Origin of the sequence: Paenibacillus elgii NBRC 100335 (assembly GCF_004000865.1) — a bacterium.
GTDB classification, from domain to species: domain Bacteria; phylum Bacillota; class Bacilli; order Paenibacillales; family NBRC-103111; genus Paenibacillus_G; species Paenibacillus_G elgii.
This window is the reverse complement of record NZ_BIMB01000042.1, coordinates 1-57,671: the sequence shown is the minus strand read 5'-3', so window position 1 is coordinate 57,671 and position 57,671 is coordinate 1. Positions and strand designations below refer to the sequence as shown.

General features: G+C 53.3%; 56 protein-coding genes (1 of these 56 running past the window's edge). 55 read left to right on the top strand and 1 reads right to left on the bottom strand.

Translation table 11 applies throughout. The features are described from left to right. The 48 genes from PEL01S_RS25115 to PEL01S_RS24885 all read left to right on the top strand — a co-directional run. Positions 1–544, top strand: the 3' portion of a protein-coding gene (locus PEL01S_RS25115) for a bifunctional riboflavin kinase/FAD synthetase (protein ID WP_127462199.1). The gene continues 416 nt to the left of window position 1, outside the view; 544 of the gene's 960 nt are visible here — the last part of the coding sequence; its start codon lies off the left edge, out of view; its stop codon occupies positions 542–544. A 173-nt stretch (positions 545–717) separates the two neighbouring features. Continuing rightward, positions 718–987 (top strand): 30S ribosomal protein S15, encoded by a 270-nt coding sequence (gene rpsO / locus PEL01S_RS25110; RefSeq protein WP_010491237.1) that lies wholly within the window; start codon positions 718–720, stop codon positions 985–987. Between the two features lie 243 nt (positions 988–1,230). Then, positions 1,231–3,333 carry a polyribonucleotide nucleotidyltransferase gene (gene pnp, locus PEL01S_RS25105; RefSeq protein WP_082867239.1) on the top strand — a complete coding sequence of 701 codons (2,103 nt, stop codon included), beginning with the start codon at positions 1,231–1,233 and terminating at the stop codon, positions 3,331–3,333. Positions 3,334–3,503: 170 nt separating this feature from the next. Beyond that, the gene (locus PEL01S_RS25100) at positions 3,504–4,544 is read left to right on the top strand and encodes a polysaccharide deacetylase family protein (protein WP_063187837.1); all 1,041 of its coding nucleotides are present in this window, start codon (positions 3,504–3,506) and stop codon (positions 4,542–4,544) included. 69 nt (positions 4,545–4,613) lie between these two features. Beyond that, positions 4,614–5,864 (top strand): M16 family metallopeptidase, encoded by a 1,251-nt coding sequence (locus tag PEL01S_RS25095; protein WP_063187835.1) that lies wholly within the window; start codon positions 4,614–4,616, stop codon positions 5,862–5,864. Next, on the top strand, positions 5,857–6,312 hold the full coding sequence (gene dut, locus PEL01S_RS25090) for a dUTP diphosphatase (RefSeq protein WP_231885194.1): 456 nt from the start codon (positions 5,857–5,859) through the stop codon (positions 6,310–6,312). Before PEL01S_RS25095 ends, dut begins: the two co-directional genes overlap by 8 nt. 183 nt (positions 6,313–6,495) lie before the next feature. Beyond that, a complete protein-coding gene (gene dpsA / locus PEL01S_RS25085; RefSeq protein WP_010491232.1) occupies positions 6,496–7,395 on the top strand; it encodes a dipicolinate synthase subunit DpsA in 900 nt (299 codons plus the stop codon). After that, entirely contained in the window at positions 7,392–7,985 is a 594-nt protein-coding gene (locus tag PEL01S_RS25080; RefSeq protein WP_063187831.1) for a dipicolinate synthase subunit B, read from the top strand. The genes dpsA and PEL01S_RS25080 overlap by 4 nt, the downstream gene beginning before the upstream one ends. 44 nt (positions 7,986–8,029) lie before the next feature. Next, the gene (locus PEL01S_RS25075) at positions 8,030–9,070 is read left to right on the top strand and encodes an aspartate-semialdehyde dehydrogenase (RefSeq protein WP_127462198.1); all 1,041 of its coding nucleotides are present in this window, start codon (positions 8,030–8,032) and stop codon (positions 9,068–9,070) included. Between the two features lie 83 nt (positions 9,071–9,153). After that, positions 9,154–10,371 carry an aspartate kinase gene (dapG, locus tag PEL01S_RS25070; RefSeq protein WP_010491229.1) on the top strand — a complete coding sequence of 406 codons (1,218 nt, stop codon included), beginning with the start codon at positions 9,154–9,156 and terminating at the stop codon, positions 10,369–10,371. A 28-nt stretch (positions 10,372–10,399) separates the two neighbouring features. Further along, positions 10,400–11,275 (top strand): 4-hydroxy-tetrahydrodipicolinate synthase, encoded by an 876-nt coding sequence (gene dapA, locus PEL01S_RS25065; RefSeq protein ID WP_127462197.1) that lies wholly within the window; start codon positions 10,400–10,402, stop codon positions 11,273–11,275. A 209-nt stretch (positions 11,276–11,484) separates the two neighbouring features. Then, positions 11,485–13,161 (top strand): ribonuclease J, encoded by a 1,677-nt coding sequence (locus PEL01S_RS25060; protein WP_127462196.1) that lies wholly within the window; start codon positions 11,485–11,487, stop codon positions 13,159–13,161. A gap of 201 nt (positions 13,162–13,362) precedes the next feature. Further along, positions 13,363–14,115 carry a ClpP family protease gene (locus PEL01S_RS25055; protein ID WP_063178606.1) on the top strand — a complete coding sequence of 251 codons (753 nt, stop codon included), beginning with the start codon at positions 13,363–13,365 and terminating at the stop codon, positions 14,113–14,115. Continuing rightward, complete coding sequence (locus tag PEL01S_RS25050; protein ID WP_127462195.1) at positions 14,112–14,348, top strand: YlzJ-like family protein; 237 nt, start codon at positions 14,112–14,114, stop codon at positions 14,346–14,348. The genes PEL01S_RS25055 and PEL01S_RS25050 overlap by 4 nt, the downstream gene beginning before the upstream one ends. A gap of 128 nt (positions 14,349–14,476) precedes the next feature. Then, positions 14,477–17,050 (top strand): FtsK/SpoIIIE family DNA translocase, encoded by a 2,574-nt coding sequence (locus PEL01S_RS25045; protein WP_127462194.1) that lies wholly within the window; start codon positions 14,477–14,479, stop codon positions 17,048–17,050. A 127-nt stretch (positions 17,051–17,177) separates the two neighbouring features. After that, on the top strand, positions 17,178–17,984 hold the full coding sequence (gene sleB / locus PEL01S_RS25040; RefSeq protein ID WP_127462193.1) for a spore cortex-lytic enzyme: 807 nt from the start codon (positions 17,178–17,180) through the stop codon (positions 17,982–17,984). 97 nt (positions 17,985–18,081) lie between these two features. Next, positions 18,082–19,386 carry an EF-P 5-aminopentanol modification-associated protein YfmF gene (gene yfmF / locus PEL01S_RS25035; protein WP_127462202.1) on the top strand — a complete coding sequence of 435 codons (1,305 nt, stop codon included), beginning with the start codon at positions 18,082–18,084 and terminating at the stop codon, positions 19,384–19,386. Then, positions 19,387–20,679: an EF-P 5-aminopentanol modification-associated protein YfmH gene (gene yfmH, locus PEL01S_RS25030; protein ID WP_127462192.1), complete on the top strand. Its 1,293-nt coding sequence runs from the start codon at positions 19,387–19,389 to the stop codon at positions 20,677–20,679. Next, positions 20,669–21,430: an elongation factor P 5-aminopentanone reductase gene (gene ymfI, locus PEL01S_RS25025; protein ID WP_063178597.1), complete on the top strand. Its 762-nt coding sequence runs from the start codon at positions 20,669–20,671 to the stop codon at positions 21,428–21,430. The genes yfmH and ymfI overlap by 11 nt, the downstream gene beginning before the upstream one ends. A 75-nt stretch (positions 21,431–21,505) precedes the next feature. Next, entirely contained in the window at positions 21,506–21,760 is a 255-nt protein-coding gene (locus PEL01S_RS25020) for a DUF3243 domain-containing protein (RefSeq protein ID WP_063178595.1), read from the top strand. A 138-nt stretch (positions 21,761–21,898) separates the two neighbouring features. Then, positions 21,899–22,735 carry a hypothetical protein gene (locus tag PEL01S_RS25015; protein ID WP_127462191.1) on the top strand — a complete coding sequence of 279 codons (837 nt, stop codon included), beginning with the start codon at positions 21,899–21,901 and terminating at the stop codon, positions 22,733–22,735. A gap of 87 nt (positions 22,736–22,822) precedes the next feature. Beyond that, positions 22,823–23,602, top strand: coding sequence for a DUF3388 domain-containing protein (locus PEL01S_RS25010; RefSeq protein ID WP_063178591.1), 780 nt, complete (start codon positions 22,823–22,825; stop codon positions 23,600–23,602). 40 nt (positions 23,603–23,642) lie between these two features. Further along, positions 23,643–24,524, top strand: coding sequence for a helix-turn-helix domain-containing protein (locus PEL01S_RS25005; RefSeq protein ID WP_127462190.1), 882 nt, complete (start codon positions 23,643–23,645; stop codon positions 24,522–24,524). Positions 24,525–24,814: 290 nt separating this feature from the next. Next, positions 24,815–25,306, top strand: a complete 492-nt coding sequence (locus PEL01S_RS25000) for a YajQ family cyclic di-GMP-binding protein (protein ID WP_108534256.1) — start codon at positions 24,815–24,817, stop codon at positions 25,304–25,306. Positions 25,307–25,448: 142 nt separating this feature from the next. After that, positions 25,449–26,777: a 30S ribosomal protein S12 methylthiotransferase RimO gene (gene rimO / locus PEL01S_RS24995; RefSeq protein ID WP_127462189.1), complete on the top strand. Its 1,329-nt coding sequence runs from the start codon at positions 25,449–25,451 to the stop codon at positions 26,775–26,777. Beyond that, on the top strand, positions 26,774–27,361 hold the full coding sequence (gene pgsA, locus PEL01S_RS24990) for a CDP-diacylglycerol--glycerol-3-phosphate 3-phosphatidyltransferase (protein WP_010491195.1): 588 nt from the start codon (positions 26,774–26,776) through the stop codon (positions 27,359–27,361). The genes rimO and pgsA overlap by 4 nt, the downstream gene beginning before the upstream one ends. Before the next feature lie 38 nt (positions 27,362–27,399). Next, the gene (locus PEL01S_RS24985; RefSeq protein WP_127462188.1) at positions 27,400–28,647 is read left to right on the top strand and encodes a competence/damage-inducible protein A; all 1,248 of its coding nucleotides are present in this window, start codon (positions 27,400–27,402) and stop codon (positions 28,645–28,647) included. Positions 28,648–28,832: 185 nt separating this feature from the next. After that, complete coding sequence (gene recA / locus PEL01S_RS24980; RefSeq protein WP_108534254.1) at positions 28,833–29,888, top strand: recombinase RecA; 1,056 nt, start codon at positions 28,833–28,835, stop codon at positions 29,886–29,888. Positions 29,889–29,953: 65 nt separating this feature from the next. After that, entirely contained in the window at positions 29,954–30,661 is a 708-nt protein-coding gene (locus PEL01S_RS24975; protein WP_127462187.1) for a RecX family transcriptional regulator, read from the top strand. Between the two features lie 251 nt (positions 30,662–30,912). Continuing rightward, the gene (gene rny / locus PEL01S_RS24970) at positions 30,913–32,457 is read left to right on the top strand and encodes a ribonuclease Y (protein WP_127462186.1); all 1,545 of its coding nucleotides are present in this window, start codon (positions 30,913–30,915) and stop codon (positions 32,455–32,457) included. Between the two features lie 99 nt (positions 32,458–32,556). Next, on the top strand, positions 32,557–33,351 hold the full coding sequence (locus PEL01S_RS24965; RefSeq protein WP_127462185.1) for a TIGR00282 family metallophosphoesterase: 795 nt from the start codon (positions 32,557–32,559) through the stop codon (positions 33,349–33,351). A gap of 119 nt (positions 33,352–33,470) precedes the next feature. Beyond that, positions 33,471–33,731, top strand: coding sequence for a stage V sporulation protein S (locus PEL01S_RS24960; protein ID WP_006286829.1), 261 nt, complete (start codon positions 33,471–33,473; stop codon positions 33,729–33,731). A 117-nt stretch (positions 33,732–33,848) separates the two neighbouring features. Then, a complete protein-coding gene (locus PEL01S_RS24955) occupies positions 33,849–34,790 on the top strand; it encodes a dipeptidase (protein WP_127462184.1) in 942 nt (313 codons plus the stop codon). A 220-nt stretch (positions 34,791–35,010) separates the two neighbouring features. After that, a complete protein-coding gene (locus tag PEL01S_RS24950; RefSeq protein ID WP_108534249.1) occupies positions 35,011–36,762 on the top strand; it encodes a 2-oxoacid:acceptor oxidoreductase subunit alpha in 1,752 nt (583 codons plus the stop codon). Next, a complete protein-coding gene (locus tag PEL01S_RS24945) occupies positions 36,750–37,616 on the top strand; it encodes a 2-oxoacid:ferredoxin oxidoreductase subunit beta (RefSeq protein WP_010491176.1) in 867 nt (288 codons plus the stop codon). The genes PEL01S_RS24950 and PEL01S_RS24945 overlap by 13 nt, the downstream gene beginning before the upstream one ends. Before the next feature lie 114 nt (positions 37,617–37,730). Then, positions 37,731–38,300, top strand: coding sequence for a phosphate propanoyltransferase (pduL, locus tag PEL01S_RS24940; protein ID WP_063178627.1), 570 nt, complete (start codon positions 37,731–37,733; stop codon positions 38,298–38,300). A gap of 277 nt (positions 38,301–38,577) precedes the next feature. Beyond that, entirely contained in the window at positions 38,578–40,053 is a 1,476-nt protein-coding gene (gene miaB / locus PEL01S_RS24935; protein WP_063178574.1) for a tRNA (N6-isopentenyl adenosine(37)-C2)-methylthiotransferase MiaB, read from the top strand. Between the two features lie 28 nt (positions 40,054–40,081). Then, the gene (locus PEL01S_RS24930; RefSeq protein ID WP_010491172.1) at positions 40,082–40,525 is read left to right on the top strand and encodes a YlbF/YmcA family competence regulator; all 444 of its coding nucleotides are present in this window, start codon (positions 40,082–40,084) and stop codon (positions 40,523–40,525) included. Positions 40,526–40,676: 151 nt separating this feature from the next. Continuing rightward, positions 40,677–42,026 carry a cytochrome P450 gene (locus tag PEL01S_RS24925; RefSeq protein ID WP_127462183.1) on the top strand — a complete coding sequence of 450 codons (1,350 nt, stop codon included), beginning with the start codon at positions 40,677–40,679 and terminating at the stop codon, positions 42,024–42,026. A gap of 118 nt (positions 42,027–42,144) precedes the next feature. After that, complete coding sequence (locus tag PEL01S_RS34635) at positions 42,145–42,297, top strand: hypothetical protein (RefSeq protein WP_164824317.1); 153 nt, start codon at positions 42,145–42,147, stop codon at positions 42,295–42,297. A 166-nt stretch (positions 42,298–42,463) separates the two neighbouring features. Beyond that, a complete protein-coding gene (nikR, locus tag PEL01S_RS24920; RefSeq protein ID WP_082866832.1) occupies positions 42,464–42,928 on the top strand; it encodes a nickel-responsive transcriptional regulator NikR in 465 nt (154 codons plus the stop codon). Between the two features lie 188 nt (positions 42,929–43,116). Further along, entirely contained in the window at positions 43,117–44,817 is a 1,701-nt protein-coding gene (locus PEL01S_RS24915; RefSeq protein WP_127462182.1) for a molecular chaperone HscC, read from the top strand. Further along, positions 44,817–46,772 carry a J domain-containing protein gene (locus PEL01S_RS24910; RefSeq protein WP_127462181.1) on the top strand — a complete coding sequence of 652 codons (1,956 nt, stop codon included), beginning with the start codon at positions 44,817–44,819 and terminating at the stop codon, positions 46,770–46,772. Before PEL01S_RS24915 ends, PEL01S_RS24910 begins: the two co-directional genes overlap by 1 nt. Positions 46,773–46,788: 16 nt before the next feature. Further along, the gene (locus tag PEL01S_RS24905; RefSeq protein ID WP_127462180.1) at positions 46,789–47,430 is read left to right on the top strand and encodes a DUF1266 domain-containing protein; all 642 of its coding nucleotides are present in this window, start codon (positions 46,789–46,791) and stop codon (positions 47,428–47,430) included. Between the two features lie 36 nt (positions 47,431–47,466). Continuing rightward, entirely contained in the window at positions 47,467–48,801 is a 1,335-nt protein-coding gene (locus PEL01S_RS24900) for a J domain-containing protein (RefSeq protein ID WP_127462179.1), read from the top strand. Positions 48,802–48,846: 45 nt separating this feature from the next. After that, positions 48,847–49,494 (top strand): DUF1266 domain-containing protein, encoded by a 648-nt coding sequence (locus tag PEL01S_RS24895; RefSeq protein WP_127462178.1) that lies wholly within the window; start codon positions 48,847–48,849, stop codon positions 49,492–49,494. Between the two features lie 145 nt (positions 49,495–49,639). Then, positions 49,640–51,862, top strand: coding sequence for a heavy metal translocating P-type ATPase (locus PEL01S_RS24890; RefSeq protein ID WP_127462177.1), 2,223 nt, complete (start codon positions 49,640–49,642; stop codon positions 51,860–51,862). Between the two features lie 38 nt (positions 51,863–51,900). Beyond that, positions 51,901–52,587, top strand: a complete 687-nt coding sequence (locus PEL01S_RS24885; protein ID WP_127462176.1) for a sulfite exporter TauE/SafE family protein — start codon at positions 51,901–51,903, stop codon at positions 52,585–52,587. Positions 52,588–52,707: 120 nt separating this feature from the next. Here PEL01S_RS24885 and PEL01S_RS24880 read toward each other — a convergent pair whose 3' ends face one another. Further along, entirely contained in the window at positions 52,708–53,136 is a 429-nt protein-coding gene (locus PEL01S_RS24880; RefSeq protein WP_163767631.1) for a FixH family protein, read from the bottom strand. A gap of 92 nt (positions 53,137–53,228) precedes the next feature. Here PEL01S_RS24880 and PEL01S_RS24875 point away from each other — a divergent pair, with 92 nt between their 5' ends. The 7 genes from PEL01S_RS24875 to hrpB all read left to right on the top strand — a co-directional run. After that, positions 53,229–53,576: a c-type cytochrome gene (locus PEL01S_RS24875; protein ID WP_239551131.1), complete on the top strand. Its 348-nt coding sequence runs from the start codon at positions 53,229–53,231 to the stop codon at positions 53,574–53,576. A gap of 203 nt (positions 53,577–53,779) precedes the next feature. Then, positions 53,780–53,968 carry a hypothetical protein gene (locus PEL01S_RS24870; RefSeq protein WP_010491154.1) on the top strand — a complete coding sequence of 63 codons (189 nt, stop codon included), beginning with the start codon at positions 53,780–53,782 and terminating at the stop codon, positions 53,966–53,968. After that, the gene (locus PEL01S_RS24865; RefSeq protein ID WP_127462173.1) at positions 53,965–54,189 is read left to right on the top strand and encodes a YwbE family protein; all 225 of its coding nucleotides are present in this window, start codon (positions 53,965–53,967) and stop codon (positions 54,187–54,189) included. Before PEL01S_RS24870 ends, PEL01S_RS24865 begins: the two co-directional genes overlap by 4 nt. A 63-nt stretch (positions 54,190–54,252) precedes the next feature. Next, positions 54,253–54,651 (top strand): YmaF family protein, encoded by a 399-nt coding sequence (locus PEL01S_RS24860; protein WP_127462172.1) that lies wholly within the window; start codon positions 54,253–54,255, stop codon positions 54,649–54,651. Between the two features lie 273 nt (positions 54,652–54,924). Beyond that, the gene (locus PEL01S_RS24855) at positions 54,925–55,575 is read left to right on the top strand and encodes a chromate transporter (protein ID WP_127462171.1); all 651 of its coding nucleotides are present in this window, start codon (positions 54,925–54,927) and stop codon (positions 55,573–55,575) included. A gap of 15 nt (positions 55,576–55,590) precedes the next feature. Then, the gene (locus PEL01S_RS24850; protein ID WP_063178540.1) at positions 55,591–56,127 is read left to right on the top strand and encodes a chromate transporter; all 537 of its coding nucleotides are present in this window, start codon (positions 55,591–55,593) and stop codon (positions 56,125–56,127) included. Between the two features lie 97 nt (positions 56,128–56,224). Next, positions 56,225–57,671, top strand: a 1,447-nt coding sequence (hrpB, locus tag PEL01S_RS24845) for an ATP-dependent helicase HrpB (protein ID WP_127462170.1), incomplete at its 3' end; no start/stop codon positions are given.

The following is a 57,671-nucleotide window of genomic DNA, read 5'->3' as shown; positions in this document are numbered from 1 at the left end:
GGATACGCTGTGCGATTTGGCCAAGGGGAGATTTGCGGTCGAGGTGGTTCGTCCGTTTCACAGGAACGGCGAGAAAGTTAGCAGCACGTTGATTCGCGAATGCTTGCTGCGCGGCGATATTGCCGAAGCGAATGCGCTGCTTGCCCGGCCTTACCGGCTGGAAGGAACAGTCGTGCACGGAGACGGGCGGGGCCGTACAATAGGTTTCCCGACCGCGAATCTTGAGGTGAGCCAGCCTTACGTTATTCCAGCCAATGGCGTCTATGCCGTACAGGTCACTGTTGGGGGGCGCAAAGTAGGCGGGGTTATGAATGTCGGAGTGAAGCCTACCTTCGTTACCGGCCTGACGCAGCCCGCGCTGGAGGCGCATTTGTTCGATTTCCACGAAACGATCTATGGAGAGGACGTACAGGTGGAACTGCTCGCGTTTATTCGTGAAGAACGGAGATTCGCTTCGGTTCAAGAGCTGATTTCCCAGATCGGTCAAGATGCGGATCAAGCGCGTTCGATCCTTGCGGCTCGAAAAACGATTCAAAACTCGTAATTGTATTTTACTTTTATAAACAAACTATGGTATACTATGAAGCGTTGTCGATTCAACATGCTATCGCATGAGGAATACAGGACATCGCATGAACCTTGGCATGGAGAATCGAGTACTCCATCGGTCTCTGGGCCACAGGGGATATACTTATTATTTTCGGAGGTGACTTAATCATGGCATTGACACAAGAACGCAAGCAGGAACTGATCCAAACGCACAAGACGCATGAAAGCGACACGGGATCTCCAGAAGTGCAAGTTGCAATTCTTACGGAAAACATTGTGAACCTGACCAGCCACTTGAAGACGCACAAGAAAGATCATCATTCTCGTCGCGGTCTGCTCAAAATGGTCGGCCAACGCCGTAAGCTTCTGACGTACTTGAAAAACAAAGACGTCAAACGTTACAGCGCTTTGATCGAAAAACTCGGTCTGCGCCGTTAATTCAGCCTTACAACTAAAGCAACCACGTTTGTCCTTTGTGCACGCCGGAACGCCTGGCGTACGGATGCACGGGCTGCGGGGTTGCTTTTTTAAAATATCGGGATAGCACTATTTTCATAAAAAGCAGGAAATACTGACTAATATGCAGAATGGTTAAGGAAGACCTCGGTCGAATAATTCTACATAACCGAATTCCGGGTAAGAAGTTTCAAAAGCTTTGAACGAAAATTGAGGAGGTTGAATATGGAGAAGCAAGTGCAGATGGATCTCGGCGGCCGTCCGTTGATTCTGGAAACCGGACGTCTGGCGAAGCAGGCGAACGGCGCTGTCGTTGCGCGTTACGGCGAAACTGTCGTGCTTTGTACGGTAACGGCTTCCGCCGAGCCGAAAGATTTGGATTTTTTCCCTCTAACCGTGAACTACGAGGAGCGTCTTTATTCGGTAGGTAAAATCCCCGGAGGCTTTATTAAAAGGGAAGGACGTCCCAGCGAGAAAGCGATTTTGTCCAGCCGTTTGACGGACCGTCCGATTCGTCCGTTGTTTCCGGAAGGATTCCGCAATGACGTGCAGATCGTTGCGATCGTCATGAGTGTGGATCAGGAATGTGCGCCGGAAATTGCGGCCATGATCGGAACCTCCGCAGCGCTCAGCATCTCGGATGTACCATTTAACGGTCCGGTGGGCGGAGTCATAGTCGGACGGGTAGACGGGCAGTTCGTCATTAATCCGACCCTCGAGCAATCGGAAAAAAGTGATATCCACCTCGTCGTTGCAGGCACGAAGGATGCTATCATGATGGTTGAAGCCGGTGCGGAAGAAGTGCCGGAGGAAGTGATGCTGGAAGCGATCATGTTCGGTCATGACGAAATCCGCAAAATCGTTGCCGTTCAGGAGCAATTCGTGCAGGAAGTCGGCAAGCCGAAAATGGAAGTCAAGCTTCACAGCGTCGATAGCGACGTAAACCAAGCGGTTCGCGAGTTCGCTCAAGCCCGTCTGGTGGAAGCGGTCAAAATTCCGGAGAAGCACGCAAGACAAGATGCGATCGACGCGATTAATAGCGAAGCGAAGGAGCATTTTGCCGCGGTTTACGCCGAAACGCCGGAGAAAATGGCCGACGTCAAAGAAACGCTGTACGATATCGTGAAAGAAGAAGTGCGCCGCTTGATTACGCACGATAAAGTTCGTCCGGACGGACGCGGACTCGATGAAATCAGACCGATCGAATGCGATATCAACCTGCTGCCGCGTACGCACGGTTCCGGTTTGTTTACCCGCGGCCAAACGCAAGCACTCAGCATATGTACGCTTGGAGCGCTCGGCGACGTGCAAATTCTCGACGGTCTCGACCTGGAAGAATCGAAACGGTTTATGCATCATTATAACTTCCCGCCGTTCAGCGTAGGCGAAGCCCGTCCGCTGCGTGCGCCGGGACGGCGTGAAATCGGACACGGGGCGCTCGGCGAACGTGCGCTGGAGCCGGTTATTCCTTCTGAAGTCGACTTCCCGTATACGATCCGTCTGGTTTCCGAGGTGCTGGAATCGAACGGCTCCACTTCGCAGGCGAGCATTTGCGCGAGCACGCTGGCGATGATGGATGCAGGCGTTCCGATCAAAGCTCCGGTAGCTGGCGTAGCTATGGGTCTGATCAAAGACGGGGAGCATTACTCGATCTTGACGGACATCCAAGGGATGGAAGACCACCTTGGCGATATGGACTTTAAAGTGGCAGGTACCGCTAAAGGGGTTACCGCGCTGCAGATGGATATCAAAATCGACGGAATCGACCGGGCTATTTTGACGGATGCGTTGGAGCAGGCGAAAAAAGGTCGCATGCACATTTTGAACAAAATGCTGGATCGCATTTCGCAGCCGAAATCGGACCTGTCGCCTTATGCGCCGAAAATCGTCACGATGCAGATCAACCCGGACAAAATCCGCGATGTCATCGGAGCGGGCGGCAAAATCATCAACAAAATCATCGAAGAAACCGGCGTGAAAATCGACATCGAGCAGGATGGCCGCGTCTTCATCGCTTCGTCCAACAGCGAGATGAATGAAAAAGCGCGTCAAATCATCGAAGGCATCGTCCGCGAAGTCATCGTCGGGGAAACGTATCTCGGCACCGTGAAGCGGATCGAAAAGTTTGGCGCTTTCGTCGAAATTTTACCGGGCAAAGAAGGCTTGGTGCACATTTCCCAGTTGTCGACCGAGCGGGTAGGCAAGGTGGAAGATGTCGTCAAGATTGGCGATACGATTACCGTGAAAGTTACGGAGATCGACAACCAAGGCCGTGTCAATTTGTCGCGTAAAGCGGTATTGACGGCGCAAGTTCCAGCCCAATCCTAATTTAACGCTTGAGTTTTTCAAGCGAGCATGCAGAAAGAGCCAGAGTAGTCTGTCTCTTTTTTGTTTGCCCGAAAATCCGGATTTCAGCCGCGTCACTCTCTATATGTTGGTCTAAACCTGTCCCGCAGGGCATAAGATGGGGACAAACAGGTGTGGACAGGAGAATGGGCATGAAACGCAAACGATGGTTAGCTGCGTCATTATGCTTTGGAGCGCTGCTGCTCGTCCTGCAGTTCTCTCCGGCGGTCGACCGATTTGTACAGCATGCCAGAGAGAAGAACGGTAATGAACGGGCCGCTGACGATGTACGGACGTTCTCCTCTTTGCTGTCGCTAAGGGTATGGAATGACGTAGGGAAAGATCGGCGGGCCAGAGTGTTTGAGAGAATCAAGGCCGAGGCGGCGAAGCGCAATATCCCGCCGGTGGACGCCAAGATCGATCGCGTCTGGAAAGCGATACCGGGATACAACGGGCTGGAAGTCGATGTCGAGAAGTCGCTGGAGCTGGCAGAACGGCAGTCGTTTCCGGAAACGCCGCAGCTCGTATTCCGCGAAGTGCCGCCTCAAGTCGATCTGGATCAACTCGGACCGAATCCGATCTACAAGGGCAACCCGGCGAAGCCGATGGCTGCGCTCATGATCAATGTGGCGTGGGGCGACGAGTTTTTGCCGCGAATGCTGGACATTCTTCGCAAGGAGCAGGTGCATGCGACCTTTTTTTTCGACGGAACGTGGCTGAAAAAAAATATTCCGACCGCCCGCGCAATTATGGGAGAAGGGCACGAAGTTTCCAATCATGCCTACTCTCACCGGGACATGAGCAAGCTCAGCCGGACGCAAGCCGCAGCCGAAATCAGCAAGACCGAGGCGATGCTGAAGCAAGAGCTGGGCGTGCAGAACCGTCTGTTTGCCCCGCCTTCGGGCGATTACAATCAAATGACCGTAGACGTCGCGCACGAGATGAAGCTGCGCACCATTCTCTGGACGATCGATACGGTAGATTGGAAAAAGCCGGAGCCATCTTCCATCGTACATAAAGTAGCTACACGGATCGAGCCCGGCTCGCTGATCCTGATGCATCCTACGTCATCGAGTAGCGCCGCGTTGCAGGGCATGATTCGCGCAATCCGGGCCAAAGGGCTGTCTTTGGGCACCGTCAGCGAGGTCATCTCGCCCGCACGGGTTCCGAAGGTTGAGTCCGCCGGACAATAATGGTAATATCAGAATGTTATACCTATGTAGGGAATCAAGACTTCGCCGTACCGAGGAGGCTTAAAGCGTTTGGACAAATACACACTTACCAACGGACTGCGGCTCGTCATCGAGAAAATTCCGACGTGCCGCTCCGTTGCTTTCGGCATCTGGGTCAAAACCGGATCGCGCAGCGAAAACGAGACGAACAACGGCATTTCGCATTTTATCGAGCATATGCTCTTCAAGGGCACGGAAAAATACTCCGCTAAAGATATCGCCGAAATTTTTGACGGCATCGGAGGCAACGTGAACGCCTTCACTTCCAAGGAGTACACATGCTATTATTGCAAGGTGCTGGACGAGCATCTGCCGCTCGCGGTGGAGGTGCTCTCCGATATGTTTTTCGGTTCGGTATTCGATGAGACGGAATTGGAAAAAGAAAAAAATGTCATTTATGAAGAAATAGCGATGTATGAAGATACCCCGGACGATATGGTGCATGATCTGATTGCCCGGGCCGCTTTCGGCGGGCATTCGCTCGGACGTACGATCATCGGCACGCAAAGCAATCTGGCGGCGATGACCTCCGATACGCTCAAGGAGTACATGAAGTCGCACTATACGATTGCCAATACGGTCATCAGCATCGCCGGTAACATTAACGACGATGTTGTCGGCTTGATCGAGAAGCATTTCGGCAGCTTCGCAAATGCGGGCTCGCAGGCCACACTCGAGCCTTTGGCGTTCCGGAGCGATTCCGAATACCATCAGAAGAAAACCGAGCAAAATCATATCTGTCTATCGCTGCCCGGGCTGGCTGCGAAGGACGACCGGCTATATGCGATGATCCTGCTGAACAATGCGATCGGCGGCGGAATGAGCTCCCGGTTATTCCAGGAAATTCGCGAGAAACGCGGGCTGGCCTACTCGGTATATTCCTATCATTCTTCCTACCAGGACGGGGGGCTTTTTACCGTCTATACCGGTACGGCTCCTAAGCAGACCGAAGAAGTGCTTAAGGTGACGCTGGAGCTGCTGGCCGACATCAAAGAGAAGGGATTGACCCCGACCGAGCTGAAGAAGGGCAAGGAACAGATGAAAGGCAGCTTGATTCTGAGCCTGGAGAGCACCAGCAGCCGGATGAACCGGATCGGGAAGAATGAATTGATGCTTGGCCGACATTACAATCTGGATGAAATGATACAGCGTATCGAAAGCGTGGAGATGGAGCACGTTCAAGCGCTGACGGCGGAGCTGCTGTCCGTTCCGTTCGCATTGGCTATGGTCGGGCAGACGAATGAGGCCATCGCCGGATTTAGGAGGGATCAGCTTGTCTGAACGAATCGAAGTATTCATTAAACGGCTGCCGGGGAACGAAGATATCGCGCTGCCGCAAAAAATGTCCGAGCTTGCCAGCGGCTTCGACCTGTATGCGGCCGTAAGCGAGCCGCTTGATCTCGGGCCGGGCGAACGGGCGCTCATTCCGACCGGATTTGCGCTTGCCATGCCGGCAGGGCTGGAAGCTCAAATTCGTCCGCGAAGCGGGCTTGCTTTTAAACACGGAATCACCTCCTTGAACACGCCGGGCACGATTGATGCTGATTACCGCGGCGAAGTCAAGGTGCTGCTGATCAATCACGGCAAAGAAACGTTCACCATTAACCGTAACGAGCGTATTGCGCAGATGGTGTTCCAAACGGTGCCGCTCATTACGCTGACCGAGGTAAGCGAGCTGGACGAGACGGAACGCGGAGCAGGTGGCTTCGGACATACGGGAACAAAATAGGGAAAACGGACGCTCTAAGCGCTTTTCCGCAGGCCGGCATTTCGGCCCGGTGGAAGAGCGCTTTTTTGCTGGCGCCGAGCGTTGCGTGCCGCCGGCGTTTGAGGGCTTGATCTGCTGGAACCCATCTCTGGGCTGTCGCATAAGATGATTTATCGAGAGCGACATGGAAAGAGGTGAGAATGAATGCTGACCGGGATTCAAGTAGCGTTGATCGGCGGCGATGCCAGGCAGCTCGAGGTGATTCAAAAATGCTCCGAACTCGACGCATCCGTCGTTTTGTTCGGCTTTGATAATTTGCAGAACGGTTCAAGCGGGATTACCAAGGCAGAATTGACGCCCGAAGCGCTTGTGGCTTTGGATGCCGTCATTTTGCCTGCTGTTGGGACGGACGATCAAGGAAATGTGGACAGTCTGTTTTCATCCAAAGAATTGCGACTCAACCATGAACATATAGCTGCTCTGCCGAAACATGCCATCGTCTTTACGGGCATGGCCAAACCTTACTTACGCGAATTGTGTTCGAACGAAGGCATCACACTGATCGAATTGTTCGACCGCGACGATGTGGCGATTTACAACTCCATTCCGACAGCCGAAGGCGCGGTGATGATGGCGATTCAGAACACGGATATCACCATTCACGGCTCGGAATCCATGGTGCTTGGCTTCGGCAGAACCGGAGCGACGCTTGCCCGCACGCTGCAAGGCATGGGCGCGAAGGTCAAGGTAGGCGTCAACAAGCCCGAATATTATGCGCGCGCGATCGAGATGGGAATGAACCCCTTTTATACCCAAGACCTGATTTCCCATGTATCCCAAACGGATTTGTTGTTCAATACCATCCCGGCCATGGTGGTCACCGCTCAAGTCATCGCTAATATCCCGCATCGCGCCATTATTATCGATCTTGCCTCCAAGCCGGGCGGAACCGATTTCCGCTATGCCGAAAAGCGCGGCGTGAAGGCGATGCTCGCACCAGGGCTGCCCGGGATCGTCGCCCCGAAGACGGCCGGACGCATCATTGCCGACACGTTGACCCGCATCATTATGGAGGATGCAAGACGAAGGAGGAACGGGGAATGAATTGGGATCAATTGACGGTAGGCTTTGCATTGACCGGCTCTCATTGCACGTTTGAAGAAACGATGCCGCAAATCCGGCGTTTTGTCAACGCCGGGGCTAAGGTCGTGCCCATCGTATCTAATACGATCATGACCACGGACACCCGTTTCGGCACGTCGGCAAATTGGCAAAAAGAGTTGAAAGAGATCACAGGAAATGATATTATTTCTTCAATTGTAGATGCAGAACCGCTCGGTCCTTCGAAACTCCTCGACATAATGGTGATTGCTCCCTGTACCGGGAATACGACCAGCAAGCTTGCCAACGCCATGACGGAAAGTCCCGTGCTGATGGCGGCCAAAGCGCAGATGCGCAACGGGAGGCCGCTTGTGCTGGCGATTTCGACAAATGACGGACTGGGACTGAACGCCACGAATATTGGTAAGCTGCTGATTACCAAAAATATTTATTTCGTCCCGTTCGGACAGGATGCGCCGACGGTCAAGCCGAATTCGCTTGTGGCGCGTATGGATTTGATTATGGAAGCTTGCGAGGCGGCCCTTCAGGGCAAGCAGCTGCAGCCGATGCTGATTGAACGGTTTAATTACTGATCCTGCATTTTTTATCATTTATTCTTTAGGGGAGAGGACAATACATGTCGAATCAAAAGTTGTTTAACGTCGCAGTAGTAGGCGCGACAGGTGCCGTAGGAGAACAGATCCTCCGTTTGCTGGCTGAACGGAATTTCCCCATCCAAGAGCTGAAGCTCTTGTCCTCGGCCCGGTCCGCAGGCAAGAAACTTCAGTTCAAAGGCCGTGAAGTGACGATTGAAGAAGCAACGCCGGACAGCTTCAAAGGCGTAGACATTGCCCTGTTCAGCGCAGGAGGCGACGTCAGCCGGGAACTGGTTCCGGAAGCGATCAAGCATGGAACCGTATGTATCGACAACACCAGCGCGTTCCGGATGGACCCGGAAACGCCGCTTGTCGTGCCTGAGGTAAATATCGACAAAGTCAGCGACCACAAAGGGGTCATTGCCAACCCGAACTGCTCTACGATTCAAATGGTGCAAACGTTGAAGCCACTTTACGACCGTTACGGCATTTCCCGCATCATCGTTTCCACTTACCAAGCGGTATCGGGCGCAGGCGCCAGCGCAATTAACGAAATGCTTCGCCAGTCTCGCGAAGTGCTGGAAGGAAATGCTGTGGATCCGCAAATTTTGCCGGTAGGCTCTTTGCCGGTCAAGCATCAAATCGCATTCAACGCTATTCCGCAAATCGACAAATTTGTGGACAATGGCTTTACGTATGAAGAAATGAAAATGATCAACGAAACGAAAAAAATTATGGGTGACGAATCTCTGGAAGTTACCGCGACTTGCGTGCGGATTCCGGTCGTTTACGGCCACTCCGAATCGGTTTATGTCGAACTTAAGCAAGATTTCGATATCGAAGAGGTGAAACGCCTGCTGGCTGATTCGCCGGGAATCGTGGTACAGGATAACGCTGCCGAGCAGTTGTATCCGCTGGCTACGGAAGCGACAGGTAAGCTGGAAACGTTCGTCGGACGTATTCGCCGCGATCTTAGCAACCCGAGAGCCCTCAATCTGTGGATCGTATCCGACAACCTGCTCAAGGGAGCGGCTTGGAATGCCGTCCAAATTGCCGAATACATCGCAATCGAGCAGCAATAATGGAACCAAACTGGCTTTCTGAGATATTCAGGAAGCCAGAATTATGCTATTAACTATGGCACATGGATAAGGGGAGAGATCACATGAGGATCTTGGTGCAAAAATTCGGAGGCACATCTCTTTCCACAGCCGAGGCTAGAACACACGTTATTGAACACATCCAAGATGCTTTGAACCAAGAATACAAAACGGTTGTTGTTGTTTCGGCTATGGGTCGCAGAGGGGAGCCTTACGCAACGGACACGCTGCTGGATTGGATTGGTCAAAATGGAAATAACCTGCCTGCGCGCGAAAGGGATATGCTGCTATGCTGCGGCGAATTCATCTCGGCCGCTACGCTGTGCAGTTTACTAAACGCCGAAGGGATTCCTGCCGTTGCTTTAACCGGCGCGCAAGCGGGAATTTTGACGAATGACGAATTTGGCAATGCCCAGATCGTCTCGATTCGGCCGGGGCGGATGCTTGAGCTGCTGGAGCAGGGGAACGTCGTCATCGTCGCCGGATTTCAAGGCGAGTCGGCGACAGGCGATTTTACGACGCTCGGCCGGGGCGGAAGCGATACGTCGGCTACCGCGCTTGGAGCGGCTTTAAATGCGGAGCTCGTAGAAATTTTCACGGATGTGAGCGGTATTTTGACGGCAGATCCGAGGATCGTGGAAGATGCAAAACCGCTTTCGGTCGTCTCTTATATGGAAATCTGCAACATGGCGCATTTAGGGGCGAAGGTCATTCATCCCAGAGCGGTAGAAGTCGCAATGAATGCTGGTATTCCGGTAAGGGTACGCTCCACGTTTTCCAAAGATAAAGGAACGCTTGTTACGCATGCCGACGCGCTTCGGAACGAATCTGGCGCCGTGCAGGACCGGTTTGTGACGGGCATCGCTCATGTGGCGCATATTTCGCAAATTCGGGTAGCGCCTCAGGAAGGCAGCTACGATCTTCAGCTTAACGTCTTTAAAGCGATGGCGCGGCAGCGAATCAGCGTCGATTTTATTAACGTCAACCCGTCCGGCGTCGTGTACACGGTCTTTGACCATGAGGCGGAGCGGGCGGCCGAAACGCTTCAGGGAATGGGTTATACGCCGCACATCACGCCGAACTGCGCTAAAGTTTCGATCATCGGGGCCGGAATGAACGGCGTACCCGGCATCATGGCCCACATTGTCGAAGCGCTTACGGAAGAGGACATCCAAATTTTGCAATCTGCCGATTCGAACACTACAATCTGGGTACTGGTGCAAGGCGACGATATGGTCAAAGCCGTCCGTGCGCTGCACCGCAAATTCGAGCTCCATAGATAACGCATAATGTTTTAGGAGGAGACAACACGTGGATTTTGGCACAATGATAACCGCCATGGTTACACCGTTCGATGACAAACTTAACATCGACTGGGCGCAATTTGAGAACGTGATGGACTACTTGATCGAGGAGCAGCAAAGCGACAGTCTCGTTATCTGCGGCACAACCGGCGAATCTCCTACACTAACGGAAGAAGAGAAGCTCGAAAGTTTTCAAAGGGCCGTAAAATACGCGCGCGGCCGCTGCAAAATTATTGCAGGGACCGGCAGCTACGATACCGCTCATTCCATTCATTTGTCACAAGCGGCTGAAAAGCTTGGTGTCGATGCGCTGCTACTGGTGGCGCCGTACTACAATCGACCTTCGCAAGAAGGACTGTATCAGCATTACAAAGCCATTGCCGAGTCGGTTAACATACCGATCATCCTTTATAACGTGCCCGGGCGTACCGGTGTCAACATCGAGCCGGAAACGACGATTCGTTTATCGCACATTCCGAACATCGTTGCGACGAAGGACTGCACGGATACAGACCAGTTGACGCAGATCATTACCGGAGCCGCCCCGGGCTTTCTAGTCTACAGCGGCGACGATAGCGCTACGCTCCCCGCTATGGCGGTCGGAGCACGGGGAATCGTCAGCGTTGCGAGCCATGTGATCGGCAAAGAAATGAGAACGATGATCGATTGCTATTTGCAGGGTGAAGTAAAAGAGGCGGCGAGGCTTCATGGCCGACTGCTTCCGGTATTCCGCGGGCTGTTCCTGTGCCCTCATCGCGTACCGAGCCCGGCTCCGGTCAAGCATGCGCTTAACCTGAAAGGATTGCGTGTGGGCGGGGTTCGACTGCCACTCGTGGACGTCACGGAGCAAGAAAAACAATTTATCGCTTCGCTTTTTGCATAAGCTTTACGACAACCGGTGCCCTGTGGCATCGGTTTTTTTGTTTTGGGAATAATACGCTATACGCAAGGTGGATAGCCGAGTTGACCGGCTCACTTGTAAAGAGTCATTTTTTTCATGTATAATGATGTCAAGTGACTGGTGCGGTTAAAATTTGGTTTTGAATAATCATATGGAAATCGTCGTCAATTACATTGAGGAGGTTTAGTTACTTGTCCAAGAAAAATATAGACAAATTAACGATTTTTGCCCTGGGCGGCGTGGGTGAAATCGGGAAGAACATGTATGTCGTTCAATATGCGAACGATATTGTAGTCGTAGACTGCGGATTGAAATTTCCGGAGGAAGATATGCTCGGGATCGATATCGTCATTCCCGATATTTCTTACTTGACGGAAAATCGCGATAAAGTGCGCGGAATCGTCATTACACACGGCCACGAGGATCATATCGGCGGCTTGCCTTACGTTCTTAAGCACCTGAACGTTCCGGTGTATGGAACAAGGCTGACCATGGGTCTGATCGAGATGAAGCTGAAGGAAGCGAATCTGCTCGGTGAAACGAAACGGATCGTCATTACGGCCGATTCGGAATTGACGCTCGGCTGCATGACCGCGACGTTCTTTAAGACGAACCACAGTATTCCCGACTCGGTGGGGGTATGTCTGGAGACGCCGGAAGGTAACGTGGTTCATACCGGCGACTTCAAGTTCGATCAGACGCCGGTCAACGAGCAGTATGCAGATCTTCACCAGATGGCAGCGATTGGCCGTAGAGGCGTTATTGCATTGTTGTCGGATAGTACGAATGCGGAACGTCCGGGATATACCGGTTCGGAGCGCAGCGTAGGCGCGGAAATCGAAGACGTATTCCGTAAAGCGAAGCAGCGTGTCGTTATTGCGACCTTCGCCTCCAACATTCACCGGATTCAGCAGGTCATTGACGCGTGCGAATCGACACGCCGCAAGCTGACCGTAATCGGGCGGAGCATGGTGAATGTAGTAGGTATCGCCAGCGAACTGGGCTACTTGCGTGTTCCGGATGGCATGCTGATCGAACCGGAGGAAGTGAACAAACTCGCGGCCGATCGTGTAGCCATTCTATCTACAGGGTCCCAGGGCGAGCCGATGTCGGCACTGACCCGGATGGCCCGCTCTACGCATCGCAAGATGGACATTTTGCCCGGCGATACCGTCATCATCGCCGCTACGCCGATTCCCGGGAATGAGCGGTACGTGGGGCGGACGGTGGACGAACTGATGCGCATTGGTGCGCATGTTATTTACGGGCCTGGCTCGATCACAGGGGTACACGTATCCGGACACGGCAGCCAGGAAGAATTAAAGCTGATGCTGAATATTATGCGTCCAAAATATTTTATTCCGATTCACGGGGAATACCGGATGCTTCGCCAGCACGGGATGCTTGCCGAATCGGTCGGCATCGCACGTGAAGATATTTTTATCGTGGATAACGGCGATACGGTGGAAATTCAGGACGGCGTTGCCCGCAAAGGGTCCAAAGTGCAGGCAGGCAACGTTCTCATCGACGGCCTCGGGGTTGGCGACGTTGGCAACATTGTGCTGCGCGACCGTAAGCTGTTGTCCCAAGACGGCATTCTGGTCGTCGTCGTAACGCTCAGCAAGCAGGATGGGACCATTCTGTCAGGTCCAGACATCATTTCCCGCGGCTTCGTCTACGTTCGGGAGTCGGAAGGATTGCTGGAAGAAGCGAACCGGATCGTGACGAGCACGCTCCATCGCTTAATGAACGAAAATGTCAATGAATGGGCTTCGCTTAAAACCCATGTCAAAGACGCACTCGGCCGATTTTTATATGAGCAAACCCGAAGAAGACCGATGATTTTGCCAATCATCATGGAAGTGTAAAACTTCCCACCAGTCATACAAAATCACTTGAGGATAGAGTGTATAAAAGCAGTTTTTGTGTAAAGACCACGTAAACGGCGGGAAAATTCCCACCGGTTTACGCGGTCTTTTTTTCGTACATCCATCCCTGATCTCCCGCATAGTTTTGCCCGACTGCACCATACTAACAAGGACATTTCAGCTAACGGAGGGATGTTCTTCATGCAATCCAACGAAAAACAAGAGCAGCAGCCCGTGCAGCCGCCGCAAGCGCCGACAACGGAAGAAGGACGCAAAAGCGCAACGGTCGATGCGATTCAGCAGTTGGGACAGACAGGTGCGCCTACTACCGAATCCAACATTTTCTGCATGACTATCATCGGGCAGGTGGAGGGTCATATCGTTCTGCCGCCTCAAAACAAAACGACCAAATACGAGCATTTGATTCCGCAGCTTGTAGCTGCGGAGCAGAACGCGAAAATCGAAGGCGTGCTTATTATTTTGAATACCGTAGGCGGAGACGTGGAAGCCGGGCTGGCGATCGCCGAAATGATCGCTACGTTGTCCAAGCCGACGGTAACGCTTGTGCTCGGGGGCGGGCACAGCATTGGAGTTCCGATTGCCGTTTCGGCCAACTATTCGATCATTGCCGAAACCGCGACGATGACGATTCACCCGATCCGTCTGAACGGTCTGGTGATCGGCGTCCCCCAGACCTTCGAATATTTGGATAAAATGCAGGAACGGGTCATCCGGTTCGTCACCCGGCATTCCCGGGTCGACGAGGACAAATTTAAAGAGCTGATGTTCAAAACGGGCGAGCTCACGCGTGACATCGGCACAACGGTCATCGGTGCGGATGCCGTCAGGTACGGACTCATCAACTCGCTGGGCGGCATTGGGGAAGCCATTAGCAAGCTCAACGCCTTGATCGATGAGCGGCGAGCCGGCAATGCGGGAGGTATGATCCAATGATTCATTATTCGATACTGCCATTGGAAACTGTCTACGAAGGAATTGAAGAGATGAAGTCGTCCACCGTCGATATCGTGATGAACGGGGTCAGGATGCAGGTTGAGCCCGTCAACGCACAGCAAGCGAAGATCGTCCGGCTGATCAGCTGCAACCCGCAGGATTTTTTGAATCCCCAGTACACTCCGGGGCGAATGATCGAGTTTCAGCCGATGGCTCGGGAATCCGGCGAATAAAGGGGGATCTGCACGGTCGATCAGTGCTTCTTTCCATACCTTAATTGCCGGAGGGGAATATATTTTCGCATTTTTCGTTTAGCTTCACCCCAGTTTATGGTATAATGAAAGCTCGGGGGTGAGCGGCCTTGGCCAGGAAAAGGAAAAAGGGCAAGGGAATCAAATCAAATCTCAAATTTGAACTGTACGGCATCGTTGTTTTGATTTTTTCGATCATCGCTTTATCCCGTGAAGGATCGGTAGCACGTTCGTTGACCTATCTGTTTCGATTTGTGATCGGAACTTGGGATTTTCTCATTCCGCTCGTGTTTATATACGCCGGATTGTACGCGATGATGAAAAGGGAATGGCCGGTTTGGCGGACTCACCGCAAGCTCGGGGTGCTTCTGATCATCCTGTCGCTGCTGCTGATGAGCCATATCAGCCTGTTCTCGCAGCTTTACCCGAAAGGGAATTTCACGGAAGGCCAAGTGCTGTCCCAAACTTGGGCAAGCATGGTGGACGGATTGGATCCGACGGAAAAAGGAATGGCGATCCTGACCGACGGCGTCGGCGGGGGAATGATCGGGGCGGTGCTCTACGCGGTGCTGCACTTTTTGTTCAGCAACCTCGGCGCCCGACTGATTCAATATACGCTGTTCGTTGTGGGATTCATTCTCATTACGGGATTATCGGTCGGCGATATCATGAACAAAATCAGCGGGCGCAAGCCGTTTGCCGAGACGCTGCTTGGCCAATACATAAAGCGCAAGCTGCTGGAGAGAAGCCGTGCGAAGGCGGCGGCAGCGAGCGCGCAGCGCAAGAAGAAGCCGTCGGTCGCAGCGGTCTATGTGCCGCCGCCGGAGGACGAGTTCGACGAAGAGACTTTGAAGCCGGAACGCAAGGAACGGAAGCCGGGAAAAATGCGTACCCTATTCTTCGAGCTGCTTAATCCGTCTGAAGCGCCGGAGAAGAACAAGACGGAAGGCAAAGCGAAAAAAGGACGTGTTCAGCCGGAAGAGGGTGATGAAGCGGTCACGGTCTATTCCGCAGCTCAGGATTCGCACGACAGCGACTCCGGCTTCCCGGAACAGCATATCCCTTCCGAAGAACAACACGAGCCGGCAATCCCGGTGATCCGTGATTTTCAAGAGCAGGTTCATCAGGAGGCGGCGCGAACGTCCGACAGTTCCGTTTCGACTGAAAATGCCGCGGAACGCAAACCTGATCCGGTGGCTAATGAGCAAGAAGGGGCGGAAGGGACGGACGATTTTGACATCAAAAACAAACCGCTCGCGGTCCCGTATGAGCTGCCTTCTTTGCAACTTCTGGCCAAGCCCGCTTCGGGCAAAGGAAGCGACTCGCTGGATTACAAGGCGGTTGCCCGCAAGCTGGAAGCGACACTCGAAAGCTTCGGCGTGCGTGCCAAAGTGCTGGAGGTCGTCCGCGGCCCTGCGGTTACCCGTTACGAAATCCAGCCGGACGTCGGGGTGAAGGTGAGCCGCATCGTCAGCTTGACGGATGATATCGCACTCGCTCTGGCTGCGAAGGATATCCGTATGGAAGCGCCGATTCCGGGCAAGTCCGCCATCGGGATCGAGGTGCCGAATACCGAGGTATCCGTTGTTACGATGCGCGAAGTTATGGAAAGTCCGGCCTTCCAGGACGCGGCGTCCAAATTGTCGATCACGCTGGGACGCGATATTTCCGGGCAGCCGATCGTCGGCAATCTCGCAAGAATGCCGCACATGCTCGTCGCAGGGGCGACCGGCTCGGGGAAATCCGTTTGTATTAACGGGATCATCACGAGTGTTCTTTATAAAGCCAAGCCCGATGAAGTCAAGTTTCTGATGATCGACCCGAAGATGGTCGAGCTGAACGTTTACAACGGGATTCCGCACTTACTGGCTCCGGTTGTAACCGATCCGAAACGGGCGTCGCTTGCGCTCAAAAAAGTCGTCGTCGAGATGGAAAAACGGTACGAGCTTTTTTCCAAAAGCGGGACGCGCAATATCGAAGGCTATAACTCGATGCTGGTGGAAACGCAAACGGGAGCGCCGCTGCCTTACATTGTCGTCATCGTGGACGAGCTGGCCGACCTGATGATGGTTGCTGCCAACGACGTGGAGGATGCGATCTGCCGTCTCGCCCAGATGGCGCGCGCCGCAGGCATCCACCTCATCATCGCTACGCAGCGGCCGTCGGTTGACGTTATCACCGGCGTCATCAAAGCGAACATTCCTTCGCGGATCGCCTTCGGTGTCTCCTCGCAGGTAGACTCGCGGACCATTCTTGATTCTGCGGGCGCGGAGAAGCTGCTTGGCCGCGGGGATATGTTGTACTTGCCGATGGGCGCTTCGAAGCCTGTCCGGGTTCAGGGAGCCTTCCTTTCCGATCAGGAGGTCGAATCGGTGGTTGGCTTCGTCCGGACGCAAAGGCAGGCGGAATACGTGGAAGACATGGTTCCGCATGTCGAGGATAAACAAGAGGAAACGGAAACGTTTGAGGACGAATTGTACGATCAAGCGGTCCAAATTATTCTTGAGGCGAAGCAAGCGTCCGTATCGCTGCTTCAGCGCCGCATGCGCGTCGGTTATACGCGTGCCGCCCGTTTGATCGATACGATGGAAGCGCGCGGCATCGTAGGTCCGTACGAAGGCAGCAAGCCGCGTGAGGTATTGATGTCGCTTGAGCAGTATCAAATGAACCGAATGAGCTCCTGAGCGGCTTCCGGATGCGTTATCCGGGCCCAGCGATTCCCAGTTTAGGCTGAATAGAAGCTGACTCCCTTTCTCATAATAACCTTAAAAAGGTTGCCACAACGAAGGCGGGAAAGGTGAGGTTACCAGAATGAATAAACGATTGATCATGATCACGCTTGGCCTGGTGTTTATTTTGTTCGCCGGACTTCAGCTCAAGCAGCATCTGAAGGTACAGCAGACATTCAGCAAGAACGAAATCCGCTATGGAGCGTCCGGCACGGCTGACGTATACGAGCTCCAAGGACGTTTGAAGCATCTCGGGTTTTATTACGGCAAGGTTGACGGCGATTTCGGCTATCAAACCTTAAAGTCGCTTAAATGGTTCCAGTCCGAATTCGGGTTGAATGTGGACGGCATCGCCGGGGATAAAACGAAGCTGAAGCTGTGGGAAGCAACGAAAGCATGGAAGGCTAAAGCCGAAGAACTGCCTCCTTGGGTAACCGGCGCCGGACAAGGGCAAGCCGCCCCAAGCACACCCGCGCCCGAAAGCGCTGCGCCGCCGGCGAACGCAGGCATACCGCGTTCCGACCGGCTCGGTCTTTCCGAGCAGGACCTGACCCTAATGGCTAATGCGGTACACGGTGAAGCACGCGGGGAGCCGTATATCGGCCAAGTCGCCGTTGCCGCCGTGATTCTCAATCGCGTCAAAGCGCCAAGCTTTCCGAATACGGTCTCGGGCGTTATTTTCCAGCCTGGAGCGTTTACGGCCGTAGCGGACGGACAAATATGGCTGACACCGAACGAAACGTCCCGCAGGGCGGTGCAAGACGCGCTGAACGGGTCGGACCCATCCGGCGGATGCCTTTATTATTTCAATCCGGTGACCGCCACGTCCAAATGGATCTGGACCCGTCCGCAAGTCAAGCAAATCGGTAAACATATTTTCTGCAAATAGCGCATGTAGTAGAAGTAACCATCTTCACGGTTGCTTCTTCTGTTTATAGAGGAATATAATGGAATATACCCGGGAAGGCGAAAGTGAAGCCATGATGATGAGAGGAGTTGTTTCGTCTTTGAAGCAAATACAATTCGAACGGGGAACGGTGCAGGGCGTGCGTGTGCATGTGCTGCCGACGGAGCAGTTCAAAACTTATGCATTATCGGTCTATGTGGGCAGTCCGCTTCAAGAGGACACAGTTACGCCTAACGCGCTGATTCCTTTTGTGCTGCGGCGCGGCAGCAAGGCCTACCCGGAAACGAAGCAGTTCCGCGAGAAGCTGGACGATTTGTACGGGGCCGGATTCGGGTACGACGTGTACAAGCGCGGGGATTACCAGATGCTTCAATTCCGTATGGATGTCATTCAGGACGATTTCGTTTCCAGTCCGCAGCCGCTGTTTGATCAAGCCATTCAATTTTTAGGCGAAGCGATTACGCAGCCGGCGATGGAAGGCGGAACTTTGGTCCGCAAATATATCGATTCCGAGAAAACGACGCTGCAGAAGCGGCTGGAATCTATCGTTAACGACAAAATCCGCTACGCTGCGGAACGATGCATCGCCGAAATGTGTAGCAGCGAGCCTTACCGGCTCCATCCGCTCGGTTCCATTGATCGCATCCCTTCGATCGAAGCGGAGGCTTTGACCGAACGGTATGAAGCTTTGCTGCGGCAATCGCCGATTGATATTTACGTAGTAGGCAATACGAATCTGGAGCAGGTGCTGCCGTTGATTGAGCGCTATTTTGCTGCCAGGAGCGAGCGGACTTCGGACTATTCGCTCAGAGCCGAGCATCGCAGCGTCGGTCAAGTGAAGGAAGTCGTCGAGCGTCTTGATGTCAATCAAGGGAAGCTCAATATGGGGCTTCGCGTGCGAACCTCTTATGCGGACGATTCGTATCCGTCGGCGCTGCTTTATAACGGTATTTTGGGCGGATATCCGCATTCCAAGCTGTTCACCAACGTCCGCGAAAAGGCAAGCTTGGCCTATTACGCCTCTTCCCGCTTGGACGGGCACAAGGGCATTCTGACGATCCAATCGGGCATCGAAATCGCAAATTACGAGAAAGCCGTCTCGATTATTAAGGAACAACTGAAAGCGATGGAAGAGGGGCAGATCAACGACACGGAGCTGCAGCAGACGAAAGCGATGATTACGGGACATTTGCGTGAGCTGCAGGACTCGGCCTTCGAGCTGATCGCTTTCGATTTCAACAACCGTCTGTCCGGCGCCGATCGTACGGTTCCGGCACTGATCGAAGCGGTGGAGCAAACGGATAAAGAACAGATCCGCCGGATGGCCCGCCAGGTGCAACTGGATACGATTTATTTTTTACGCGACAACAAAGGGGGGCAATAAATGCGCACGATCCCTTATCCGCATGTGAAGGAAACGCTGTACGCGGAAGAGCTTCCGAACGGACTGAGCGTCTTTATTTTGCCGAAGGAAGGCTTCCAGAAAACGTATGCCACCTTCACGACAAAATACGGTTCGATCGATAACGATTTTCAGGTCGAAGGCGAAGCGCGGCGCAAAGTGCCTGACGGCATCGCGCATTTTTTGGAGCACAAAATGTTCGAGGAGCCGACAGGGGACATCTTTTCCGTGTTCGCAGCCCAAGGAGCTTCCGCCAATGCGTTCACAAGCTTCGACCGTACGGCTTATTTATTTTCCGCCACCGAGCATATCGAGGACAACTTATCGACGCTGCTTAATTTCGTACAAAATCCGTATTTTACGGATGCAAACGTCGAGAAGGAGAAAGGCATTATCGGCCAGGAAATCAACATGTACCGGGATAATCCGGACTGGCGGGCGTATTTCGGGCTGATCGAAACGATGTATCATAATCATCCGGTTCATATCGATATCGCCGGAACGATCGAATCCATCGGTGAAATTACGAAAGAAATGCTGTACGAGTGTTACCATACGTTTTATCATCCGAGCAATATGAGCTTGTTTGTCGTAGGCGGGGTGAATCCGCAGGAAATTATGGAGCTCGTCAAACGGAACCAAGCGGAGAAAACGTTCAAGCCGCAGGGAACGATCAACCGTTACTTTGAAGACGAGCCGCACCAGGTGAAGGCCGCGCGCAAAGTGACCGTGCTGCCGGTCTCGCTGCCCAAGTGCTTGTTCGGCTGCAAGGAGCCGGGCCAGGCTTTGCGGGGGCGGGAGCTGCTGAAGCGGGAGCTGACCATGAAGGTGCTGCTTGACGTGCTGGTAAGCCCCAGCTCGGCCATTTACCAGAAGCTGTATGACGAGCAGCTGATTTCCGACAGCTTCGGCTCCGAGTATAATATTGCCGAAAATTATGCGTTCACCGTGATCGGCGGAGATACGAAAGACCCCGAACGTTTGATCGGCCGCGTGCAGGAGGAAATCGACCGGGTCAAAGCGGACGGCATTGCCTCAGCCGATTTCGAGCGTAGCAAGAAGAAAAAAATCGGCGCTTTCCTGCGCCAGCTCAACTCGCCTGAAGCGATCGCCAATGAATTTACGAAGTACCGGTTTAAGGGCATCGATTTATTCGATATTTTGCCGGTGTATGAAGAGCTGACCCTGGAGGATGTCAACGAGCGGCTGCGCGAGCATTTCGATTGGAGCCGTCTGGCGGCTTCCATTGTAACAAGTGAAGCGAATGGAACCTAGTCAGTGCAAGCCGTTTCCGGAGCAAACGGTGCTCGTTACGGGGGCGAGCCGCGGGATTGGCGCCGCGATCGCCTGCCGTTTCGCTTCGGTGGGCATGAATGTGATCATTCATTACTTGAATTCGCACGAAGGGGCGAATGAAACGGCCCGCAGCTGCATGAAGCTGGGGAGCCGGGTGTTAACGGTAACGGCCGACCTGCGGTCGAGGGAGCAGATCGAGCGGATGCAGGAGAAGCTGACACAGCACGGCCTCGTTCCGGATATTTTGGTTAACAATGCGGGCATTTCGCATTACGGCCTGTTCTCCGATCTGGAGGAGGCCCAGTGGGACGAAATTATGGACATTAACTTGAAAGGCGCGTTCCTGATGACGCGTCAATTTATGCCGGCGATGATCCGTCAAAAGTACGGAAGAATCATCAACGTGTCCTCGATTTGGGGCATCTCCGGTGCTTCCTGTGAGGTGGCCTATTCGACCGCCAAGGGCGGCATCAATGCTTTTACGAAGGCGTTGGCGAAGGAGCTTGCACCGTCCGGGGTCACCGTGAACGCCGTCGCTCCCGGCGCGGTCGATACGTTGATGATGGCAGGCTTCGACGAACGGGAAAAAGAGATGATCGAGAACGATATTCCCGTCGGCCGCCTCGGTAAACCTGATGAGATCGCGTCGCTCGTTTATTTCCTCGCGCTTCCCGAATCCAGCTACATCACAGGTCAAATCATCAGTCCCAACGGGGGCTGGCTGACCTGACGGCCGTATAAATCCTTACCGAAATGCAAACATTAACGTCGTACCGACATTCATTTCGATAAGGAGGATGCATACATGGCTACGATGCTTAAAGTGTTCGATCGTTGGAAAGAGTTTCTGGGAGAGCGTGTGGAGCAAGCGGAACGGGCAGGGATGACGGAAGAGACGATCTCGCAGCTCGCTTTTCAAATCGGTGAATTTTTGTCTAACAAAATCGATCCGGAAAATAAAGAAGAACGCGTACTGAAGGACCTGTGGGACGTATGCGACGAAGAGGAGCGCAAAGTCCTGGCAAGGGCTATGGTCAAATTAGCTAAAGCACATCATTAATTATCCGGCATTGTACACGAGCCTCCTGTTCTGGGAGGCTTTTCTCTTTTTCCGCAGCAACCATTTGCCGAGTTGGCTTCGCAGCCGGTTTTCTTATATACTGGTATAGACGAACGGGAGAAAGAGGTTGAACCGCAAGTGAAGAAGCTAAAACGTTTGTTTGTAGGAATAGGCATTCTAGGTTTGCTTAGCGGCTGCGGCAAAAACATCCCGGCAATCGATCCTGTCTTGCTTCAAGGAAAATCGTCGATTCTCGTCGTAACGGGACAGGAAATGCCGGACAATGTAAAAGCCGCCCTGCAAACGACACTCGTCAATTGGCGCGATAAAAAGCAGACGGCCTTCGAGTGGATGGACAACACGACCGCGCTGACGGAAGAACAACTGACCAAAATTAAAACCAGATCTTATGACTATATCCTTGTTGCCGGACATAATTTAGTACAAAATACGCTTCCGACCGCAGCGAACATCCCGGAACGCAAATGGGTGATGCTGGACGACCAATTGGCGCGGCAATCCCCTGTTGTGAGCGGTAGTAACATCATGGTGAAGCTGGTCCCGGAAGACCGGTTCCGGCAGGAGTGGAACGAATGGGTAGGACAGCAGCTTGACAACGGCCGGCCGATCGAATGGGTAACGACTTCGGCTTACCCGATTCCGTCCGAATGGGCGCCTTCCGAAGAAGCGGATTATATTAATCTGGCCGACGCTGACGGCTGGTATACGCAGTTTCAATTCCAGGTACGCAGTCACGGGCCGGCGTGGATCGCCGTATTCGCTCCGCTGGAAGCAGGGCAATTGCAAAGACTGAAGAATATGCAGGTTCCGGTGATCAACATGGCTTCCACCGGCATTGAGCTGCAGTGGGGAGGCATCCTTGCATCCATCGAAGACATGATGGCAAAGAAAGCATGGACGCCGGGGATTCAGACATATTCCAACACCGAAGCGAAGATCAATAAAAATTTGTGACTTTATGCCCTGAAACGGGGAGGAATTTATCGAATATTGTAGAATTCTTTTGTAAACAATCACAAATCTAGGATCGGAGAACGAAGGATGATAGCGGAAACAACCGAAATCAAGCAATGGTACATGGAATACCGAATCCACAAAAACCGTCCCGGGCTTCTCGGGGACATCGCCTCCCTGATGGGGATGCTCGATATCAATATCGTCACCATTAACGGGGTGGATAACCGTACTCGCGGCATGCTTTTGCAGACGAACGATGAAGAAAAAGTTGAATTAATGGGTAAAATGTTGAAAAAAGTGGATAATATAACTATAACGGCATTGCGTCCGCCCAAGCTGGTCGATATTCTTGCCGTCCGGCACGGCCGCTATATCGAGCGGGACTCCGACGACCGGAAAACGTTCCGCTTCACCAGGGACGAACTGGGACTTTTGGTCGATTTTCTGGGCGAGCTGTTCAAACGTGACGGCAACCATGTTGTCGGACTGCGCGGGATGCCGCGCGTCGGCAAGACCGAGTCGATTATCGCCGGAAGCGTCTGCTCCAACAAGCGGTGGACATTCGTCTCCTCGACTTTGCTTCGCCAGACCGTGCGCAGCCAGCTTTCCGAGGATGAAATGAATCCGAATAACGTATTTATTATCGACGGGATTGTCTCGACGCTCCGTTCCAATGAGAAGCATCATATGCTGCTGCAGGAAATTATGGCGATGCCTTCCACGAAGGTGATCGAGCATCCGGATATTTTTATCCGGGAATCGCAGTATACCTACGATCATTTTGACTGCATCGTGGAGCTTAGAAATACACCGGACGAAGAAATTACATACGAGACGTTCACGGCCGGATTTGACGAATATTAATGCCCTGTCCAGGTTCTGAACGTCGGAAAGGGGTGACCACGTGTCCGATCTGGGTCAATTGCTAAGAAAAGCCAGAATCGAAAAGAAAATATCTCTCGATGACTTGCAGGAAACAACCAAGATTCGCAAACGGTATCTGGAAGCGATTGAGGATGGCAACTATAAAGTGCTGCCTGGGAACTTTTACGTCCGAGCTTTTATAAAGAGCTATGCCGAAGCGGTCGGGCTGGACCCGAACGAAGTGTTGAACATGTACCAGAATGTCATCCCGCAACCGGAGCCGGAGCAAATCGAACCGATCCGCACCAAGCGGACGACCCGCAATACGGAATGGCTCGGGAAGTGGGCGTCCAATGTGATGGTCATTTCCTTCGTCGTGCTTATTCTTGGGGTCATCTACTACTACATGAGCCAAAGCTATACCGGCAACACAAATGATGCGACCAAAGATTTGCCGAAGAAAATTACCGAAAAGGTCGAACCCGCCGCGCAGACGCCCAATCCTGGAAATGCCGGAGCGAATGGAGCTAACGGAACGAATGGAGCGCTTGCGGATAACAAGCCGGTGCAGGTGCCTACGCCGCCTCCAACACCGCCTCCGACAACGGAGGTCAAACTGGTCAAAAGCGAGCGGGGAACCGATTATTACGCGGTTACGGGTTCGGATAAACTGAAAATCGAAATGAAAGTGACCGGGGATTCCTGCTGGATCGAAGTCGATTCGCCACCTGGCGGGAACAAAAAGGTGATCGACTCCATGACGTTCAATAACGGGGAAACGAAAACGTGGGAATTGACCGATACGGCTTTCTTGATTTTCGGAAAAGCCAATGCGGTTGAGTTGAGTGTTAACGGCTCGCCGATTGTCGTAGGCGATCAGCCGAACGTGAAAAAAATTCAAGTCGATATTCAAAAGTCATAGACTAAGCCGCCGGAAAAACGGTAATACTGGACATCGTATACATCTGGTTCATCTTTTCGCTTGAAGAATTTGCGGACATGACTGCTGGTTGGATTTTTCGGTTTCGGTTTGGCCCGCATCCTGCTGGGTCTTCTTGACATGTTTTGGCGATCAGTCGACACCAGCAACGCTTAAGTTTCCGGCGCATTTGAACAATACGGCTTCAAGACACGCGAAAGCTTTGTGCTGAGGGTGTCTTTTTTGTTACAATAGAGGGCGTGGAATTTAGAAATGAAAGGGGAGCGGATTTTGTGAGCAGTGAAAACTCGTTTGATATCGTATCGAAGCTGGATCTTCAAGAGATGAACAATGCCATTAACCAGGCAGAAAAGGAGATCGCGACACGCTTTGATTTCAAAGGAAGCAAGAGCAGCATCTCGTTAGAGAAAGAAGAACTGGTAGTCGTCTCCGACGACGATTTCAAGCTTCAAAACGTGTTGGACATTTTGCAGTCCAAGATGGCGAAGCGCGGCATATCGCTTAAAAATTTGGAATACGGCAAGGTCGAGCCTGCTGCAGGCAGTACGGTGCGTCAGCGGATTAAACTCAAGCAGGGGGTTGATCAGGACAACGCCAAAAAAATCAACGTGTTGATCCGCGATTCCAAGCTAAAGGTAAAAAGCCAGATTCAAGGGGATCAAATTCGCGTAACCGGAAAAAGCAAAGACGACCTGCAGCAGGTGATGGCGCTGCTCCGAAAAGCGGATCTTTCGCTTGACCTTCAGTTTATCAATTTCAGGTAAGGCCAAAGAACGCTTCGGCTGCCTTGCGGAAACGGGTCCGTAAGGTATTTTGCTGCTTTTGACACCTTTTCACGCGGTATATTATACTTGAACCAAACCGTTTAGTAGTAAAAGGTACTAACCATGGTGGAGGATTTTAGACATGACAGAGAAAGTGAAAGTGGTTACCTTAGGATGTGAGAAAAACCTGGTCGATTCGGAGATCATGTCCGGGCTCGTGCATGAGCGCGGGTATTCCCTAGTTAACGAAAAAGAAGAAGCGACCATCATTATTGTAAATACATGCGGCTTTATCGACGCGGCCAAAGAGGAATCGGTCAATACGATTCTCGATCTGGCGGAGCTGAAGCAGACGGCCAATCTCAAGGCGCTGATCGTATCGGGCTGCTTGACCCAGCGATATAAGGAAGAATTGATGAAGGAGATGCCGGAGATCGACGGAATCGTCGGTACCGGGGATTTCCATAATATCAACGACATTATCGACCAAGCGCTGGTCGGCCGTAAGCCAGTGATGGTCGGCAATCCGGTGTTCAACTACGAGCAGAAGCTGCCGAGACGAATGGCGACTCCGCGCTATACGGCTTATGTGAAAATTGCGGAGGGCTGCGACAACGCCTGTACGTTCTGCAGTATTCCGATCATGCGGGGCAAGTTCCGCAGCCGTTCCATTGAATCGATTCTGGACGAAGTGGCTCAGCTGGCATCGCAAGGTGTTCGGGAGATCAGCCTGATCGCGCAGGATTCGACCAACTACGGGACGGATCTGTACGATACGTTCATGCTGCCGGAGCTGATGAACCGGGTAAGCGCCGTGCCGGGCATCGAATGGGTGCGTCTGCATTATGCGTATCCCGGCTTCTTTACGGACGAGCTGATCGACGTCATCGCGAACAACCCTAAAGTGTGCAAATACATCGATATGCCTTTGCAGCACAGCGAAGACAGCATCTTGAAGCGGATGCGTCGTCCGGGACGTCAGCGGGACGCACGGGAGCTGATTCGCAAAATCCGCGACCGCATTCCGGGCGTATCGCTTCGTACGTCGCTTATTGTCGGTTTCCCGGGGGAAACGGAAGAAGATTTCGAGAATCTGAAATCGTTTATCCGCGACGTGAAGTTCGACCGTCTAGGCGTGTTCACTTACTCTAAGGAGGAAGATACGCCGGCTTCCCGTCTGCCGGACCAGGTGCCGGATGAAGTCAAAGAGTACCGCTCGAACGTGCTCATGGAGCTGCAGCGCGAGATTGCAAATGAACGCAACGGCGAGCGCATCGGTCAAGTGCTTGACGTTCTGATCGAAAAATACGACGGACGCAACGACGTCTATGTCGGCCGTTCGCAGTACGATGCTCCTGAGATCGACGGGGAAGTGTTTGTCGGCGGCGGGCAGCTTAAAATCGGCGAAATTGCCAAGGTCCGCATCACCCACTCCTTCGAGTTTGACTTGTCCGGGGAGGTCGTGGCATGAATCTGGCCAACCGGATCACTCTGGCGAGAATATTTCTGGTTCCGATCATCATGTTATTTCTGCTCGTCAACGTTAAGTTTCCGCACATTCGCATCGAGCAGTTCAGCATTACGTACAACCAGATCATTGCGGCGCTGATCTTTATCATCGCCGCCAGCACCGACAGTTTGGACGGGTATATCGCCAGAAAACGGAAGCTTGTCACCAATCTGGGCAAGCTTCTCGATCCGCTGGCCGACAAGCTTTTGGTGTCTGCCGTATTGATCTCGCTCGTTGAAATGAACAAGGTTGACGCCTGGATCGTCATTGTGATTATCAGCCGCGAGTTTGCCGTTACCGGATTGCGGCAAATCGCTTTGCTCGAAGGGTCCGTCATAGCGGCCAGCAAATGGGGGAAATGGAAGACGGCGGCGCAGATTACGGCAATTATCGCACTGCTTATCAACAATTTTCCGTTTGCGTTCATCAACTTCCGCTTCGACATCGTGGCCAGTTGGATTGCCGCTATCATCACGATTTATTCGGGCTTCGACTATTTTATCAAAAACAAGCATGTCATTAATTTTAGCGATCAAAAACAGTAGGGACAGCCTATTGTTTTTGTGCTGTTTGGAGGCGTACCGTGAGAGCTGAGATCATAGCCGTCGGCACCGAGCTGCTGATGGGACAAATCGTAAATACGAATGCGCAGTACTTAGCCAAAGGCCTTGCGGATATCGGCGTGGGCGTTTATTTCCAGACGGTCGTCGGCGACAACGTCTCGCGGATCAAAGAGTCGCTGCATATCGCCAAAGGCCGTGCGGATCTCATCATTTGCACGGGCGGTCTCGGACCGACGCAGGACGATTTGACGAAGAACGTGCTGGGCGAGGTGCTCGGACAAAAGCTTGTCATTCATGAGCCCTCGATGAACACGATGACCGAGATGTTCCAGCGGCGGGGCATCCCGATGGTGGAAAGCAATGCGCGGCAGGCGCTGATGCTGGAGCAAAGCGATCCGCTGCCGAACGATACGGGGCTTGCGGTAGGCGTAGCGGTGATGCACGAGGGCACGCATTACATTTTGCTTCCCGGCCCACCCAAAGAAATGAAGCCGATGTTCGACCGGTATGCCAAGCCTTGGATTGAATCCAAGTTGGACCACGTACAGCCGCTTTACTCGATCATGCTGAAGTTCGCGGGGATCGGAGAGTCGGCGCTGGAGCATGCCTTGATCGATTTGATCGAAGCTCAGACGGACCCGACCATTGCCCCTTATGCCAAGGAGGGCGAGGTGGCGATCCGGCTTACGACGCGCGCCTCTTCACCTGACGAGGCGATGACCAGACTGCGTCCGCTGGAAGCGGAAATCCGGGGCCGGCTGGACGAGCATATTTACGCGGCTGAGGACATCACCCTCGAGCATCAGGTGCTGCGTATGCTTGCGGAGAGCGGGCAAAAGCTTGCCGTAGCCGAGAGCTGCACGGGGGGCTTGCTCAGCGATCTGCTGACAGCCGTTCCGGGGAGCTCGCAATCGTTTTTGGGCGGCGTCATTTGTTACTCCTCGGCATTAAAGCATAAGTTGCTCGGCGTGCCGATGGAGATGTTGGAAGGACCGGACGCACCCGGTGCCGTTAGCGAGGAGACCGCGGCGGAGCTTGCGCGCAATACGCTTCGTCTGCTGGAAGCGGACGTTGCCGTGTCGATTACCGGCGTCGCTGGGCCGGGCGAGTCGGAAGGCAAGCCGGTAGGTTTGGTCTACGTAGGTCTCGCGCACCGGAGCGGTCAAGCCTTTGCCGTGATGCTCCAGCTGTCCGGCAACCGCGAAACGATCAAGCTGCGGGCAGCAAAAAGTGCACTCTATCATTTATGGAAAACGATAAAATCATAGTTGCCAGAATACCCAGAATAAAGTATAATAGATGTTAGCGGAAGAACCGTAACATTTTTGAACCAAACGTGTTACGGTTTTTCTTTTGCCAAGCAAGCGAATGTATGTTCGGAAAAATGCTTGTCAGCCGATTCAAAACACGGTAATATGGTATCAGCAGATAAATAAAAAAGGACGTGATTCTTTTGTCAGATCGGCGCGCAGCCTTGGAAAATGCCCTTCGTCAAATTGAAAAGCAATTCGGGAAAGGTTCGATCATGAAATTGGGCGAATCGACCCATATGCAGGTAGAGACGATCCCGAGCGGATCGCTGGCCTTGGATATCGCCCTGGGCATCGGCGGATTTCCGCGAGGTAGAATTATAGAGGTATACGGACCGGAATCGTCCGGTAAAACGACGGTAGCGCTTCACGCCATCGCCGAAGTTCAGAGAGCCGGCGGCACCGCGGCGTTCATCGATGCGGAGCATGCGCTGGACCCGTTGTATGCGAGCAAGCTCGGCATCAACATCGACGAGCTGCTGCTCTCCCAGCCTGATACAGGCGAGCAGGCGTTGGAAATTGCGGAAGCGCTGGTACGCAGCGGCGCGGTCGACATCATCGTCATCGACTCGGTTGCGGCTCTCGTGCCGAAGGCCGAAATCGAAGGCGAGATGGGAGACTCCCACGTCGGCTTGCAAGCCCGCCTTATGTCGCAGGCGCTGCGGAAGCTGTCCGGGGCGATCAACAAGTCGAAAACGATCGCTATCTTTATCAACCAATTGCGCGAGAAAGTCGGCGTCATGTTCGGCAACCCGGAAACGACTCCAGGGGGCCGCGCGCTCAAGTTTTATTCGTCCGTCCGGCTTGACGTACGCCGCGTAGAGACGATTAAGCAAGGCAATGATATGGTCGGTAACCGGACCCGGATCAAAGTCGTTAAGAACAAAGTAGCGCCTCCGTTCAAGCAAGCGGATATCGATATTATGTACGGCGAAGGCATTTCCAGGGAAGGCAGTATCGTCGATATCGCCACCGAGATGGATGTCATCCAAAAGAGCGGCGCGTGGTACTCTTACAATAACGACCGCCTGGGCCAAGGACGTGAAAATGCGAAACAGTTCCTGAAGGAAAACCCGCATATTGCCGATGTCATCGAGAAGAAAATTCGCGAGAACAGCAACCTGATTCCGGTAGTAGGGCCGAATACGGATGACGACGAAGAAGAGGAAGAATTGGCGCTGTTTGAAGAGAAAGAATAAACGTTCCGGCACCTTTAATCCCGATTAAAGGTGCCTTTTCCATTTTCAAGGGGGTACTTGGATTCATGACCGAACAGGAAAGGCCGCCGCTTCAATCGGGGCAGATTACGAAGGTGGAACGACAGCGCAGGGGGCCGCACCGTTATAACATTTATATCGACGACACCTTTGCGTTTTCGGTCCATGAGGACTTGATGATCAAGTACAGGCTGCTCAAAGGCGAAGCCGTCGAAGCGGCGCAGCTTGAGCAGATTTTAGCCGAGGACGAAGCGCATAAAGCTTATTTGGATGCGATCCGTCTGCTGTCCAGCCGGCTCAGGTCCGAACACGAGATGAAGGCCCGGCTGAAGCAAAAAGGATATACGCCGGAAATCACGGCATCGACGGTCGAGCGTCTGGCGAAGGAAGGCTACTTGAACGACGAGCAATTTGCCGAGCAGTTGGCCAAACAGCGCCTCGAATCGCAAAAAAAAGGACGGCACTGGATCAAGCAGGAGCTGCAGCAAAAAGGGATTCGCAAAGATCATATCCAAGCGGCGATGGAGCAGGTGGACGAAGAAACGGAATTTGCTATGGCGTACAGTCTTGCCTCGAAACGGTATCGTTCGGAGCTGGAGAAAGATCCGGTGAAGGCAAGGCGGAAAATTGCCGGCTTCCTGCAGCGCCGGGGTTATCCGGGGGTGGTCGTTAGCAAAGTGCTGGCGCGTTTGCCTCGAAAAGGACCGGAAGGGGATTGGGATGAAGAGATGTTCCCGGAGGACGAGCAATTCTAGAATATGGAAAACGTAATCATGCGCGCACGGAATATCGATTCATTCGGACCCAACACCTTGACAAGCTTCTTTATCAAAAGATAAAATAATCATGTAAACGCGATACACAGAATCTTCCTGAGCAGCCTGAGGGAGATTCGAACAAAGTAAAATCGCCAATATTTTACTTTTTACTAGCGCTTGTAGAATGGATCAAACAACCTGATTATCCCAAGCTTACCCCTTGGAGAAACAACGAGGAGGTGAACTGGATGCCTATGACAGTCATCTGGATCATAGTCGTTCTCGTTGTTGGTGCTCTATGCTTCGGGATCGGTTATTTTATCCGCAAGTCCCTTGCAGAGGCGAAGATTTCCAGTGCTGAACATGCTGCCGAGCAGATCAAGGAAAATGCCCGTAAAGAGGCAGAAGCACTGAAGAAAGAAGCGGTTCTGGAGGCGAAAGATGAGATCCACAAGCTCAGAACCGAAGCTGAAAAAGACATTCGTGACCGTCGAAATGAAACTCAACGACAAGAGAGACGATTGTTGCAAAAAGAGGAATCGCTGGATAAAAAATTAGAATCTCTTGAGAAAAAAGAGGAGCAGGTCGCCAACAAGGAGAAACGAATCGAAGAAACCCAAACGCAAATTGATCAGATTTATAAAGATCAAGTTGCCGAGCTGGAGCGAATTTCTGCGTTGACGATGGACGATGCCAAACAAATCATTTTGACCAACGTAGAGCAGGAAGTTCGCCATGAAACCGCTCAATTGATCAAGGAAATCGAACAGCAAGCGAAAGAAGAAGGCGACAAAAAGGCCAGAGAAATCATCACTCTTGCTATTCAACGCTGTGCGGCCGACCATGTGGCTGAAACGACCGTATCGGTCGTAGCGCTTCCGAATGAAGAGATGAAAGGCCGGATTATCGGCCGGGAAGGCCGCAATATCCGGGCACTTGAGACGCTCACCGGTATCGATTTGATCATCGACGACACGCCGGAAGCCGTCATTTTGTCCGGGTTTGACCCGATTCGTCGGGAGATCGCCCGAACTTCCCTTGAGAAGCTTGTAGCGGACGGACGAATCCATCCGGCCCGCATTGAAGAAATGGTCGAGAAGTCCCGCAAGGAAGTCGACGAGCGGATCCGCGAATACGGGGAGCAAGCAACGTTCGAAACTGGCGTACACGGTCTTCACCCTGACTTGATCAAAATTTTGGGCCGACTCAAATTCCGTACAAGCTACGGACAAAACGTGCTCAAGCATTCCATGGAAGTGGCTTACCTTGCCGGACTGATGGCAGGAGAACTCGGAGAAGACGTGACATTGGCGAAACGTGCCGGTCTCCTTCATGACATCGGGAAAGCATTGGATCACGAAGTGGAAGGCTCTCACGTCGAGATCGGCGTTGAGATCGCCAAGAAGTACAAGGAGCATCCGGTGGTCATTAACAGTATCGCTTCGCATCACGGCGACTGTGAAGCGACTTCGGTCATCGCTATGCTGGTCGGCGCGGCTGATGCGCTGTCCGCAGCAAGACCGGGCGCGCGCCGGGAAACGCTCGAGACCTACATCAAAAGGCTCGAGAAGCTCGAAGAGATCTCCGAATCGTTCGAGGGCGTCGAGAAATCGTATGCGATCCAAGCCGGACGCGAAGTGCGCGTAATGGTTCAACCTGAAAAGGTGGACGATACCGAGGCATTCCGCTTGGCAAGGGACATTACGAAGAAAATCGAAGGCGAGCTCGATTATCCGGGCCATATCAAGGTCACGGTCATTCGAGAAACGCGCGCTGTAGAATACGCCAAATAATTGCATACACTACAGAGGGAAGTGGCGATTATGCCACTTCCCTCTCTAATTCAGCGGAAAGTTGCAGTAAATTTAAAGAGAGGTAGGGGGAGAGTCCCGATGAAAATACTGTTCATTGGAGATATTGTCGGTTCGGTGGGCCGCAAAGCGTTGAAAACGTGCTTACCGGCCCTCAAAAATAAATATAACCCGCATTGGATCATCGCGAACGGAGAGAACGCGGCGGCAGGGCGGGGCATTACGGCCGCTATCGCCAAAGACTTCTTCGAGCTTGGCGTGCATGGGATCACGATGGGCAATCATACGTGGGACCAGAAAGAAATTTTCGATTTCATCGACAAGGAAGACCGGCTGGTCCGGCCGGCCAATTTCCCGCAGGGAACGCCCGGAAAAGGGATGACGTTCATCAAAGTGAAAGACATCGAGCTGGCGCTCGTCAATTTGCAGGGACGCACTTTTTTGCCTCCGCTCGACTGTCCGTTTGAGAAGGCGAATGAGCTGGTAGAGCAGGCGAAGAAGAGAACGAAGTACGTCTTCGTGGATTTTCATGCCGAGGCGACTTCAGAGAAGCTGGCGATGGGCTGGCATCTGGACGGCAAAGTGTCCGCCGTCGTTGGGACGCATACGCACGTGCAGACGAACGACGAACGGCTGCTGCCCCAGGGCACGGCTTATGTGACGGACGTAGGCATGGTCGGCCCGCGGGACGGTATTCTCGGGATGGAGCGGAACGCCGTGCTGCAAAAATTTAAAACTCAGCTTCCCGTCCGCTTTGTTGTGGACGAAGGCAAATGGCATTTTCATGCCGTCAGCATTGAGCTGGACCCGGCGACAGGGCTCGGAAAAAAGATTCAATTGATTCGCATGGATGAAGACACGATCTTGTTCGAGTAAATTGACGAACAATTCAAATATTTTAGAAAATACCATCTTCGGGTAGAAGGAATTAACCGCAAATTCCTAGAATATGATTAGTACTGGAAGCAATCATCATTCCCGAGGAGGTACTTTTCATGGAAGTATTAAAAGTGTCAGCAAAATCCAACCCAAATTCCGTCGCAGGCGCGTTGGCTGGAGTATTGCGTGAACGCGGGGCTGCTGAGCTCCAGGCCATCGGGGCGGGAGCCCTCAACCAAGCGATCAAAGCCGTAGCCATCGCGCGAGGATTTGTGGCTCCAAGCGGGGTTGATTTGATCTGCATACCAGCATTTACCGATATTGTCATCGACGGCGAAGACCGGACAGCCATTAAACTGATTGTAGAACCGAGATAATGGCTTTGCAGCTTATAACCGAATGACCAAAGCACCTGTTTACTTCTGTAGACAGGTTTTTTTTGGTTTTATTTATTTTGGCCCAGCCCAAGTCTGCTCCCAAGGAGGGGTTAGCCGATGTATGTGATCGATGGGCACTGTGATGCTTTGCTCAAAATGGTTGAGAACCCGGCCATTGATTTTTTCGATCCTCAGGCGAGCGCATTGGACGTATCTTATGCGAAAATGGCGCAAGGGGGTGTAAAGCTGCAATTTTTTGCGATTTACTTGTCTGAACGTATAACTCAGCCGCAATTTGACCATTACTTGGAATATATAAATATTTTTTATCAAAAAGTGATGAGGGACCCGCGTATGCGGCAGGTTAAAAATCGAACCGATTTGGAAGCGGTCCTGACGGGTAATCAGACCGGGGCGATGCTGACGCTCGAAGGCGCGGATGCGCTGCAGGGAAACCCCTTATATCTCCGGACGTTATACCATTTGGGCGTCCGAATGATCGGAACGACATGGAATTACGCCAATTGGGCGGCCGATGGTGTACTTGAGCCCAGGCAGGGCGGATTTACGCGGCGCGGCAAAACGTTTATTAAAGACTGCAACGATTTGGGTATGCTATTGGATGCGTCCCATTTGTCCGAGCCGGCGTTCTGGGATTTGACGGCGGCTTCGGCCAAACCGTTCGTGGCGACGCATTCCAATGCAAGGGCCGTGTGCGGACATCCAAGAAACCTGAACGACGGGCAAATCCGGGAAATTATCCGGCGGGACGGACGTATCGGCGTTACGTTCGTGCCCTGGTTCGTGCAGCAAGGCCAAGCTTCCATTGACGGTGTCCTGCTGCATGTCGAACATATTTGCTCGCTCGGGGGCGGCAGCCAGCTTGTGTTCGGATCGGATTTTGACGGCATCGATCAATGGATTCCGGGACTGGAGCATGCAGGGAAGATCCGGTGCCTGACGGAAGCTTTGCTTAGACGGTTTCCGGAGGAACTGGTCAGAGGATTCATGTACCGCAACTGGGTTACCTTTTTGCATCGTCATTTGCCGATTCATTAAAAATTAACATCTGATTTGTAGATATAAGACAACTAAATTATTCTCTAATCGATATGGATTTGATCTAAAAAAGCTATCTATGCATTTTGTCGAAAACCCTTGCTTTTTATGTGTATTAGTCATAGAATTTGATGAGACAACTGAAAGATTTTTTTTATATGAAATCTTTACAGTTCATGGTTTAGCTGCATGTCAGCGAATTTAAAAGGAGTGGACAACGTTGATTAGCCAATTATCTTGGAAGGTCGGAGGACAACAGGGGGAAGGCGTGGAAAGTACCGACAAAATCTTTTCCACGGCATTGACCAGACTGGGGTACTACTTGTATGGGTACCGCCATTTTTCCTCGCGGATCAAAGGCGGCCACACAAACAATAAGATCAGAATCAGTACGAAACCGATTCGCTCCATTTCCGACGATTTGGACATTCTCGTGGCCTTTGACCAAGAGACGATTGATGTGAATGCGCACGAGCTGCGCGAGAACGGCGTAATCATCGCCGACGCTAAGGTTAATCCGGTCGTTCCGGAAGGCGTTAAAGCAAGACTGTTCCCGGTACCGATTACGGCGATCGCGGAAGAGCTTGGCACTTCCTTGTTTAAGAATATGGCTGCTTCTGGCGCATCTTGGGCTTTGCTTGGTTTGCCGCTTGAAGTGTTTAATAAAGCAGTAGAAGAAGAGTTCGGCCGCAAAGGCGCTGCCGTGGTGGAGAAAAACGTGGAAGCGGTTCGCAAAGCTGCCGAGTTCGTTCTTGAATTGACTGGGGGTCCGCTGCCGGAATTCCAACTGGAGCCTGCCGACGGCAGACAAAAGCTGTTCATGATCGGCAACGACGCTATCGCTCTTGGCGCAGTCGCCGCAGGCTGCCGCTTCATGCCTGCCTACCCGATCACGCCGGCTTCCGAAATTATGGAATACCTGATCAAGACGCTGCCGAAATTCGGCGGAACGGTTATCCAAACCGAAGACGAGATCGCAGCATGTACGATGGCCATTGGGGCCAATTACGGCGGCGTTCGCGCCCTGACGGCTTCTGCTGGCCCTGGTCTTTCCTTGATGATGGAAGCGATCGGCTTGGCCGGTATGACAGAAACGCCTGTCGTTATCGTCGATACGCAGCGTGGCGGTCCAAGTACGGGACTTCCGACGAAGCAGGAGCAATCCGACGTGCTTGCCATGATTCACGGGACGCACGGCGAAATTCCGAAAATCGTTCTGTCGCCTTCGACGATCGAAGAGTGCTTCTACGATGCGATCGAAGCGTTCAACTTGGCGGAAGAATATCAGGTTCCGGTTATTTTGCTGACGGACCTGCAGCTTTCCTTGGGTAAACAAACAAGCGAATTGCTCGATTACAATAAAATCCAGATCAAACGCGGCGAGCTGCAAACGGGTGAACTGCCTGCTCTGGCTGAGAACCAAATGTTTAAACGTTACGAATTCACCGAGAACGGTATTTCCAAGCGTTCGATGCCGGGTCAAAAATACGGCATCCACCATGTAACCGGGGTTGAGCACGCCGAAGACGGACGTCCGTCGGAAAGCCCGATCAACCGTAAGAAAATGATGGACAAACGTTTGGGCAAAATGAAGCAAGTAAAAGTAACCAATCCGATTCTGGTCGACGCTCCTCATGAAGAGCCGGATCTGCTCATCATCGGTATGGGCTCCACGGGCGGCACGATCGACGAAGCAAGACGCCGTCTGGCGGACAAAGGTATGAAAACGAACCACATTACCGTTCGTTTGCTGCATCCGTTCCCGGTGGAAGAAATCAAGCCGTACCTGGAAAAAGCGAAAACGGTCGTCGTTGTTGAAAACAATGCTACCGCTCAGCTCGCTTCCTTGATTAAGCTGAACGTTGGCTACGCTGATAAAATTAAGAGCATGTTGAAATATGACGGTAATCCGTTCTTGCCTGCTGAAATCACTAAATACTGTCAGGAGTTGAACCTTGTATGGCAACGTTAAAAGATTTCCGTAACAATATCAAACCGAACTGGTGCCCAGGTTGCGGCGACTTCTCCGTGCAAGCGGCTATCCAAAGAGCGGCTGCCAATGTCGGTCTGGAACCGGAACAGCTTGCGGTTGTCTCGGGGATCGGCTGTTCCGGCCGGATTTCCGGATACATCAACGCTTACGGATTCCACGGTGTTCACGGACGTTCGTTGCCAATCGCGCAAGGTCTCAAAATGGCTAACCGCGAGCTGACCGTTATCGCCGCAGGCGGCGACGGCGACGGCTTCGCGATCGGGATGGGTCATACGGTTCATGCGATCCGCCGCAACATCAACATCACCTATATCGTTATGGATAACCAAATCTACGGCTTGACCAAAGGCCAAACGTCGCCCCGCAGCGCCGAGGGCTTCAAGACGAAATCGACACCGTCCGGCTCCATCGAGTCCGCATTGTCGCCGCTTGAAGTAGCGCTGGCTGCAGGAGCTACGTTTATCGGTCAATCGTTCTCCAGCAACTTGAAACAGCTGACTTCCTTGATCGAAGAAGGCATGAAGCATGAAGGCTTCTCCTTCATCAACGTATTCAGCCCATGCGTAACGTTCAACAAAGTGAACACGTACGAGTGGTTTAAAGAGCATATCGTCGATCTGGAAGAAACACCGGACTACGATGCTTCCAACCGTGTGGCAGCCATGACGAAAATCATGGAAACCAACAGCCTCGTGACAGGACTTATCTATCAAGACAAGAGCAGAAAAAGCTACGAGGATATGGTTGCTGGCTTCAAGCCGGAAGGTCTTGCGAAGCAAAACATTCAAATCACCGAGCAAGAATTTGAAAAATTGGTGGCGGAATTTAAATAATTTTCCGAATTTTCATAAGCATGCGGCCTTGGGCCGTATGCTTTTTTTATGCCGTGCGGGTATAATAGACTTGAGCTTCATGGTATCTTTTGCATAAGAGAGGGGCACACGGACATGAAACAAGTACCAATCGGCGTTTCCGCCAGACATATTCATTTGTCGAAAGAACATATCGCTATGCTTTTTGGCGCAGGGTATGAATTAAAAGAGATGAAGGCGTTGTCGCAGCCGGGGCAGTACGCCGCCGAGGAAACGGTCGCGGTCGTCGGACCGAAAGGCCGCTTCGATAAGGTTCGCATTTTGGGACCGGCCCGCAGTAAATCCCAGCTTGAAGTATCCCGTACCGATGCGTTCGCTCTCGGGGTAAATCCGCCAGTACGCGAGTCTGGCCATACGGCCGGAACACCCGGCATTAAGGTCATCGGACCGGCTGGCGAAGTGGAACTGGAGGAGGGCGTGATCGTGGCGGCACGTCATATTCATTTTCATACGGACGATGCGGCCAAGTGGGGCATTGCGGATAAACAGGAGCTCACCGTGCGCTTCGAAGGAGAGCGCGGCGTAACGTTCGAGCACGTGATTGCCCGGGTATCCGATCAATTCGCGTTGGACATGCATATCGATACGGACGAAGCGAATGCTGCCGGAATTAAAACCGGCGATATCGGCGTGATTTTAGCCTAAAAAGTCCGGTGAATAAAAAGCGGAGGAGCGGAATCGTTCTGGAGAAGCGGTAGCGTTCGCCTTTGTCTCCGGATTCTAACCACTAAGTGGGTTATAAAATTTTAAGAATCCGGGGACAACAGCGATCGGAAGAATGATACCGCTCACGTAGCGGGGGTCTTATTCACCGGTCTTCTCTCCCCACTCATGAATTTCTTTGAAATGCAGGCTGCAAGCATGATATAATGAAAGGTATGATCTTTGCAGCATACTGCAAGCTTCAGGAGGAATTCATTTCATGACGACAAAAAATAAATCCGAGAAAGATTACTCGATATATTTCCAGCCGCCGTCTCTCAGCGATGCGAAGAAGCGGGGGAAAGAAGACATTCAAGTGCATTACGATTTCGACATTCCGGAAGAGATGCGCGAGATCGGCAAGGACAAGTACTACTTGATTCAAACGTACGGCTGTCAAATGAACGAGCACGACACCGAGACGATCAAAGGGCTGCTGGAGCAGATGGGTTACCGGTCCACCGATGACCGCAAGCAAGCGGATATCATTCTGCTCAACACCTGTGCGGTACGGGAAAATGCCGAAGATAAAGTGTTCGGCGAGCTGGGCCATCTCAAACATCTGAAGATTGAGAAGCCGTCGCTCATCCTGGGCGTGTGCGGCTGTATGTCGCAGGAAGAATCGGTCGTGAACCGGATTTTGAAGAAGCATCCGTTCGTCGATCTGATCTTCGGCACGCATAACATCCACCGTCTTCCGTTCCTGTTGAAGGAAGCGATGTTCAGCAAGGAAATGGTGATCGAGGTATGGTCCAAGGAAGGCGATATCATCGAAAACCTGCCGAAGAAGCGCGAAGGCATCAAAGCATGGGTTAACATCATGTACGGCTGTGATAAGTTCTGCACGTACTGTATCGTGCCGTATACCCGGGGCAAGGAGCGCAGCCGCCTTCCGCAGGACGTGATTGCCGAGGTGCGCGACTTGGCGCGTCAGGGCTTCAAGGAAATTATGCTGCTCGGCCAGAACGTAAACGCCTACGGCAAAGATTTCGACGATATGAAATACGGGCTCGGCGATTTGATGGATGAAGTGCGCAAGATCGACATTCCGCGTGTCCGCTTCACGACGTCGCACCCGCGCGATTTTGACGACCACTTGATCGAGGTACTGGCTAAAAAAGGCAACCTGATGGAGCATATCCATCTGCCGGTGCAGTCGGGCAGCAACGAGATTTTGAAGCGGATGAGCCGCAAATATACGCGCGAGCATTACTTGGAGCTCGTCGCCAAAATTAAAAAGGCGATTCCGGATGTCGTGCTGACGACGGATATCATCGTAGGTTTTCCGGGCGAAACTGACGAGCAGTTCGAGGAAACGATCTCGCTCGTGCAGGAAGTCGGCTACGACAGCGCCTTTACGTTCATCTATTCCCCGCGGGAAGGCACGCCGGCAGCAGGCATGGAGGATAACGTGCCTTATGAGGTGAAGCGGGACCGTCTCATTCGTTTGAACGACGTGCTTAACGTCTACGCCAAGCAGAGCAATGAGCGGTTAAAAGGACAGACGCTGGAAGTGCTGGTCGAGGGCGAAAGCAAGAACAATGCCGCTGTATTGGCCGGCCGGAGTCGCACGAACAAGCTTGTCCATTTCGAAGGGCCGAAGGAATTGGTAGGCCGGTTTGTCCAAGTGAAAATAACGGAAACCCCGACATTCTACATCAAAGGCGAATTGGTCGGAGAAGCCGTGGCTCAATAAATCGAATGCAGGGGCGTGACGAATTCTAATGGCAGAGCAAAAATTTACGAATTGCGGCATGGAGCTGTATACGAATACCGAAATGATCGTGCGCGAAGACATTTTGGATAAGGCCAAGGAGCTGGCGGGGCTGCTGGCTACCTCGAACGAGGTGCAGTTTTTCCAGCAGGCGGAGCAGCAAATTGCCGGAAACGATCACATTCAGACGCTAATTAGCGCGATCAAAAAGAAGCAGAAGGAAATCGTCGCTTTCGAGTCGTTTGAGAATAAGAAGATGGTTGAAAAAATCGAGAAGGAAATCGACGAGCTGCAGGATCAGCTCGATTCGATCCCGATCGTCAGCCAGTTCAAACAATCGCAGGAAGATATCAATTACTTGCTGCAGCTCGTCATGAGTGTCATTCGCGACACCATCTCCGATACGATTACGGTGGAACAAGGAACGGTAGCCCGTTCGGGTTGCAGCGAGTAAACAACATTAATAGGTACACCCAATTAGCTCGAAGACCGGCGTGCAGCCCCGAATGGGGGAGGCAGGCCGGTTTTTTATCGGTTTCAGCTGGTATAATGTGGGGGCGATCACCGGATAATAAGTCGAAAAACTCCTAAGGAGGCACCGCCTGATGTCATTGACAACCCACATTCCCGGTCCGAAAGGCCTGCCCCTTTCCGGCAACTTGCTTGCATTCCGCAAAGATCCGTTAGCGTTTCTCATGAAGGCGCGACAGCAGTACGGAGACGTGGCGCATATTCGCTTCGGACCGTCCCGGCACGTCTATTTGATCAGCGATCCGGAGCAAATTAAAGAGGTGCTGCTCACGAAGCAAAGCGCTTTCCGCAAGGCAAAAGGTTTGCAGACGGCCAAAGCGGTCGTAGGCGAAGGCATTCTGACAAGCGAGGGCGAGAAGCATATGCGGCAGCGCCGCTTGATGCAGCCATCGTTCCGCAAGGATCGAATCGGCAGCTACGCCGAGGCGATGATCGATTACGGTGAAAAGATGCTGGCGTCGTGGAAATCCGGAGAAACCCGGGACATTATGGACGATATGATGCAGCTGACGCTGGATATTATTACGCATACGATGTTTGGGACAAGCATTACGAATGGCGTGAACGATATCAGCCATGCGATTGACGTGGGAATGAAATATGTCACGCATAAAGCGACTTCCGTGATCGACATTCCGGAAAGCTTTCCGACAAAGAGCAATCTGGAATTCAAGCAGTCGGCCGCGACGTTGGACAAGGTGATCTTCGGGATTATTGAAGAACGCCGGAAAAATCCGGACGCAAGCCGCGGCGATCTGCTTTCCATGCTTCTTGCGGCCCGGGATGAGGAAGACGGCTCGGGGATGAGCGACCAGCAAGTGCGGGATGAAGTGATGACGATTTTTCTCGCGGGCCACGAAACGACGGCCAACACGCTCTCTTGGACGTGGTATTTGCTGTCTCAAAACCCAGAGGCGGAAGAGGCGTTTCATGAGGAGCTGGATCAGGTCTTAGACGGCCGTAGACCGACCCATAGCGACTTGGAGAAGCTTCCCTATACGCAGCATGTGGTCTCGGAGTCGATGCGGCTGTACCCGGCGGCATGGGCGATCAACCGGGAGGCGCAGCAGGAAGTGGAGATCGGCGGAAATACATACATGCCGGGAGATACGCTCATGATGAGCCAATATGTCATGCACCGCAGGCCGGACTACTTCGAGGAGCCCGAACGATTCAAGCCCGAACGTTTTGCAGGAGATCTGCTTAAAAAAATTCCGGCATTTGCCTATTTTCCGTTTGGCGGCGGTCCGCGGGTATGCATCGGCAACAACTTCGCGCTGATGGAGGCGGCCCTGCTGCTCGCGACAATCGGCAGCCGTTACACGCTTAGGCTGACGCCCGATCATCCTCCGGTAGAGCCTGAACCGCTTGTTACGCTGCGGCCGAAGGGCGGCTTGCGGATGGTCGTAACGGCAAGAGGGTAGATATGGGCCATGACCGGCGGCGGTCGTTCTAGACATTGGTTCTGGGGCGGGATAGACTGCGCCGGTTCCGGGGAAGCTTTGGGATGTCGGTAACGTTGGCGAAAAGGAGGAGCGGAGGTTGGATATCGTTAAATTTACGATTGATCCGCGCAATGAGGAAGAACGTGAAGCGCTGCTGGAGGAGATTCGCGAACACGGCGCATTGTCGGAAGTGGAGAAGCAGCAACTTGCGGAGGAGCTGAAAGAGCTGCAGCCCGAAGTCACACCCTGAGGCAGTTTAGCAAGCCTGTATCAAACGAAACTGCATACGATAACTGCCCAGAAGCCTCCTTCGCCGATTGCCGGCGGAGGGGCTATTTCATTTGCGGCTGAATTCAGTTTGGGCGGCGGGTATGCTACAATAATCGGAAGAGCGTGCGGATTGAGGTGAACCATAGTTGGAGAAAGACGTATTGACCCGGTTTGGCGTGTCCATGCCGGAGGAACTGATCAAGCGGTTTGATCAATATATTACGGAGCAGGGCTACACGAACCGCTCGGAAGCAATCCGGGATCTCGTACGTAAAGTGCTATTGGAGCCGGGCGGCTTGAAGGCCGATCAGCTCGTAGCGGGAACGATCGTTATGGTGTACGATCACCATGCGGCCGATCTTCCTTTGCAGCTTATTGAGCTGCAGCATCATTACCATCACGACATTATTTCGACGATGCATGTGCATCTGAATCACGATCAATGTCTCGAAATCATTGTCGTTCGCGGCTTGCTATCCAAGCTTCGGGAGCTGCAGCACAAAATTCAAGTACAGAAGGGTGTGCTTTACGCCGAGCTTTCCGTCACGTATTTAGACGAGCGGGGGACCGGACAGGATCACGCCGATGCCGCGGAGCATCATCATAAGTAGCCATTTTTCAAGCGGTGGCCGTTTTCTTTGTTCGCAAAGAAGCGGCCGCCGTTTTTATTGGCCGGCTTCGTTTGAAAGTCTTCAATATCGATTTAAAAAAAGAGAACGAGCGACCGATAAACTAATGGTATGGAAAAGAAAGGTGTTTTTTTCTAAGCCATTAACACATGGAAAAGAGGTAACCGGGAATGACGATGATTGGCATTGATCTAGGAACGACGAACAGTCTGGTCGCTTATTGGACGGAGGACGGTCCTGCAATTATTCCGAATGTGCTCGGGGAGCGTTTGACCCCTTCGATAGTAAGTGTGGACGAAAACGGCGAGATACTGATCGGTCAAATCGCAAAAGAACGATTAATTACTCATCCGGATCTTACGGCAGCTACCTTCAAGCGCTATATGGGAACGGAGAAAACGTATCGTCTGGGACCGTATACTTTTTCTCCGGAAGAGCTGTCTTCGTTCGTCATCAAATCGCTTAAGGCAGACGCGGAGGCTTTTTTCGGACATCCCGTGACGGAGGCTGTAATCAGCGTTCCAGCGTATTTCAACGATACTCAGCGCAAGGCGACGAAGCGTGCGGCTGAATTCGCTGGCTTGAAGGTGGAGCGGCTGATCAGCGAACCGACGGCTGCGGCGATTTCCTACGGTCTTCATCAGCAGCAGGACAATACCAAGTTTCTCGTCTTCGACTTGGGCGGCGGCACGTTCGACGTTTCCATCCTGGAGTTTTTCGAGGGCGTGATGGAAGTGCAGTCGATAGCCGGTGACAACTACTTGGGCGGAGAGGATTTTACCCAACTGCTTGTTTCTTACTTTATCGAAACCCATGGGATCGACTTCCAAGAGCTGGATTTTAAAGCCCGTTCCGCGCTGTTCAAGCAGGCTGAAATATGCAAAAGGCTTTTAGGCTCGGACAACGAAGGGAAAATGAGCTTCACGCTGGAAGATCGTACGTACGAGGTGACTTTGAACCGCAACGATTTTGAGAAAATTGCCGGGCAGCTTATGCTGCGGCTGCGTCATCCGATCGAGCGCGCACTGCGGGACGCTTCCTTGTCGCCGGACGATCTGGATGCGGTTATTTTGATCGGAGGGGCGACCCGAATGCCGATCATCAAATCGGTGGTTAGCAAAATGTTCGGCCGGCTGCCATTTACCCAAATCAATCCCGATGAGGCCGTTGCCTTGGGAGCTGCCATTCAAGTTGCACTGAAGGAAAGAAACGAAGCGTTGAAAGAGGTTGTTTTGACGGACGTATGTCCTTATACCCTTGGTATTGAAACCACGAAGCGGATGGGGAACGATAAATTTGACGACGGTCATTTCTGCCCGATTATCGAGCGGAACACCCCGATTCCTGTTAGTAAAGTAGAGTCGTTTTGGACGCTTCACGATAATCAGTCAAGCATACGCGTGATCGTTTATCAAGGGGAAAGCCGGCGGGTGGAAAATAACCTGAAGTTGGGCGAGCTGCTTGTCGAGGTGCCTCCCGACAAAGCCGGTGAGCAATCCATCGACGTCCGGTTTACGTATGATATTAACGGCATTCTGGAGGTCGAAGTCACTACGGTCAGCACGGGCGTGAAAAAGAAGACGATTATTCAGAAAAATTCGGGCAAGCTGTCGGAGCTGGAAATTGAGGAAAGATTGAACCAACTGAAAGACATCAAAATCCATCCCCGCGAAAGAACGGAGAATCGGCTGCTGCTTGCCAAGGGCGAACGGCTGTACGAGGAAGCGCTCGGGGAGAAACGGTCGGAGATTGCGTTTTTGCTAGAGCAGTTCGAACGGGTTCTCGCCTCTCAAAATGAGTACGAAATCAAAAAGGCATCCTCGGTTCTCCGGAAGCAGCTGGAGCATTTGGAGAGGTGGCGTGACTATTAATGCGGATGTGGGAAATACTGGGAATTTACCCGACGCATGAGGTATCGGCGATTAAGAAAGCTTATGCCGCTAAGCTGAAAGTCCATCATCCCGAGGACGATCCGACCGGTTATCAGCAGCTAAGGGAAGCGTATGACCAGGCGATAAAGCTGGCGAAGCGGCAACAGAAACAGACGAGTCGATCGGACGAAGAGCCGGAAGCTTTCGAGAGATCAGTCGTCAGGGAGGAAGACGGGAGCGAAGCGGAAGACGTCGCAGAGCATGAGGAAGACGAGCTGTATGATGAAGACGACGGACCGCAGCGCATTCCCCGTATGGTCATTTGGCAAGAGCAGGGCAAGGAAAGAGACGCCCCCGAAAGCCAAGCGGAGCATTTTATGGAGCGGGTAGAGGAGCTTTACGGCAAATTTCCGTCGCGAATCGATCCGAACCAATGGGCTGAGCTGTTGAATTCCGACGTCGTATGGAACATCAACCTGCAAAACGGCATTTCTGGCCGGCTGCTTGATTTTTTGGAAGAACATTATTTTTTGCCTAAAGAGGTTTGGAAGCTTCTGGACAGCGCGTTTCATTGGAATGGGCTGGTTGCGGAAGACAAGGAAAGCTTCTTGGAACAATACCCCCAAGTATACAGTTACGCTTTTGCGGAATCGTACGAAGTGGCAAACATGGGGTATTCCCTTCTGCTGGGTGCGGGGGAGGTCGATCATGAAGCCTATCTTCATTATCGCGAGGATGCCTGGTTGGCTTTGATGAATAACGATATGCAGGCTGCCAATCATTCGCTGCAGAAGGCTAGGGAACTTTTCGATGCGGACCCGGCCGTGATTCGTTTAGAGGCCGAATACGGCTGGCGCAGCGGGGAGTCGGAGAGGACGCTTGCTATGAGCAATCGTCTGATTCAGTTGTGTCCCGACCAGGTAGACGGCTATTTATACCGTTCGCGCATATGGATGCAGTCTGGAAAACTGCCTGAGGCGGTACAAGACCTGCAGCACATTCTTACACAATTTCCGGACCACATGCCCGCGCTCTCGCTGGCAGGGACCTGTTATAAAAGACAGGGTGATCTGGAAAAGGCCAAGGAGATGTTCCAACGCATTCTTGCTTTGGATGCGAACGATATCGAAGCGGTTTTGGCTTTGGCGGAAATCAATGCGCTAATTATAAAAGAGTTGAGAGTACGGCGTGAAAAAGGCAGCGGACGCGTTGTTCGGCGGCTTTACGGAGAGTTGGGAAAAGTGCCTCTGCATAAGCGTTTGAAGAATGCCGCTTATTTTTTTGTTTCTCATAAATGGTTCAGCCTGATTTGCATTGTGGCGCTGCATTTCTGGATAGCGAGTTCGTTTGTGAAGCATACGGGGGAGACGCCCTTGGCCTATTGGAGTGAAACTATGAGGCCGGTGAACGTCATGAACGTATCTTCTGCGTCCGATTGGGAGCTTCTGTCTCCGAGAGCGGCTGCCGTGCGGGTCAAGCTCGCCGATGCGTCTTATATGGCTATTCAAGAAGTAAAGGTCAAAGACAACAGCGGTAAGGAGACGACGAAGTACCTTTCCTTGGACGAGGCGAAGAAGCAGGGACTCCAATCGAACATTACAGGTCATATTTGTATGGGCTATCTCGATGGAGAAGCGATCCTTGTAGTCGGCAATTATAAGCAAGCCAAAGAAATTTACGATTCTCGAAGGATAGAGCTTGAAGGCACTGTTCGCCCCATGCCTGACGAGCTTAAGACGGAAATCGAGAAATGGAAAAACCGAAGCTCGAAGAGCGGGATTTCGAAGCCGCTTTCCCTGTCCGACAACTATATCGACGCCACAACGAAGCCGAGCAAGAAGGCTCTCCCAAGCCTGCCATGGCGGATTTATTTTTATTTGTTCATTTTAGGGTTGTTTTATATTTCGGTGCTGCGGGAGTTGCGGAGAGTTAGCAGGTTCTTCGGCTATAACTGATAAGTGGGGAGAGAACATGTCTATGACCACGGCGGCGGAGAAGGTAATGAACGATTACGTTGAGGCGATGACTTCGTTATGTATCGTCGGGAAATTCGGTGACTATTTTTTGCACAATCCTGAGATGATCTTCGAGCGGCGAAGCATTTTACGGGGGCTGCTCAGGTTTTGGAACCTCGAAAATGCAGAGGACCTTAAACAAAATATAGAGTGGACGATAGCGGAAGGAGCCAGAAAGGAATTTGCGGAGCTGTACAGTAGGCTATTATCCGTTTCGGAGGCCGAACGAGCTTCGATCGGACAAAATACCGACGATCCTACACGCAAACATAGGCTGTCCGTTGTCACGCAATATTTGTGGCGCATGCCAACCGTCGGCATAGCGGCGCACGATTATTCCATGGCGGTATACAGGGCCTGTGCCGGACGGAAGCTGGGTTATTTAACGGAACCGGAGAAGTGGGCTTATATCGAAAAGGTCATCCCGATGGTCAAGGGCGATTTTTCCAGTTGGAAGGACTACCTATTTAGCTTTCATGTGGGCGCCGTCTTTACATCCCATCTCTTGAATGGAGATTATGTAAGTGAAAACAGCGTATTGCTGACGAAGCTGCTATTTTCGCGTAACGATTCCTTTCGGAGGGCGACCTTGGGCTAGACTTTGGTCGGAAAGAGAGCGTGAAGTCCGATACAAATGTGGAAAATTCTAGATATCAAACCAACGAATGAACTATCCGTCATCAAAAAGGCTTATGCGCGGAAATTAAAGCAGCACCATCCCGAGGACGATCCGGAAGGCTATCAGCGGCTTCGGGAAGCTTACGATCAAGCGGTTCGCGCGGCAAAACGAAATCTTAAGTTCGATTCATTTCGTGATTTGACGGAGGAGGCTGCCGTCGAGCGAGGAGAGAGCGGGCAGAGCGATACCGGGCAAGATGAGCAAAAAGAGGAAGGTCAGCCGGTTGTTATTCCCTCCCGGATGCTGTTTGCGGACCCGGCCGCTAGGGTGAAGAGCACTGAAGAACGGTTAAATGAGTTTATAGAAAAAGTAACCGGCGTATACCGCGACATCGCGCAAAGGATCGACAGCGACTCGTGGCTGAAGCTGCTCAATGACGATATGATGTGGGATGTCAAGCTTCAACGCGAGGTCTACAAACGAATGACCGTGTTTTTGGATCGGCAGCCCTATTTGCCCAGGGACGTCTGGCAGCTGCTCGAAAGCAGCTTCTGCTGGAAAGAAAGGGCGCAGGACGATCCCGAATCGTTTTCCAGGCAGTTTCCCAACGTGTTTCTTCACGTGTTTGCCGAACCTTATTACGCCACGAGCCTGCGCTTCACTTTCCTTACCAAGGCGGGTGACATCGATTGCGAGGCTTTTCTGAGGTATCGGCTGGGCGCGCTGCTGGCCTTGAAACATCATCACATGGAACAAGCCGAAGAGATGTTGGAGCGGGCATATGAGCTGTTTCCCGACGATCCGGACTTGCTGCGGCTGCAAGCAGAATATTATCTCCGGCTTGGCAGCTTGAGCCGTGCGCTGACTGCCATCGACCGCTGGATGGCTTTGACTCCCGACGATCCGGAGCTGTATTGGTACCGTGCCCGAATTTATGTTAAAAGCAACCGGCTGACCGAGGCGATTCATGATGTGACATACTTTCTTTCGCACGATCCGGGTCATCTCGCCGCGTTGTCTCTTGCGGCAAAATGCTATACAAAGCTGGGAGATCCGGCATCCGCACGCGACATGTACCTTCGGCTGCTCGAGCAGCAGCCCGACGATATCGAAGCGCTTGTCTGTCTCGCCGAAGGCGGGCATCCGGAGACCGGACCGACGAGCATGCCAGCGTCTCCGGCGGCATCGGTCGATCCATTGCCGGCTCGCGATACCGAACGCACGGCTCCACACCTCCCGGAACAACAAGCTGGGACTAATAAATCGTCGTTTTTTTCCATAAAAAACTTGCCTTTAATATTGGTATTGGGCTGGTTCTTCTTATGCTTAATTCGGATGTTCTTTCGTTAAAATTTTCCCGGTACGAGAAAAGAAAGGAGGCCTGTTCGCTTCGTCATGGATTATTACGATCCCGAAGTTCGCGCTCAATTGGCGCTGTATGTCCACGCCATGTCTTCCTTATGCATGAAAGGGCAGATGGCTTTCTCACTGGCCAAAAACATGCAGGCGGTGTTCGAAAACAAACGACGTCTTCAAAGCGCGTTAGAGCTATGGGAAATTGAAAATTCCGACTTATTGAAAGCAGAGCTTCAGTGGCTGTTCGAAACCGGGGTGCGGAAAGAGTTTGAAGATTGCCAAATGCTGCTATCGGGGCTTTCCGACACGGAACGAAGCGGCTATTTGCAGTCGCTCCCACCGGGTGAGGCCCATACGGGCAAGCTGCACGTCGCGGCTTATTACTTAACGCGTTTGCCTGTAAAGGGGATCGCGGCATTCGACTATTCTTGGTGCGTTTATTTATGCTGTGCCGGCTATCGTCGCGGTTATTTGTCCGAAGAAGACCAATGGAGAATCGTCGCTATGTGCGTCAGACACGTCCGTATCGCTTATGCAAGCTGGAAGGACTATATCATTGGTTTTGCGGCAGGCGCCGACTTTCATCAAGCTTCCTCTTCCTTAGACCATGCGAAAAAATACAAGGATTTTTTCGTGAAGCTGCTTACGGCACCGGAAAGTCCTTTGAGGCAGGCCAACTTAAGGTAAGTTCAAAAAACGATTCAGCGCGGCTGCTCTCCGTTTCTTTTCACAGGGGGCGGCCGCGTTTCTTTGTCATGAAAACTGCCGCTCGTCCATATAGTTTAACGATGACCGGCTGCTGGAGCCCCGATCGGAATGGAGTGAGACGCGAATGAGCGGACAAGCGGATTTGAGCCGGATTACGCTGCATGTTACCGGTATGACGTGCGCGGCTTGCGCCGCGCGCATCGAGAAGGCGGTCGGCAAAATGGAAGGTGTGGCGGAGGTCAGCGTCAATGTTGCTTTGGAGCGGGCGGTCGTCTTGCTGGATGCGAAGCAGGTGCGGACAGAGCAGATCGAAGCCCGGATCGCGCAGCTCGGATTTGGCGTCCGCCTGCTGAATTCGGACGATGGCAAGTCAGCCGCCGAAAGCGGTTTAGAAATTCGTCGCAGCCGGGCAATGTTCCTGCTTTCGCTTGCTTTTACGCTGCCTTTCTTCTGGGCGATGATCCCGCATCATGCGGCCTCTTCCTCGCCCTGGGTGCCCGAGCTGCTGGCGAACCCATGGTTTCAGCTTGCGCTTGCCGTTCCGGTGCAGTTCGGTTTCGGTCTCCCTTTTTACATTCGGGCCTACGAAGCTTTGAAAAACGGAAGCGCGAATATGGATGTGCTGATTGTTCTGGGCACGTCAACCGCCTTTTTTTATAGTCATTATTTGTTGTTTCATCCTGGGCAGGCCATGATGGGGAGCGGGCACCATAGCCCATACTATTTCGATACGAGTACCATGATTATTACGATCGTATGGCTTGGCCGATGGATCGAAGCGTCCGCCCGGAAGCGCACGGCAGATAGTCTCTCGCAGCTTTATGCGATGCAAACGGACACGGCCTGCATGCTGACCCCGGATGGCGAACGCCGGGTTCCGGTGGACACGCTGAAGGAGGGCGACCTGCTCCGCGTCCGTCCCGGCGAGCGGGTGCCTCTCGACGGCATCGTCGCGCAAGGGATATCCGCGGTGGACGAATCGCTAATCACCGGGGAAAGCATGCCGGTTAAGAAGCGAAAAGGAGACCGCGTCATCGGCGGAACCTTGAACAGCTCCGGCGTGCTGGAAATCCGTGTCTTGCGCACGACCGGTCAAAGCACGATAGCCCGGATGATTCGGATGGTGGAGGAAGCGCAGAATGCGAAAGCGCCGATTCAGCGCGTCGCCGACAAAATTGCCGCGGTGTTTGTTCCGGTCATTGCCGCTACGGCCGTATGTACCTTTTTGTACTGGTACGGATTAGGCGAGCCAGGTGCTGCGGGTGGGGCTTTGGAGAAGGCGATTGCCGTGCTGCTGATTGCTTGTCCATGCGCCTTGGGACTGGCGACGCCGGTATCCATTCTGGTCGCATCGGGCCGTGCGGCTCAGAAGGGCATCGTTTACATGGAAGGGGCCGCACTGGAGCGGCTTCATCAAACGGACATTCTTTTGTTCGATAAAACGGGGACGGTGACGTTCGGGACACCCAAGGTGACCGATGTGATTGCCGCAGAAGGCGAAACGCAGGCTACGCTGCTGAGCAAGCTTGCGGGTGCGGAACAGCTCTCCGAGCATCCGCTCTCGCGAGCGGTTGTCGATGAGGCCGAGAGGCGGGGATTGCGGGTGCCCGACTGCGGCAGCTTCTTGGCCGTTCCCGGCTGCGGGGTTCGGGCGGAGGTGCACGGACGCGGGATCGTCGCAGGGACTCGGCGTTGGCTGGAGGAGTTGGGCATCCCTTTTGCGGAAACGGAAAAGGCTGCCGGTCCGCTGCGCAGCCAGGGGAAGCAGCTGATCTATGTGGCGGTGGACGGCCGTCCGGCCGGGGTCGTCGCTCTCGCCGATACGGTTCGGCCGACGGCGGCACCGGCACTGCGCCAGCTTAAAAAACAGGGAATGGACATCCGATTGGTGACCGGAGATCATGCCGCAGCGGCAAAAGCGGTTGCGGAACGGCTTGGGAATGTTCGGTATTATGCGGATATGCTTCCAGACCAAAAGCTCGGGCTCGTCCGGCGGCTGCAGAGCCAAGGGAAGCGGGTGACCATGGTCGGTGACGGTATAAACGACGCGCCGGCGCTCGCGGCCGCAGATATCGGCGTAGCCGTCGGTAACGGAACGGACGTAGCCAAGGCAGCAGCTGATGTACATTTGTTAAAAAGCGACTTGAAAGCTATGGCCGATGCCGTGAGGATCAGCCGAAAGACGATGACAAATATTTACCAGAATATGGCGTTATCTTTCTGCTACAATGCTTTGGCGATCCCTGCTGCCTTAAGCGGCCATTTGGCGCCGTGGATGGCGTGTACGGCTATGGCTTTAAGCTCTTTGACGGTCATTATTAACGCACTTCGGCTGAAACGGGTGTAATTCCCTTCATTCCAAGAGAAGAAGGCGGGGAAGAGAAGATGGCGATCGGCGTTCATGATCTCACGCTGGCTTGGCTTGCCGGATTGCTCGGCGCCCCGCACTGCATCGGAATGTGCGGCGCGACCGTCTCCGGCTTTGCGCTGCAAGCGAAGGGGAGTCCGCTGCGTTCCGTTCTGGCTTACAATGCCGGCCGGATTGTAACCTACGCCGCGCTCGGGGCGTTTATGGGCACGGTCGGCTCGTTCGTCGACGGTGCGGGGAAGCTGGCGAATGTGCAGGGGACAGCGAGCTTATTGGGCGGCTGTCTTATTTTGCTGTGGGCTTTGCGGCGTACCGCCCTCCCGCTGCATAGACTGGACCCGCATCGGCTGCCGCTTGTCCGGGGGCTTACGGCACGGTACCGGACGGCTGAGGAGGCCGGAGCCGCGTTCGTAAGCGGTCTGCTGCTCGGATTCCTTCCCTGCGGATTGACCTATGCCATGGAAATGAATGCGGCGGCGAGCGCAAGTCCGCTGCATGGCTTGCTGCTTATGCTGCTGTTCGGTCTGGGCACCGTGCCTGCGCTGGTTTCCGTCGGGCTGTTTGCGGGCAAATTGAACAAGCGGCTGCGGAGCAAGGCCGCCATAGCCGGCCAATTCGTTGCCGTCTGGATCGGAGTGCTGTCCGTCCTGCGGGGCTTGGCTGCGGCCGGATGGATTCCCAGTGTTCACCCCTGGCTTTGGTAATAAATTGTAAGGGATTGTCCTCAAAACCGTCATAAATGAAGTGAAAAATAGCCCGGGGGAGTCATAGGCAGGCGCCGGGCGATCCGATACAGTGAAGGCAGGCAAGGGAAAAACCGGAAATTAGCGGACGGCGGCAAAAGGAAACCGGACCCGGAGCGATTTGTCTCCGGACGTTATCGTCACGTCGGCAGCGGACGAGCCCGGCATAAGCGGAATGCCTTCGCCGACGTATATACCGGCCTTCGTTTCCGTCAGGGTAAAGGGGCTCGCGCCGCATAGCATTTGCGGCATCGAGATGGTGGCGGCCCCGGTCGCGCCGCTCACCGGCCGGCCCGCTGCGTCCCGAAGCGTGACGGTAAACGTGGCAGGCTTCAGCGCTGTGGCCGGGCTCGGGTGAAGCGACACTTGAATCCGATAGCCTTCTACCATAAAATCCGAGACCGGCGGGAACTGCGGGGAGGTGGCGGCGAATTGCCGGAAGCCGAACCCAATCCCCAGGACGATTATGGCGCCAAGGCCGAAGAGGCGAAGCCAAGCGGTGTTGGGCATAGCGGCCGTATCCCTGCCTTTCCGGGTCATATCGTTTCATATGTATCCCGGGCCAAGCTCCAATATTCCTCAAAACAAAGGTGGTAATGGTCATGAAGCGAGCCTGGATCCCATTGGCGGTCGGATTGCTGTTGTTAGCCGGACTTATAACGGCTTGCGGCGGGGGCAAAAGCGGTGCGCCGGCGAACGCCCCCTCCAAATCGGCAACCGGCGAAGCGTCTAGCGCGGAGGCGATTTACAAGGCGAACTGCGTCTCCTGTCACGGGGCCGATCTCTCGGGCAAAGTCGGTCCCAATCTTCAGAAAACGGGGGCCAAGCTGAGCCAAGAGCAAATCACGGCCAAGATTCAGAACGGAGGCGGGGGGATGCCCGCCTACAAAACTACGTTGAAGGAGCCGGAAATTCAGGCATTGACGGAATGGTTGTCCGCCAAGAAGTAACCGAAGGGAGCGCGTCCCGCCGAGTGGACGCCTCTCTTTTTTTTTACTAATTTGGAGGAGAGGAGGCGGTATAGCAGCGGCCGTTTCATGAAATTGTCAAGGTTATCGCAGCAGCGGAGTGTTTTTCCGTTGGAAATTGTGGTATTTTGGTAAGCAAACGGTTAAACTATACTGTTGGTTCGAAAGGGGTTTGAACAGAAGCTATGGCAACTATCATTTTGATTGTTTGCTTGCTTGTTATGGGCACGTTTTTCAGCTTGGCTTTCGTGTGGCTGTTTCAGAAAAAAAAGGGACTTGCCATCAGCTTTACAATTCTGGGCCTCGTAAGCGCATTCGTGTTCTATTACGCCATTTTTCAGGGCTGGCTTGAGCTGCCGGTGCAGTACGGATGAGTGACGGATGCAAGCGTGCGAACGTTTTTCCAGGCGCCGAGGTACTTATCGTCCTGAAGCAGGATCAGCGGACGGGAAAGCTGACGCGCGGCATCGTGAAGGATCTGCTGACGAATTCGGCGACGCATCCGCACGGCATCAAGGTGCGTTTGACGGACGGACAAGTCGGCCGGGTCAAGGAAATCGTCAATCCGGCAGCAGCGAAGTCGGAACAGAAATAATCGTGCCTCTCCCTGCGTATCCTGTAGCGTCTAAGATAAAAAAGCGAAGGGGAGAGCGCTTTTATGTCTGTTTGTCCGCTTCCGCCGGTACCGTACGTTCCGCTGCCGCCGGCTCATGCCCACGCGTTCATTGGCTGGACCTCCGTGGCACTGGGGCATTTCCATGGCGTCGAGATGTTCGTCTATGCCGTGAACGGAGACGGAACGGATGGGCACGTGCACAGGTATCAGGGGCATACGAAACTGGCCATGGGCCACTTTCACCGTTTCATCGGGATGACGGGACCGCCGATTACGCTGCCGGACGGCTCTCATTATCATGAGATCGACGCGCAGACGGACGACGAGCCGTTCGAGTTTAAGCAAAATTATTACAAGACCGTGCTATCGATCAAAAGGCACACGCACAAATTTGCCGGACGGACGGGACCGGGGATCGGCTACGAGCCTCCGGGCTGGTAAAAGCCATAGAGTATCTTTTTCAGACGCGGATGTGGACGATCCGGGTCTTTTTTGTTGGTCTTGTTTGCTCAGAAATTCAATGTATTCGGATCGATATTATAAACATAATTCCATTGTGATTGAAACTGAGGGATACTCGGTAAAGTACGGCTCATTCAATAGGTCGCTTTCGTTTACTTTGTGGATCGCTCAGGAAAATGGATGAAAACATTATTCCAAAATGAATTAAAGTGAGGTATACTTAAAAGGACAACGGGGAACGGGGGGAGCAAGATGAAATCATGGCTGAAAAAACTGAGGCCGTTGGGGGCGATCTTTTGGACCTTCTGCAAAATCAGTCCGGTCACGTTCGGCGGCGGCTACGCGATGATCCCTGTTATGGAACGGGAGGTCGTCGGCAAACGGCGATGGATCGAACCTCATGAGATGAGCGGCGTCTTGTCGATAGCCGGATCGGCTCCGGGCGGTGTAGGCGTCAATGCGGCGGCGTTCATCGGTTACCGGCTGGCCGGGGTGCCGGGGGCTGCGGTTGCGGTCGGCGGAATGACGCTGCCGGCTTTTTTGATCGTATTTTTGCTGAGTCTTGTGTTTCGGGAGATTTATGACTTGCCGAAAGTGGCAGCGGCTTTTCAAGGCATTCAAGCGGCGATTGCCGCCTTGATCATCATTTCGGCGTATAACATGGGGAAAAGCTCCGTCGTGGACCGTACGACGCTGGCTACGGCGGCTTTCACGGTCGTACTGCTGCTTGTTTTTCATGTGCATCCGATGCTGGTTATTGTGATCGGACTCGTGATCGGGCATTTGCTTGTCCGCATCAAACGAAAGCTCGGTTACCGCGTGTTCGAAACTAAGGACGAGGAGCCTCCAACTGCCGGAAATGGCTATAAATATGCGGATTACTTTATTGCAGACGGGATTTAGAACGGGGTGACGGTTATGCTATGGAGCTTGTTTGCGGTATTTCTTAAAATCGGTCTTGTCTCGTTCGGCGGAGGGTATGCGATGATTCCGCTGATTCGGCATGAGGTGCTGCTCAACGGCTGGATGGAGGAGCGGCAGTTTACGGATACCGTCGCGTTGGCAGGGATGGCTCCGGGACCGATCGCGACGAACAGCGCCACCTTGATCGGCTACGAAGCCGCCGGCGTTCCCGGAGCGATCCTGTCGACGCTCGGCATGGTGCTGCCGTCGCTGGCAATTATCGTGTTCATCGCCGCGTTCTTTTTCCGGATGCAGCAGCGGCCGTGGGTCAAAACGACGTTCTACGGGCTGAAGCCGGTGGTGACCGGGATGATCGTATACGCGGCGATTCACTTCAGCTTGCCGGGAAGCGGAGCCGATTGGATGAGCTGGCATACGGTCGGGATGATGATTATTTTGGCGGTATGTCTCGGCGCGTTGATCAAATACCGTCTGCATCCGCTTGCGGTGATCGTCCTCTCGGGCGTTCTGGGGATTGCTTTCTTCCAATAAATCGAGAATCGTACAAGCTCAGCCCCGTTAAGGGGCTTTCTTTGTGCGGTTGTGGTACAATAAAAACCGAATTTGCCGTACGTTGGAGTGAACGAATATGGGAGAACTGCCGATAGATCGCGTTTTAACGCAGTTGAAAGAGAAGCTGGACGAGCATACGAATGCCGTGCTGGTAGCGCCGCCCGGTGCAGGCAAGACAACCCGCGTGCCGCTAGCGCTGCTGGAAGAGCCATGGGTGGCCGGACGCAAAATTATGATGCTGGAGCCGCGCCGGCTGGCTGCGCGAGCCGCGGCCCGGTACATGGCGTCCCGGCTCGGAGAACAGGTCGGCGAAACGGTGGGTTACCGGGTCCGGTTAGATACGAAGGTCGGACCGAAAACGCGCATCGAAGTCATCACGGAAGGCGTGCTCACACGCCTGCTGCAGGCCGATCCCGCGCTTGAGGACGTGGCCGTCGTTATTTTTGACGAATTCCATGAACGAAGCTTGCACGCGGATCTGGGCTTGGCGTTTGCGCTGGAGTCGCAAGCGGTGCTGCGGGACGACCTGCGCATCCTGGTCATGTCGGCAACGCTGGACGCGGCTCCGGTCGCCGCGCTGATGCGCGATGCGCCGGTTGTAGTCAGCGAGGGCCGCAGTTATCCCGTGGAGACGCGGTATTTAAGCAAGCCTGTGGAAGGAAAGCTGGAGCCGACGGTCGCCGCGTGCATCCGTCAGGCGCTGGCCGCCGAAGAAGGGGATTTGTTGGCGTTCTTGCCCGGAGCGGGTGAAATTCGGCGCGTGGAACGGCTGCTGCTTGAAGCGGGACTCGGTCCGCAGGTGCGGATCGCTCCTTTGTACGGGCAGCTTGCTCAAGGGGAGCAGGACGCGGCCATTGCGCCGAGCGTACCGGGGCAGCGCAAGATTGTGCTCGCCACCTCCATCGCCGAATCGAGCTTAACCGTAGAAGGGGTGCGTATCGTCGTCGACGGCGGCCGGATGCGTGTGCCGCGGTTCTCGCCCCGGACAGGCATGACGCGGCTGGAGACGGTCACCGTTTCGCGGGATTCGGCGGACCAGCGCCGCGGACGGGCCGGACGTACGGCTCCCGGTGTGTGCTACCGGCTCTGGACGGAGCAGGAGGAACGCCGGCTGGTGCCTCACCGGGCGCCCGAGATCATGGAAGCGGATCTGGCCGCGCTTGCGCTTGAGCTTGCCGCTTGGGGCGTCGCGGAGCCGGCGCGGCTCGCTTGGCTGACGCCGCCGCCTGCAGCGGCCTACGGTCAGGCGGTCGCGCTTCTGAAGCAGCTCGGCGCACGGGGAGACGACGGAGCGATTACCCCGCATGGCCGCTGTATGGCTGATCTCGGTGTATCGCCTCGGCTTGCGCATATGATGCTGCGGGCGGTGCCGCTTAGGCTTGGCGGGCTGGCCTGTGAGTTGGCCGCGCTGCTAAGCGACCGCGATTTGCTGCGTTCCCGGCCGGACTCGCCCAATGCGGACCTGCGGCTGCGCGTGGAGGCGCTTCGCGGAGGGGGTGCCGTGCAGGCGGCAGAGCCGGCGG

Excerpts from the sequence above, each read along its gene's own strand:
- PEL01S_RS24925 (WP_127462183.1), top strand. The coding sequence starts at position 40,677 with ATGTCATTGACAACCCACATTCCCGGTCCGAAAGGCCTGCCCCTTTCC.
- rimO (WP_127462189.1), top strand. The coding sequence starts at position 25,449 with ATGACAGAGAAAGTGAAAGTGGTTACCTTAGGATGTGAGAAAAACCTG.
- rpsO (WP_010491237.1), top strand. The coding sequence starts at position 718 with ATGGCATTGACACAAGAACGCAAGCAGGAACTGATCCAAACGCACAAG.
- PEL01S_RS25075 (WP_127462198.1), top strand. The coding sequence starts at position 8,030 with ATGTCGAATCAAAAGTTGTTTAACGTCGCAGTAGTAGGCGCGACAGGT.
- PEL01S_RS24915 (WP_127462182.1), top strand. The coding sequence starts at position 43,117 with ATGACGATGATTGGCATTGATCTAGGAACGACGAACAGTCTGGTCGCT.
- PEL01S_RS25080 (WP_063187831.1), top strand. The coding sequence starts at position 7,392 with ATGAATTGGGATCAATTGACGGTAGGCTTTGCATTGACCGGCTCTCAT.
- PEL01S_RS24885 (WP_127462176.1), top strand. The coding sequence starts at position 51,901 with ATGGCGATCGGCGTTCATGATCTCACGCTGGCTTGGCTTGCCGGATTG.
- PEL01S_RS24880 (WP_163767631.1), bottom strand. The coding sequence starts at position 53,136 with ATGCCCAACACCGCTTGGCTTCGCCTCTTCGGCCTTGGCGCCATAATC.
- PEL01S_RS24870 (WP_010491154.1), top strand. The coding sequence starts at position 53,780 with ATGGCAACTATCATTTTGATTGTTTGCTTGCTTGTTATGGGCACGTTT.
- pduL (WP_063178627.1), top strand. The coding sequence starts at position 37,731 with ATGAAACAAGTACCAATCGGCGTTTCCGCCAGACATATTCATTTGTCG.
- PEL01S_RS25010 (WP_063178591.1), top strand. The coding sequence starts at position 22,823 with ATGATAGCGGAAACAACCGAAATCAAGCAATGGTACATGGAATACCGA.
- pnp (WP_082867239.1), top strand. The coding sequence starts at position 1,231 with ATGGAGAAGCAAGTGCAGATGGATCTCGGCGGCCGTCCGTTGATTCTG.
- PEL01S_RS24850 (WP_063178540.1), top strand. The coding sequence starts at position 55,591 with ATGCTATGGAGCTTGTTTGCGGTATTTCTTAAAATCGGTCTTGTCTCG.
- PEL01S_RS25100 (WP_063187837.1), top strand. The coding sequence starts at position 3,504 with ATGAAACGCAAACGATGGTTAGCTGCGTCATTATGCTTTGGAGCGCTG.
- PEL01S_RS24960 (WP_006286829.1), top strand. The coding sequence starts at position 33,471 with ATGGAAGTATTAAAAGTGTCAGCAAAATCCAACCCAAATTCCGTCGCA.
- PEL01S_RS25050 (WP_127462195.1), top strand. The coding sequence starts at position 14,112 with ATGATTCATTATTCGATACTGCCATTGGAAACTGTCTACGAAGGAATT.
- PEL01S_RS24975 (WP_127462187.1), top strand. The coding sequence starts at position 29,954 with ATGACCGAACAGGAAAGGCCGCCGCTTCAATCGGGGCAGATTACGAAG.
- PEL01S_RS24895 (WP_127462178.1), top strand. The coding sequence starts at position 48,847 with ATGGATTATTACGATCCCGAAGTTCGCGCTCAATTGGCGCTGTATGTC.
- PEL01S_RS24860 (WP_127462172.1), top strand. The coding sequence starts at position 54,253 with ATGTCTGTTTGTCCGCTTCCGCCGGTACCGTACGTTCCGCTGCCGCCG.
- yfmH (WP_127462192.1), top strand. The coding sequence starts at position 19,387 with ATGCGCACGATCCCTTATCCGCATGTGAAGGAAACGCTGTACGCGGAA.
- PEL01S_RS24955 (WP_127462184.1), top strand. The coding sequence starts at position 33,849 with ATGTATGTGATCGATGGGCACTGTGATGCTTTGCTCAAAATGGTTGAG.
- yfmF (WP_127462202.1), top strand. The coding sequence starts at position 18,082 with ATGAGAGGAGTTGTTTCGTCTTTGAAGCAAATACAATTCGAACGGGGA.
- PEL01S_RS24865 (WP_127462173.1), top strand. The coding sequence starts at position 53,965 with ATGAGTGACGGATGCAAGCGTGCGAACGTTTTTCCAGGCGCCGAGGTA.
- PEL01S_RS24875 (WP_239551131.1), top strand. The coding sequence starts at position 53,229 with ATGAAGCGAGCCTGGATCCCATTGGCGGTCGGATTGCTGTTGTTAGCC.
- sleB (WP_127462193.1), top strand. The coding sequence starts at position 17,178 with ATGAATAAACGATTGATCATGATCACGCTTGGCCTGGTGTTTATTTTG.
- dpsA (WP_010491232.1), top strand. The coding sequence starts at position 6,496 with ATGCTGACCGGGATTCAAGTAGCGTTGATCGGCGGCGATGCCAGGCAG.
- PEL01S_RS25020 (WP_063178595.1), top strand. The coding sequence starts at position 21,506 with ATGGCTACGATGCTTAAAGTGTTCGATCGTTGGAAAGAGTTTCTGGGA.
- PEL01S_RS25055 (WP_063178606.1), top strand. The coding sequence starts at position 13,363 with ATGCAATCCAACGAAAAACAAGAGCAGCAGCCCGTGCAGCCGCCGCAA.
- PEL01S_RS24855 (WP_127462171.1), top strand. The coding sequence starts at position 54,925 with ATGAAATCATGGCTGAAAAAACTGAGGCCGTTGGGGGCGATCTTTTGG.
- pgsA (WP_010491195.1), top strand. The coding sequence starts at position 26,774 with ATGAATCTGGCCAACCGGATCACTCTGGCGAGAATATTTCTGGTTCCG.
- PEL01S_RS24945 (WP_010491176.1), top strand. The coding sequence starts at position 36,750 with ATGGCAACGTTAAAAGATTTCCGTAACAATATCAAACCGAACTGGTGC.
- PEL01S_RS24910 (WP_127462181.1), top strand. The coding sequence starts at position 44,817 with ATGCGGATGTGGGAAATACTGGGAATTTACCCGACGCATGAGGTATCG.
- ymfI (WP_063178597.1), top strand. The coding sequence starts at position 20,669 with ATGGAACCTAGTCAGTGCAAGCCGTTTCCGGAGCAAACGGTGCTCGTT.
- PEL01S_RS24890 (WP_127462177.1), top strand. The coding sequence starts at position 49,640 with ATGAGCGGACAAGCGGATTTGAGCCGGATTACGCTGCATGTTACCGGT.
- miaB (WP_063178574.1), top strand. The coding sequence starts at position 38,578 with ATGACGACAAAAAATAAATCCGAGAAAGATTACTCGATATATTTCCAG.
- PEL01S_RS24905 (WP_127462180.1), top strand. The coding sequence starts at position 46,789 with ATGTCTATGACCACGGCGGCGGAGAAGGTAATGAACGATTACGTTGAG.
- PEL01S_RS24930 (WP_010491172.1), top strand. The coding sequence starts at position 40,082 with ATGGCAGAGCAAAAATTTACGAATTGCGGCATGGAGCTGTATACGAAT.
- PEL01S_RS24900 (WP_127462179.1), top strand. The coding sequence starts at position 47,467 with ATGTGGAAAATTCTAGATATCAAACCAACGAATGAACTATCCGTCATC.
- PEL01S_RS24965 (WP_127462185.1), top strand. The coding sequence starts at position 32,557 with ATGAAAATACTGTTCATTGGAGATATTGTCGGTTCGGTGGGCCGCAAA.
- dapG (WP_010491229.1), top strand. The coding sequence starts at position 9,154 with ATGAGGATCTTGGTGCAAAAATTCGGAGGCACATCTCTTTCCACAGCC.
- rny (WP_127462186.1), top strand. The coding sequence starts at position 30,913 with ATGCCTATGACAGTCATCTGGATCATAGTCGTTCTCGTTGTTGGTGCT.